The organism is Sinorhizobium sp. 6-70 (genome assembly GCF_030124375.1).
Classification (GTDB): domain Bacteria; phylum Pseudomonadota; class Alphaproteobacteria; order Rhizobiales; family Rhizobiaceae; genus Sinorhizobium.
Window position 1 is genome coordinate 57,672 of record NZ_JASKLS010000014.1, and the last position, 57,187, is coordinate 114,858.

At 63.0% G+C, this 57,187-nt stretch carries 50 protein-coding genes (2 of these 50 only partly in view); 24 read left to right on the plus strand and 26 right to left on the minus strand.

The genetic code is table 11. The features are described 5' to 3' along the window. The 6 genes from mepA to QN222_RS23530 all read left to right on the plus strand — a co-directional run. Nucleotides 1–56, plus strand: the 3' end of a protein-coding gene (mepA, locus tag QN222_RS23505) for a penicillin-insensitive murein endopeptidase (RefSeq protein ID WP_283961000.1). It extends 1,030 nt beyond the left edge of the window; 56 of the gene's 1,086 nt are visible here — the last part of the coding sequence; its start codon lies beyond the left edge, outside the window; it ends in the stop codon at nt 54–56. A gap of 123 nt (nt 57–179) precedes the next feature. Continuing rightward, nucleotides 180–560 carry a methylglyoxal synthase gene (locus QN222_RS23510; RefSeq protein ID WP_180939715.1) on the plus strand — a complete coding sequence of 127 codons (381 nt, stop codon included), beginning with the start codon at nt 180–182 and terminating at the stop codon, nt 558–560. A 46-nt stretch (nt 561–606) separates the two neighbouring features. Then, complete coding sequence (locus tag QN222_RS23515; RefSeq protein WP_283961001.1) at nt 607–1,626, plus strand: glucokinase; 1,020 nt, start codon at nt 607–609, stop codon at nt 1,624–1,626. A gap of 222 nt (nt 1,627–1,848) precedes the next feature. Continuing rightward, nucleotides 1,849–3,654, plus strand: coding sequence for an ABC transporter ATP-binding protein (locus tag QN222_RS23520; protein ID WP_283961002.1), 1,806 nt, complete (start codon nt 1,849–1,851; stop codon nt 3,652–3,654). A gap of 19 nt (nt 3,655–3,673) precedes the next feature. Continuing rightward, the gene (dapB, locus tag QN222_RS23525; protein ID WP_283961003.1) at nt 3,674–4,492 is read left to right on the plus strand and encodes a 4-hydroxy-tetrahydrodipicolinate reductase; all 819 of its coding nucleotides are present in this window, start codon (nt 3,674–3,676) and stop codon (nt 4,490–4,492) included. Between the two features lie 27 nt (nt 4,493–4,519). Next, nucleotides 4,520–5,155, plus strand: a complete 636-nt coding sequence (locus tag QN222_RS23530) for a 2,3-bisphosphoglycerate-dependent phosphoglycerate mutase (RefSeq protein WP_283961004.1) — start codon at nt 4,520–4,522, stop codon at nt 5,153–5,155. Nucleotides 5,156–5,204: 49 nt separating this feature from the next. On the opposite strand, the gene QN222_RS23535 is transcribed toward QN222_RS23530, so the two are convergent. Together QN222_RS23535 and QN222_RS23540 are read right to left on the minus strand one after the other, a co-directional pair. Further along, nucleotides 5,205–6,077, minus strand: coding sequence for a bifunctional helix-turn-helix domain-containing protein/methylated-DNA--[protein]-cysteine S-methyltransferase (locus tag QN222_RS23535; protein WP_283961005.1), 873 nt, complete (start codon nt 6,075–6,077; stop codon nt 5,205–5,207). Nucleotides 6,078–6,202: 125 nt separating this feature from the next. Next, nucleotides 6,203–6,700 carry a DUF2244 domain-containing protein gene (locus QN222_RS23540; protein ID WP_283961006.1) on the minus strand — a complete coding sequence of 166 codons (498 nt, stop codon included), beginning with the start codon at nt 6,698–6,700 and terminating at the stop codon, nt 6,203–6,205. Between the two features lie 22 nt (nt 6,701–6,722). Between QN222_RS23540 and nth the strand changes: the two genes are divergently transcribed. From nth to QN222_RS23555, 3 genes are all read left to right on the plus strand, one after another. After that, nucleotides 6,723–7,496, plus strand: coding sequence for an endonuclease III (gene nth / locus QN222_RS23545; RefSeq protein ID WP_283961007.1), 774 nt, complete (start codon nt 6,723–6,725; stop codon nt 7,494–7,496). Between the two features lie 134 nt (nt 7,497–7,630). Then, complete coding sequence (locus QN222_RS23550) at nt 7,631–8,623, plus strand: adenosine kinase (protein WP_283961008.1); 993 nt, start codon at nt 7,631–7,633, stop codon at nt 8,621–8,623. A gap of 27 nt (nt 8,624–8,650) precedes the next feature. After that, nucleotides 8,651–9,172 carry an AAA family ATPase gene (locus tag QN222_RS23555; protein WP_283961009.1) on the plus strand — a complete coding sequence of 174 codons (522 nt, stop codon included), beginning with the start codon at nt 8,651–8,653 and terminating at the stop codon, nt 9,170–9,172. A 155-nt stretch (nt 9,173–9,327) separates the two neighbouring features. On the opposite strand, the gene QN222_RS23560 is transcribed toward QN222_RS23555, so the two are convergent. Further along, nucleotides 9,328–9,879 carry an SH3 domain-containing protein gene (locus QN222_RS23560; protein WP_283961010.1) on the minus strand — a complete coding sequence of 184 codons (552 nt, stop codon included), beginning with the start codon at nt 9,877–9,879 and terminating at the stop codon, nt 9,328–9,330. Between the two features lie 184 nt (nt 9,880–10,063). Here QN222_RS23560 and QN222_RS23565 point away from each other — a divergent pair, with 184 nt between their 5' ends. Then, the gene (locus tag QN222_RS23565) at nt 10,064–11,068 is read left to right on the plus strand and encodes a D-glycerate dehydrogenase (RefSeq protein ID WP_283961011.1); all 1,005 of its coding nucleotides are present in this window, start codon (nt 10,064–10,066) and stop codon (nt 11,066–11,068) included. Between the two features lie 114 nt (nt 11,069–11,182). Here QN222_RS23565 and QN222_RS23570 read toward each other — a convergent pair whose 3' ends face one another. From QN222_RS23570 to recF, 3 genes are all read right to left on the minus strand, one after another. Beyond that, nucleotides 11,183–11,698, minus strand: a complete 516-nt coding sequence (locus tag QN222_RS23570) for a GNAT family N-acetyltransferase (protein ID WP_283961012.1) — start codon at nt 11,696–11,698, stop codon at nt 11,183–11,185. Nucleotides 11,699–11,705: 7 nt separating this feature from the next. Further along, nucleotides 11,706–12,470: a molybdopterin-synthase adenylyltransferase MoeB gene (locus QN222_RS23575; RefSeq protein WP_283961013.1), complete on the minus strand. Its 765-nt coding sequence runs from the start codon at nt 12,468–12,470 to the stop codon at nt 11,706–11,708. Nucleotides 12,471–12,603: 133 nt separating this feature from the next. Further along, nucleotides 12,604–13,728, minus strand: coding sequence for a DNA replication/repair protein RecF (recF, locus tag QN222_RS23580; protein WP_283961014.1), 1,125 nt, complete (start codon nt 13,726–13,728; stop codon nt 12,604–12,606). Nucleotides 13,729–13,995: 267 nt separating this feature from the next. Between recF and QN222_RS23585 the strand changes: the two genes are divergently transcribed. Together QN222_RS23585 and QN222_RS23590 are read left to right on the plus strand one after the other, a co-directional pair. Further along, on the plus strand, nt 13,996–14,640 hold the full coding sequence (locus tag QN222_RS23585; RefSeq protein ID WP_180939731.1) for a DUF47 domain-containing protein: 645 nt from the start codon (nt 13,996–13,998) through the stop codon (nt 14,638–14,640). Next, entirely contained in the window at nt 14,640–15,644 is a 1,005-nt protein-coding gene (locus QN222_RS23590) for an anion permease (protein ID WP_283961015.1), read from the plus strand. The genes QN222_RS23585 and QN222_RS23590 overlap by 1 nt, the downstream gene beginning before the upstream one ends. Before the next feature lie 154 nt (nt 15,645–15,798). On the opposite strand, the gene dnaJ is transcribed toward QN222_RS23590, so the two are convergent. Beyond that, on the minus strand, nt 15,799–16,941 hold the full coding sequence (dnaJ, locus tag QN222_RS23595; RefSeq protein ID WP_180939733.1) for a molecular chaperone DnaJ: 1,143 nt from the start codon (nt 16,939–16,941) through the stop codon (nt 15,799–15,801). A 90-nt stretch (nt 16,942–17,031) separates the two neighbouring features. Here dnaJ and QN222_RS23600 point away from each other — a divergent pair, with 90 nt between their 5' ends. After that, nucleotides 17,032–17,157 (plus strand): hypothetical protein, encoded by a 126-nt coding sequence (locus QN222_RS23600; protein ID WP_283961016.1) that lies wholly within the window; start codon nt 17,032–17,034, stop codon nt 17,155–17,157. 52 nt (nt 17,158–17,209) lie between these two features. On the opposite strand, the gene dnaK is transcribed toward QN222_RS23600, so the two are convergent. Both dnaK and QN222_RS23610 read right to left on the minus strand, forming a co-directional pair. After that, a complete protein-coding gene (gene dnaK / locus QN222_RS23605) occupies nt 17,210–19,132 on the minus strand; it encodes a molecular chaperone DnaK (protein ID WP_225105937.1) in 1,923 nt (640 codons plus the stop codon). A gap of 261 nt (nt 19,133–19,393) precedes the next feature. Then, nucleotides 19,394–21,628: a transglycosylase domain-containing protein gene (locus tag QN222_RS23610; RefSeq protein ID WP_283961017.1), complete on the minus strand. Its 2,235-nt coding sequence runs from the start codon at nt 21,626–21,628 to the stop codon at nt 19,394–19,396. A gap of 628 nt (nt 21,629–22,256) precedes the next feature. Between QN222_RS23610 and QN222_RS23615 the strand changes: the two genes are divergently transcribed. Both QN222_RS23615 and QN222_RS23620 read left to right on the plus strand, forming a co-directional pair. Further along, entirely contained in the window at nt 22,257–23,147 is an 891-nt protein-coding gene (locus QN222_RS23615; RefSeq protein ID WP_284005610.1) for a DMT family transporter, read from the plus strand. 106 nt (nt 23,148–23,253) lie between these two features. Beyond that, nucleotides 23,254–23,745 carry a hypothetical protein gene (locus QN222_RS23620; RefSeq protein ID WP_283961019.1) on the plus strand — a complete coding sequence of 164 codons (492 nt, stop codon included), beginning with the start codon at nt 23,254–23,256 and terminating at the stop codon, nt 23,743–23,745. 44 nt (nt 23,746–23,789) lie between these two features. Here the strand turns inward: QN222_RS23620 and QN222_RS23625 are convergent, their stop codons facing one another. The 3 genes from QN222_RS23625 to QN222_RS23635 all read right to left on the minus strand — a co-directional run bounded on the left by QN222_RS23625 (nt 23,790) and on the right by QN222_RS23635 (nt 27,089). Then, on the minus strand, nt 23,790–24,740 hold the full coding sequence (locus QN222_RS23625; RefSeq protein WP_283961020.1) for a YbhN family protein: 951 nt from the start codon (nt 24,738–24,740) through the stop codon (nt 23,790–23,792). A gap of 341 nt (nt 24,741–25,081) precedes the next feature. Continuing rightward, nucleotides 25,082–26,473, minus strand: a complete 1,392-nt coding sequence (locus tag QN222_RS23630; RefSeq protein ID WP_283961021.1) for a M20/M25/M40 family metallo-hydrolase — start codon at nt 26,471–26,473, stop codon at nt 25,082–25,084. 172 nt (nt 26,474–26,645) lie between these two features. After that, nucleotides 26,646–27,089, minus strand: a complete 444-nt coding sequence (locus QN222_RS23635) for a MarR family transcriptional regulator (RefSeq protein ID WP_283961022.1) — start codon at nt 27,087–27,089, stop codon at nt 26,646–26,648. Between the two features lie 460 nt (nt 27,090–27,549). Here QN222_RS23635 and polA point away from each other — a divergent pair, with 460 nt between their 5' ends. Next, the gene (polA, locus tag QN222_RS23640; RefSeq protein WP_284005611.1) at nt 27,550–30,564 is read left to right on the plus strand and encodes a DNA polymerase I; all 3,015 of its coding nucleotides are present in this window, start codon (nt 27,550–27,552) and stop codon (nt 30,562–30,564) included. 51 nt (nt 30,565–30,615) lie between these two features. On the opposite strand, the gene QN222_RS23645 is transcribed toward polA, so the two are convergent. Next, nucleotides 30,616–31,632, minus strand: coding sequence for a chemotaxis protein CheB (locus QN222_RS23645; protein WP_283961024.1), 1,017 nt, complete (start codon nt 31,630–31,632; stop codon nt 30,616–30,618). A 266-nt stretch (nt 31,633–31,898) separates the two neighbouring features. Here QN222_RS23645 and QN222_RS23650 point away from each other — a divergent pair, with 266 nt between their 5' ends. Together QN222_RS23650 and QN222_RS23655 are read left to right on the plus strand one after the other, a co-directional pair. Then, nucleotides 31,899–35,390, plus strand: coding sequence for a chemotaxis protein CheB (locus tag QN222_RS23650; RefSeq protein ID WP_284005612.1), 3,492 nt, complete (start codon nt 31,899–31,901; stop codon nt 35,388–35,390). Next, entirely contained in the window at nt 35,374–35,760 is a 387-nt protein-coding gene (locus QN222_RS23655; protein ID WP_283961026.1) for a response regulator, read from the plus strand. Before QN222_RS23650 ends, QN222_RS23655 begins: the two co-directional genes overlap by 17 nt. 113 nt (nt 35,761–35,873) lie before the next feature. Here the strand turns inward: QN222_RS23655 and QN222_RS23660 are convergent, their stop codons facing one another. The 9 genes from QN222_RS23660 to QN222_RS23700 form a co-directional block, all read right to left on the minus strand. Beyond that, nucleotides 35,874–36,506: a TetR family transcriptional regulator gene (locus QN222_RS23660; protein ID WP_283961027.1), complete on the minus strand. Its 633-nt coding sequence runs from the start codon at nt 36,504–36,506 to the stop codon at nt 35,874–35,876. Between the two features lie 150 nt (nt 36,507–36,656). Beyond that, nucleotides 36,657–39,821 (minus strand): efflux RND transporter permease subunit, encoded by a 3,165-nt coding sequence (locus QN222_RS23665; RefSeq protein WP_283961028.1) that lies wholly within the window; start codon nt 39,819–39,821, stop codon nt 36,657–36,659. A 10-nt stretch (nt 39,822–39,831) separates the two neighbouring features. Next, complete coding sequence (locus QN222_RS23670; protein WP_336621037.1) at nt 39,832–41,052, minus strand: efflux RND transporter periplasmic adaptor subunit; 1,221 nt, start codon at nt 41,050–41,052, stop codon at nt 39,832–39,834. A 418-nt stretch (nt 41,053–41,470) separates the two neighbouring features. After that, nucleotides 41,471–42,481, minus strand: coding sequence for an ABC transporter ATP-binding protein (locus tag QN222_RS23675; RefSeq protein WP_283961030.1), 1,011 nt, complete (start codon nt 42,479–42,481; stop codon nt 41,471–41,473). Between the two features lie 16 nt (nt 42,482–42,497). Then, a complete protein-coding gene (locus QN222_RS23680) occupies nt 42,498–43,562 on the minus strand; it encodes a Gfo/Idh/MocA family oxidoreductase (RefSeq protein WP_283961031.1) in 1,065 nt (354 codons plus the stop codon). After that, complete coding sequence (locus QN222_RS23685; protein WP_283961032.1) at nt 43,559–44,398, minus strand: carbohydrate ABC transporter permease; 840 nt, start codon at nt 44,396–44,398, stop codon at nt 43,559–43,561. The genes QN222_RS23680 and QN222_RS23685 overlap by 4 nt, the downstream gene beginning before the upstream one ends. 13 nt (nt 44,399–44,411) lie before the next feature. Continuing rightward, on the minus strand, nt 44,412–45,362 hold the full coding sequence (locus QN222_RS23690) for a sugar ABC transporter permease (protein WP_283961033.1): 951 nt from the start codon (nt 45,360–45,362) through the stop codon (nt 44,412–44,414). A gap of 421 nt (nt 45,363–45,783) precedes the next feature. Beyond that, on the minus strand, nt 45,784–47,040 hold the full coding sequence (locus QN222_RS23695) for an ABC transporter substrate-binding protein (RefSeq protein WP_283961034.1): 1,257 nt from the start codon (nt 47,038–47,040) through the stop codon (nt 45,784–45,786). 50 nt (nt 47,041–47,090) lie between these two features. Continuing rightward, a complete protein-coding gene (locus tag QN222_RS23700) occupies nt 47,091–47,990 on the minus strand; it encodes an N-acetylmuramic acid 6-phosphate etherase (protein WP_283961035.1) in 900 nt (299 codons plus the stop codon). A 196-nt stretch (nt 47,991–48,186) separates the two neighbouring features. On the opposite strand from QN222_RS23700, the gene QN222_RS23705 reads away from it, so the two are divergent. From QN222_RS23705 to nagA, 4 genes are read left to right on the plus strand one after another with little or no spacing between them, the layout of a single operon-like run. Next, nucleotides 48,187–49,071, plus strand: a complete 885-nt coding sequence (locus QN222_RS23705; RefSeq protein ID WP_283961036.1) for an N-acetylglucosamine kinase — start codon at nt 48,187–48,189, stop codon at nt 49,069–49,071. Continuing rightward, nucleotides 49,068–49,832, plus strand: a complete 765-nt coding sequence (locus QN222_RS23710; protein WP_283961037.1) for a GntR family transcriptional regulator — start codon at nt 49,068–49,070, stop codon at nt 49,830–49,832. Before QN222_RS23705 ends, QN222_RS23710 begins: the two co-directional genes overlap by 4 nt. A gap of 29 nt (nt 49,833–49,861) precedes the next feature. Further along, nucleotides 49,862–50,884 carry an SIS domain-containing protein gene (locus QN222_RS23715; protein WP_283961038.1) on the plus strand — a complete coding sequence of 341 codons (1,023 nt, stop codon included), beginning with the start codon at nt 49,862–49,864 and terminating at the stop codon, nt 50,882–50,884. Beyond that, the gene (gene nagA, locus QN222_RS23720) at nt 50,881–52,041 is read left to right on the plus strand and encodes an N-acetylglucosamine-6-phosphate deacetylase (protein WP_284005614.1); all 1,161 of its coding nucleotides are present in this window, start codon (nt 50,881–50,883) and stop codon (nt 52,039–52,041) included. The genes QN222_RS23715 and nagA overlap by 4 nt, the downstream gene beginning before the upstream one ends. A gap of 206 nt (nt 52,042–52,247) precedes the next feature. On the opposite strand, the gene QN222_RS23725 is transcribed toward nagA, so the two are convergent. From QN222_RS23725 to QN222_RS23735, 3 genes are read right to left on the minus strand one after another with little or no spacing between them, the layout of a single operon-like run. Further along, a complete protein-coding gene (locus QN222_RS23725) occupies nt 52,248–52,985 on the minus strand; it encodes a copper homeostasis protein CutC (RefSeq protein WP_283966019.1) in 738 nt (245 codons plus the stop codon). Next, nucleotides 52,982–53,893: an ROK family protein gene (locus tag QN222_RS23730; protein ID WP_284005615.1), complete on the minus strand. Its 912-nt coding sequence runs from the start codon at nt 53,891–53,893 to the stop codon at nt 52,982–52,984. The genes QN222_RS23725 and QN222_RS23730 overlap by 4 nt, the downstream gene beginning before the upstream one ends. Next, nucleotides 53,890–55,251 (minus strand): amidase, encoded by a 1,362-nt coding sequence (locus QN222_RS23735; RefSeq protein ID WP_283962500.1) that lies wholly within the window; start codon nt 55,249–55,251, stop codon nt 53,890–53,892. Before QN222_RS23735 ends, QN222_RS23730 begins: the two co-directional genes overlap by 4 nt. Nucleotides 55,252–55,613: 362 nt before the next feature. Between QN222_RS23735 and QN222_RS23740 the strand changes: the two genes are divergently transcribed. Further along, nucleotides 55,614–56,351, plus strand: coding sequence for a sulfate transporter family protein (locus QN222_RS23740; protein ID WP_283962499.1), 738 nt, complete (start codon nt 55,614–55,616; stop codon nt 56,349–56,351). Nucleotides 56,352–56,496: 145 nt separating this feature from the next. Then, nucleotides 56,497–56,706: a SlyX family protein gene (locus QN222_RS23745; protein ID WP_283962498.1), complete on the plus strand. Its 210-nt coding sequence runs from the start codon at nt 56,497–56,499 to the stop codon at nt 56,704–56,706. A gap of 79 nt (nt 56,707–56,785) precedes the next feature. On the opposite strand, the gene QN222_RS23750 is transcribed toward QN222_RS23745, so the two are convergent. Continuing rightward, nucleotides 56,786–57,187, minus strand: the end of a protein-coding gene (locus QN222_RS23750) for a BMP family protein (RefSeq protein ID WP_180939763.1). 591 nt of this gene lie beyond the right edge of the window; only the last 402 of its 993 coding nucleotides appear in the window; its start codon lies beyond the right edge, outside the window; its stop codon occupies nt 56,786–56,788.

A 57,187-nucleotide genomic window follows, 5' to 3' on the forward strand; every position in this document is an offset into this window, starting at 1 on the left:
CCGCCGCGCCTTTGGAAAACGTTCCGGTCCCCTTGCCGCGTCCGGCGCTGCAATAGCCCTCCGGGCGAAGGCGCCCATATGAGGGCTGGCAGGTCCGCCGCCCCTGCTGCCTTTCCAATTGCGCGATGCTCATGTATAGGGCTTTCAAATCGATTTAAAATTGACGCTGGAGAGGCTGCGTGGCCGATCGGAAATGTCTTGCCCTGATTGCCCATGATCAGAAGAAGGATGATCTCGCCGCCTTTGCCAAAGAAAACGAGGCGGTGTTGTCCAAATGGAAGATCGTCGCCACCGGCACGACCGGCGGCCGCGTTCTCGAGGCGTGTCCCGGGCTCGATATCACGCGACTCAAGAGCGGACCGCTTGGCGGCGATCAGCAGATCGGCGCGATGATCGCCACCGGCGACGTGGATTTCCTCATCTTTTTCGTCGATCCGCTGACGGCCATGCCGCATGATGTCGACGTCAAGGCGTTGATGCGCCTGGCGATCGTCTACGACATCCCGATGGCGTTGAACCGCGCAACGGCGGAAGAGTTGATCGCCTTCCGGCGCAACTGATACACAGTCTCGAACATTCCACATCGCGATCAGGACGGATTTTGCAATGCTTAGTGCGGGTGACCACGGCTTTCCCTTTCCGATATTGATCGGCGACATCGGTGGAACGAACGCCCGCTTCGCGCTGCTGGTCGACACCTATGCAGAACCGAAGCAACTGCCGCCGATCAAGACGGGCGATTTCGCGACGATCGAGGAGGCGATGCAGAAGAGCATCCTCGACAAGACGTCCGTTCAGCCGCGCTCGGCGATCCTGGCGGTCGCGGGCCCGATCAAGGGCGACGAGATTCCGCTGACGAATGCCGGTTGGGTGATTCGGCCTAAGGATATGCTGGCGAGTCTTGGTCTCGCCGACGTGCTGGTCATCAACGACTTCGAGGCGCAGGCGCTGGCAGTCGCGACACCCGCTGACGAGGACCTCGTCCAGATCGGGGGAGGCAGCATCCGTCCGTCGACGTCGCGGGTCGTGCTCGGTCCCGGAACGGGGCTGGGCGTCGCAGGCCTCGTATTCGCGCAGCACACCTGGATCCCCGTGCCCGGCGAGGGCGGCCATGTCGATATCGGTCCGCGCACAGAGCGCGATTTCCGGATCTGGCCGTTCCTGGAGCCGATCGAAGGCCGCATGGCGGGCGAGCAGATCCTGTGCGGGCGCGGGATCATGAACCTTTACCGCGCGGTTTGCGCCGCCAATGGCGAGGAGCCGGTACTCGCCGACCAGGCGGCGGTGACGACCAGCGCGCTTTCCGGCTCGGATGCGGCGGCCGTCGAGACGGTATCGCTCTTCAGCACCTATCTCGGCCGCGTCGCCGGCGACATGGCGCTGATCTTCATGGCACGCGGGGGCGTGTTCCTGGCGGGCGGCATCTCGCAGAAGATATTGCCGGCTTTGATGCGGCCGGAATTCCGCGCCGCCTTCGAGGACAAGGCGCCGCATTCTGCATTGATGCGAACGATCCCGACTTTCGCCGTCGTCCACCCGATGGCCGCACTTTCCGGTCTTTCTGCCTTCGCGCGCACGCCGAGAGACTTTGGTGTTGCAACTGAGGGACGGCGCTGGAGAAGCTGACCGACCGATTGTTCGCAAAGACTCGCCAAAACGGCATCAAAGCACTATAGAGCCCCGGACGGGCGATGCCGGTACACGGAACACTAGAGCGGGATGAGGAAAAGTGTGCGTGGTTTTCCACCCGCATCCCGCTCTAACTTATTGGAATCGATCACGATGATTTTAGGTCGATTCGACCTAAAATCATCGTGATCGAGAGCGAGCTCAGGGAAGACGGGCTTATTGGACGCCAAGAATAAAAACCAGCGCGCAGTCGATTCCGACACGATTACCGGAATCCTGAGGCGCGTCGTTGCCGAAAACGGCCGCGACCATATCCGGGGCTATGCCTTTGCCATCGCCTGCCTGATGGTCGTGGCGGCGACGACCGGCTTCACGGCCTGGATCATGGAAACCGTGATCAACGAGGCGTTTGCCAACAGGCGCGCCGATATCGTGCTGTGGATCTGCCTCGCGATCTTCGCCGCGTTCGTCCTGCGCGGTCTTGCGACCTATGGGCAAGCGGTCGCGCTCTCGAAGATCGGCAACAATATCGTCGCCCGCTACCAGCGGCGGCTTTACGCCCATCTGATGGCGCTCAGCGTCGGCTATTTCCATGACATGCGCTCGGCGCAGCTTGCCGCCAAGATCAGCCAGAATGTCAGCGGCATCCGCGACGTGCTCAACATGACGGTGACGTCGATCGCCCGCGACTTTCTGACCCTGATCGGGCTCGTCGGCGTCATGTTCAGCAAGGATTGGCTGCTCTCGCTTATCGTCTTCTTCGTCGCGCCGCCGCTGCTTCTCGGTCTGCGTTATGTCTCGAAGCGCCTGCGCCTGGCGACGCGCGAGGCCGTCGAGGTCAACAGCCGCGTGCTCGGCGCCATGCAGGAAACCATCCAGGGCATTTCCATCGTCAAGGCCTTCACGATGGAAAACGAACTGCGCCGCAAGGTCGACACCATCATCGACCGGGCAGAAAACCGGGCAAACCGGATCGCGCGCCTCAGCGAACGCACGGCACCGATGACGGAAACCTTCGCCGGCCTGGCGATTTCGTCGGTGCTTGCCTATTCGGCTTTCCGCACGATCTACGGCAACGTCCCGCCGGGCGCGTTCTTCGCCTTCGTCACCGCGCTCTTGATGGCCTACGATCCGGCGCGGCGTCTCGCGCGCCTGCAGGTGTCGCTGGAGCGCGCCGCCGTCAACGCGCGCATGATCTACGAGATTCTCGACACGATGCCGCACCAGCGCGACCGTCCCGACGCAACCGAAATCAAGCTCGGCGAAGCGACGATCGAACTGCGTGACGTGCGCTTTGCCTATGGCAGCGGCGACGAGATCCTGAAGGGGGTCAGCTTCCGTGCCGAGGGCGGCAAGACGACGGCGCTGGTCGGCCCATCTGGTGCCGGAAAGTCGACCATCATCAGCCTGATCCCGCGGTTCTACGACCCCAAATCCGGTCAGATTCTCATCGACGGGCAGGATATCGCCGGGGTCACAAAGCAGTCGCTCCGCAACGGCCTTGCCTATGTGTCGCAGCAACCGTACCTTTTCGAAGGCTCGATCCGCGACAACATTCGCTATGGCCGGCCGGAAGCCACGGACGTGGAAATCGAGGAGGCGGCACGGCTCGCCTACGCCCACGATTTCATCCTGGCGCAGCCGCAGGGCTACGAAACGCCGGTCGGCGAGAACGGCGTGACGTTATCGGGCGGCCAGCGCCAGCGGCTGTCGATTGCCCGCGCACTTGTGCGCAATGCGCCGATCCTCCTTCTCGACGAAGCGACTTCCGCCCTCGACACCGAGTCCGAGGCTGCGGTGCAGAAGGCGCTCGATCGGGCGATGAGCGGCCGCACGGTGATCGTCATCGCTCACCGGCTTTCGACAGTCGTCAACGCCGACAAGATTATCGTCATGAAGGACGGCACGGTCGTCGAGGAAGGCACCCATGACGAGCTTGCGCAGCGTCCGGACGGTCTCTACGCTCGGCTGCACAATCTGCAGGGCAGCGCCGCGGATATGACGGCGGAAGACGCAATCCTATAGAAGCCAAGGGAATTCGACGATGAGCGAAACGGATATGAAGCTCGTGGTGGTCGGCGCGGCCGGTCGGATGGGCCAGACATTGATCCGGATCGTTCATGGCATGGCGGGCGTGTGCCTTCATGCCGCGGTGGAGCGGCCGGGTTCGCCGTTCATCGGCCGTGACGCGGGCGAACTGGCGGGGCTCGGCCCGATCGATGTCGCCATTACCGACAAGCCGCTGGAGGCCTTCGTCGAGGCGGAAGGCGTTCTCGATTTCACGTCGCCGGCGGGCACGGTCGAATTCGCCGGGCTGGCAGCGCAGGCGCGCATCGTCCACGTCATCGGCACCACCGGCTGCTCGGCTGACGACGAGGCGAAGATCCGCGCAGCGGCGCGGCACGCGCGCGTCATCAAGTCGGGCAATATGAGCCTTGGCGTCAATCTTCTTGGCGTCTTGACTGAGCAGGCGGCGCGCGCCCTCAAAGCGGCGGATTGGGACATCGAAATTCTGGAAATGCACCACAAGCACAAGGTCGATGCCCCGTCGGGCACGGCGCTTCTGCTTGGAGAGGCGGCGGCCAAGGGCCGCGGTATCGAGCTTGCGGATCATTCCGTGCGCGTCAGGGACGGCCACACCGGAGCACGGCCGGAAGGGGCGATCGGCTTTGCGACGCTGCGCGGCGGCTCCGTCGTCGGCGAACATTCGGTCATTCTCGCGGGCGAGGGCGAACAGGTCACACTTTCCCACAGCGCCACCGATCGCTCGATCTTCGCGCGCGGTGCAGTCACGGCCGCCCTTTGGGGTCGCGGCCAGAAGCCCGGCTTCTATTCCATGCTCGATGTTCTCGGGCTCAACTGACACTCCAATCTTTCAAGAGGAAATGAAATGAGCGGCACCCTCGTTCTCGTTCGGCATGGCCAGAGCGATTGGAACCTGAAGAACCTGTTCACCGGCTGGCGTGACCCGGACCTGACGGAACTCGGCGTCGAGGAAGCAAAGGCCGGCGGCAAGGCGCTCGCCGAGTACGGCATCAAGTTCGACATCGCCTTCACCTCTTCCCTTGTCCGCGCCCAGCGCACCTGCCAGTTCGTGCTCGATGCTGTCGGCCAGTCCTCGCTTGAAACCATTCGCGACCAGGCGCTGAACGAGCGCGACTACGGCGACCTTTCCGGCCTCAACAAGGACGATGCACGTGCCAAATGGGGCGAGGAGCAGGTGCATATCTGGCGTCGCTCCTACGATGTCCCGCCGCCCGGCGGCGAGAGCCTGCGCGACACCGGCGCGCGTGTCTGGCCCTATTATCTCACCGACATCCTGCCGCGCGTGCTTTCGGGCCAGAAGGTGCTGATCGCCGCTCACGGCAACTCGCTGCGCTCGCTCGTCATGGTGCTCGACAAGCTGACCAAGGAGCAGATCCTCAAGCTCAACCTCGCGACCGGGGTGCCGATGGTCTACAAGCTGAAAGCGGATTCCACCGTCGCTTCGAAGGAAGTGCTGGGCGACATGTCCGGCGCGCATTGAGGCGCCTTCATATCGGCAAAAAGGGACGCCGCGGCGTCCCTTTTTTGTATCAGCCCTTGCCCGCTTCCCAACCGAGGATCGCGCGCTTGCGCGTCAGGCCCCAGTGGTAGCCGGTGAGATCGCCGCTCTTGCCGAGCGCACGATGGCAGGGCACGACGAAGGAGATCGGGTTGCGTCCGACGGCTGCGCCGACGGCGCGCGATGCGGTTGGCTGGCCGATCTCGTCGGCGATCTTCGAATAGGTGGTCGCCTTCCCGAGCGGGATGTTCAAGAGTGCCTGCCACACCCGGATCTGGAAATCCGAGCCGATCAGGAAGATTTGCAGCGGCTCCTCCGCACACCAGCGCTCCGGATCGAAGATGCGGGCGGCATAGCGCGCCGTTGCCGCACTGTCCTCGACATAGTTCGCCTTGGGCCACCGGCGGGCCATATCGTCGAAGCTCGAACGTTGCTCGCCGGAATCGGCAAAGGCAAGCCCGGCAAGTCCGCGCTCGGTGACCATGACGAGCGCGGTCCCGAAGGGCGAGGGATGGAAGCCGTAGCGAATGGTGAGCCCGGAGCCGCGCGCCTTCCATTCGCCGGGCGACATTGCCTCATGCGTGACGAAGAGGTCGTGCAGGCGGCTGGGTCCGGAAAGACCCACTTCGATGCTGGTCTCCAGCAACGGCATATCCTCCTGCCGCAGCAACCGCTTGGCATGATCGAGCGTCACCGCCTGGAGGAAGGCCTTCGGGGAAAGCCCCGCCCAGCGGGTGAAGGTCTTCTGCAGTTGCGTCGGCGACTGGCCGAGGCGGCTGGCGACCGTTTCAAGCGATGGCTGATCGCGGTAATCCTCCGTCAGCATCTCGATCACGCGGCTGACCGTGTCGTAATCGGTGCCTTCGGGAGTGATGTCGGTCGGAATGGATGTAACAACGTTCATGATCGCCTCCTGTCAGCCTACAGGTAATCCTCCGCCGGGCAGATAACCACCCGATTCTTGTGAGCATCCCGCTCTAAGCAATGAAAACTGCGTGCGTTTTTCCGCCCAATTGCGTCGCTGCAAAATCAGCGGCGGCGGGCGGTCGCGAGCGCACGGGCAAAGGCCAGCGCGAAGGTTTCGCGGTCGTCGCGATTGAGGAAGGAGCCGATATCGGTCCGTCGGCCGCCACCGATGATCCACATCGAAACGATGCCGATCTCCTGGTGCCGCTTGATGCTGAACCGTGTCCAGAAGGGATTGAAGCGATGCTCGGTCATTCTCCCCGATGGCGTGAATTTCTTTACCGATACATCGGTACGCGAGATGCTGACCTCCTCCCGGGCGCGTGCGGAACGATAGTTTAGCCAGAAGGCGCCGAAGAGGAGGACGAAATCCAGGCCGAAAAAGAAGACGATCGGCCATGCACCGATGACCAGGAAAACGAATATGTGCACAAGGCTCATCGCGCCTGCGATCATCAGAAGGACCTTGAACCCCTTGAGGCCGAGTGAACGGTAGGGCGTAAGCTCGGCAGCGAAGATCGGCTGGTCGTTGATGGAGGTCTCGGCGTTGCCTTCGGTCATGACCAATGACTATAGATGCAGCATGAAAAACGTGAAGCTGAAATCGCCGAAGCAATCGTCAAAATCGAACGCAGCGACAGTCCGACTGGCCCGGCGGCAACGCAGTGCCTACAGCGCTGCCGAGGTCGAGGAGATCTTTCGCCGCTTCTCCGTGCAGCGCCCCGAGCCGAGGGGCGAACTCGAACACGTCAATCCGTTCACGCTGGTGGTGGCGGTCGCGCTTTCGGCCCAGGCGACCGACGCCGGCGTCAACAAGGCGACGCGCGCGCTCTTTGCCGTCGCCGATACGCCGCAAAAGATGCTGGCGTTGGGTGAGGAAAAGCTTCGGGACTATATCAAGACGATCGGGCTTTACCGCAACAAGGCGAAAAACGTCATCGCTCTCTCGGAGAAACTGATCGCCGATTTCGGCGGTGAGGTACCCCGTACGCGGGAAGAACTGGTGACCCTGCCGGGCGTCGGGCGCAAGACCGCCAATGTCGTTTTGTCGATGGCTTTCGGCCAGCCGACGATCGCCGTCGATACCCACATCTTCCGTATCGCCAATCGCATTCGCCTGGCACCGGGCAGGACGCCGGATGAAGTGGAAGCGCATCTGCTCAGCGTCATCCCTGAGGCCTATCTTTACCACGCGCACCATTGGCTGATCCTGCACGGCCGCTACGTTTGCAAGGCACGCCGGCCGGAATGCGAGCGCTGTGTCATCGCAGATCTCTGCAAGTCACCGGAAAAAACGTGCGACATACCGGCCCCATTGGTCGAGCTGCCGCCGCAGGTCGTGCCCGTCGCCGGCTGATATGTCGGCGGATCAGAGATGCCGCGCGGGCACCCGCGTTGATCTCAAAAGGCACAGGGCGCAGTAGTGACTTCCAAATGGCCGCAAAACCGGTATTAACGGAGACCGGCCATTCAGGAAACCGGACGGAGTTCATGACAAAATACGATGTGCTGACGATCGGCAACGCGATCGTCGATATCATTGCGCGCTGCGATGACAGCTTTCTTGTGGAGAACGGTATCATCAAGGGCGCGATGAACCTCATCGACGCGGATCGGGCCGAGTTGCTCTATTCGCGGATGGGTCCGGCGGTTGAGGCCTCCGGCGGCAGCGCCGGCAACACGGCGGCCGGTGTCGCGAGCCTCGGCGGGCGAGCGGCCTATTTCGGCAAGATCGCCAGCGATCAGCTCGGCGACATTTTCACGCACGATATCCGGGCGCAGGGCGTCCATTTCCAGACCAAGCCGCTGGAAAGTCTCCCGCCGACCGCACGCTCGATGATTTTCGTGACGGGAGACGGCGAGCGGTCGATGAACACCTATCTCGGCGCCTGTGTCGAACTCGGCCCCGAGGATGTCGAGGAGGACGTGGTCGCGCAATCCAAGGTCACCTATTTCGAAGGTTATCTGTGGGACCCGCCGCGCGCCAAGGACGCGATCCGCGAGGCGGCTCGAATCGCCCATGCGAACGGGCGAGAAACGGCCATGACGCTCTCGGACAGTTTCTGCGTCCATCGCTACCGCGACGAGTTTCTCGACCTGATGCGCTCCGGCACCGTGGACATCGTTTTTGCCAACAGGCAGGAAGCCCTGGCGCTTTACGAGACCGAGGATTTCGATGTTGCGCTGAAGGCGCTCGCGAAGGACTGCAAGCTCGCGGCCGTCACGCTGAGCGAAGAGGGTTCCGTCGTCGTTCGTGGTGGTGAGTGGGTGCGCGTCGGGGCGAAGGCCGTCGAGCAAGTCATCGACACGACGGGTGCCGGCGACCTTTATGCGGCCGGGTTTCTCCACGGCTACACGCAGGGACGCTCACTCGACGTCTGCAGCAAGCTCGGCAATCTCGCAGCCGGCATCGTCATCGGCCAGATCGGCCCGCGTCCGATGATATCGCTCGCAGCCGCGGCCAAGGAAGCCGGCCTCGCCTGACGCTTGTCGGCCAAGAGTGAGGTTTTCATGCTCATTATTTTGGGTGGCCTGCCGGGGACCGGAAAAACGACAATCGCTCGCGCTTTGGCGAAGCTGCTACGCGCGGTGCATGTGCGCGTTGACACGATCGAGCAAAGCATTCGGGCTTCGGGTGCCCCAAACTCGGACGTCGGACCAGCAGGATACATAGCTGCTTACGGGGTGGCTGAGGACAATCTCACTCTTGGCAACACCGTCATCGCGGATTCCGTAAATTGCCTACAAGTAACGAGAGACGCTTGGTTGTCGGTAGCAGAGCGATCGGCGGCACCAGCCGTCGAGGTAGAGGTCATTTGCTCAGACAAAGCCGAGCATCGCCGGCGTGTGGAAACCCGGTTGACCGATGTGCCGGGGCTATCAAAGCCAACGTGGGAAGAGATCATCGATCGAGTCTATGAAGATTGGGGGCCGCGCCCGCTTGTTATCGACACCGCGACGAAGGGCGTGGATGAACTCGTTGCCGATCTGGTTTCGAAGCTCGAGCCTAGTCGAAAATCAACCACGCCATGACTTTTGATACGCCTGCTCTTTTTATGCGAACGCTTTAGAGCAATTCCAGGAAAAGTGTGTAACGGTTTTCCGTCCGGAATTGAGTAGTTTCAACGAGTTAGATCATTTCACTGTTTCAATGAAACAATGAAATGATCTAGCGGACGAGGAGCGATTTATTTGAACGCTTCGCCTGGATAGGCGCCCCAGATCTCGCCCTGGGCGATCCAGCCTTCGACGCCTTGGGTCTCGGCGTGGCACCAATCTCCATTGCATTCGCCGATCTGCAGCACGACGCCCGGTTCCATCCGCGCGATGATCGGCGCTGTGCTTTGAGGATCGCGCCGGAGGTTGACGAAGATGCCTTCGCCCTTGCCGCGCATCCACGGGGCGGCAAGCGCAGTCCGGTCGCCGGAAAGCAGTGCCTGGTTCACCCAGCCCTCCGTCCCGTCCGCGTCGCGGATACGGCGCCAGTTGTCATATTCCTGGATGATTTCCACCGGCACACCCGATTTGAGGTAGCGGAAGGCCACCGCGTAGTCGAGGCTTGGACCGATCCGCAGGTTGACGCTCTTCGATTTCAGGCTGACGAAGCGCGGCAGCGGCAGGCCGCTTGCACCTTTCGCCGCCTGGGCAAAGGCGCCGGAAGTCATCACGGCCATCCCGATGCAGGCGGCTACCAACACGGTCGAGAAGCTGGAAACGACATCACGCATGACGAAGCTCATGTTCCGATAGCAGTGAAGCCTTGAAGGCGCACTTTGATCTGGCCCGTCGGCTTGGGGTGCAAATCCGGTGTCAGGCAGTGACTTTCAATTGTCTTCGCCACCGGGTCTGGTAGAAATTGCGACTACAGGGAGAAACTATCGCCCAACTTGGTTAAGGACCCGTGAACGAGGGCCGCACATAACGATGACAAGCAAGAAGAAGCCAACGGTCTACATCACCCGGAAATTGCCGGATGTCGTCGAAACCCGCATGCGCGAACTCTTCGACGCAGAGCTGAACGTCGACGACACGCCGCGCAGCCAGCCGGAGCTGGTTGCCGCGGTCAAGCGGGTCGACGTGCTCGTGCCGACGGTGACGGACCGAGTCGACGCCGCTCTGATCGAGCAGGCTGGGCCGCAGTTGCGGCTGATTGCGGCCTTCTCGAACGGTGTCGACAACATCGATGTCGACGCGGCCGCTCGAAGGGGCATCACCGTCACCAACACCCCGAATGTGCTTACCGAAGACACGGCCGACATGACCATGGCGCTCATCCTCGCGGTGCCGCGGCGGCTCGCCGAGGGTGCGCAGATCCTGACCGATCGCAAGGGGGAATGGGCGGGCTGGTCGCCGACCTGGATGCTCGGCCGGCGTATCGCCGGCAAACGCATCGGCATCGTCGGCATGGGCCGGATCGGCACCGCCGTCGCCCGCCGCGCCAAGGCCTTCGGACTTTCGATCCACTACCACAACCGTCACCGGGTCAAGCCCGAGACCGAGGAAATGCTCGAGGCGACCTATTGGGACAGCCTCGACCAGATGCTTGCGCGCGTCGATATCGTCTCGGTGAACTGCCCCTCGACGCCCGCGACCTTCCATTTGCTGTCGGCGCGCCGGCTGGCGCTGATGCGGCCGGACAGCTACATCGTCAACACCGCGCGCGGCGGCATCATCGACGAGACGGCGCTGATCAAGTGCATCAGGGAAGGCAAGATTGCCGGCGCCGGGCTCGATGTTTTCGAGAACGAACCGGCGGTCAGCCCCAAGCTCGTCAAGCTCGCCGGCGAAGGCAAGGTTGTGCTCCTACCGCATATGAGCTCCGCGACCCTCGAAGGCCGTATCGACATGGGTGAAAAGGTGGTGATCAACATACGCACCTTCTTCGACGGTCACCGCCCGCCGGATCGCGTGCTGCCCGGGCGGGATTAGCAAAGCGCAGCGGTTCTGCCCCTCATCCGCCTGCCGGCACCTTCTCCCCGCCAGCGGGGCGAAGGGACTATGCCGCACCGCCCAAGTTCCCTCTCCCCGCTTGCGGGGAGAGGGTTAGGGTGAGGGGCAAAGGTGGCTGCGACCGGACGCCGCTTGGCAGCTCTGAACGACCTTCCGCATTTCGATCGACGTTGGATGCGTGAAGCCGGGATGGGACGAACGACCGGTCTCGGCGAAGCCCCAGGCGGCGAAAGCCGCGTGGTTCTCGGAAAGCTCGATGCGCGTTTGCAGCCGTAGGGCGGGAAGTTTCAGTTCGCGCGCTGTTTCTTCGGCGGTGGTAAGAAGCAGACGCCCGGCACCCTTGCGCTGAAACCAGGGCGCGACGGCGAGCTTGCCGATATAGAGGCAATCCGGTTCCGGCTTGCAGAACACGCAGCCGACAAGGTCGCGCTCGGCGAGGGCAACAAAGGCAATCTCGTCTTCCGCTTTTCGACGGAGCGCTTCCGGCGTCAGCGCATGCGCGGAAGAAGGCGGATCGATCCGTCCGTCCATATAGGCGAAGGATGCGAGGATCAGCGCCAGCAGTTCTTCAAACCGACCGAAGCGATCGTCGATGCGCATTTCCTTCATGGTGCCCTCAAGCCGCGCCGCGACGATACCGGATCGTGCTGAACTCAGCCGCGAGCGCATCGTAAAGCAGCAGCCGGCCGACGAGCGGCTCGCCGATCCCGGTGACGAGTTTGATCGCCTCCATCGCCTGCAGCGTGCCGATGACCCCGGTCAAGGCGCCCAGCACGCCGGCTTCGGCGCAGGAGGGAACTACGCCCGGCGGAGGAGGGGCGGGAAAGAGGTCGCGATAGGACGGGTTAGGATGGCCCTCGGCATCGGTTTCGTAGGGTTTCAGCACGGTGACGGACCCATCGAAGCGGCCGACGGCGCCGGTCACCAGCGGAACTTGCACCGCCTCGGCCGTGTCTGCCGCCAGATAACGCGTATCGAAATTGTCCGAGCCGTCGATGACGAGATGGTAGTGGCGAAAGATCTCCTCGGCATTTCCGGCCTCGAGCCGCGTATGATGCATCGTGGCCGTCACGTGCGGGTTCAGCGCATTGATCGCCAGCACGGCGCTTTCGACCTTGGGGCGGCCGATATCCGCGGTTGCGTGAATGACCTGCCGCTGCAGGTTCGACAGCGACACGACGTCGTCGTCGATGACGCCGAGTGTTCCGACGCCGGCGGCGGCAAGGTACTGCAGCACGGGCGCGCCGAGGCCGCCCGCACCGATGACGAGCACGCGCGCCGCCTTCAGTTTCTGCTGCCCCGCACCACCCACTTCCGGCAAGACGATGTGGCGCGCGTAACGGGCGATTTCTGCGGTGTCGAGCTTTGCGTCGATCGTCATTCGGAGCCTCTTTTCGCACGCGGCGATGATTTTGAACTGCTGCAATCCGAAATCATGAGCGTGATTTTTCCCAAGCCATTGAGTGCAGGATGCAAGCGCAAGGCCGTCGATGCATCCTTCCAAGAAACAAGTCTCACCCGGAAACCTGCCCGTTGGCAACGGTCAGGAAGCGCCCGCGTTCGCCAAGTGCTGTAAACATGGTGCGGTCGGTGCCGGTCATGAAGGCTTGGCCGCCGAGGCCGTCGACGAGGTCGAAGAGCGCCGCCCGCCGTCCCTCGTCGAGATGGGCGGCGATTTCATCGAGTAGCATCACGGGCGCATGGCCGGTCATATCGCCGACAAGCCGGGCATGGGCGAGCACCAGGCCGACCAGCAGCGCCTTCTGCTCGCCGGTCGAGCACCGTTCGGCTTCCATGTTCTTTTCGCGGTGGCGAATCAAAAGGTCGCTGCGATGCGGGCCATCGAGCGTGCGGCCGGCCGCGGCATCGCGGCCGCGGCCTTCCAGCAGCATCGCCAAGTATCGCTCTTCGAGATCGTAGGCCGGCAGGCCGTGGAGGTCGTCGAGGAAGCCCGCGAGCGCCAGCGTCGCGGAAGGAAATGTGCCCTCGCTTTGGCTTCTTTCGACAAGGGCTGTCAGGAGGCCCAGCATTTCGAGGCGCGCCAGCTGCATAGATACCCCGAGCCCGGCCATTTCACGCTCGATCGCCGAAAGCCAGGCAGGGTCTGGCCGAAACTCCGTCAGCAGCCGGTTGCGGCTGCGCATCGCGCGCTCGAACTCACTGGCGCGCCGCCCGTGTCCCGGGTCGAGCGACAGCACCAGCCGGTCGAGAAACCGCCTGCGATCAGCGGACGGGCCCGTGAAGAGTCCATCCATCGCCGGCGTCAGCCAGAGCACGCGCAGATGGTCGGTCAATTCGTCCACGGTCCTGGCGGGCGTGCCGTTGAGCCGCAGGCGGCGCGCCTGGCCGTCCTCGGTGCCCGCGGTGCCCGTGCCGATTTCCACAGGCCCTTCCATGCCCTCGACTGCCGCAAAGACCGAAAATCCGTCGGCCGCTCCAACGCGCGCGACGTCGCCATACGCGGCACGGCGCATACCGCGGCCGGGCGAGAGAAACGAAACCGCTTCCATGAGGTTCGTCTTGCCCGCGCCGTTCTCGCCGGTCAACACGACATGGCGCGCGTCGAGGTCGAGCGCCAGCGTCGCATAGTTGCGAAAATCGGTCAGTTTCAGGCGGTTGAGGAAGACCTTGTGCGGCATCTCGGGTCCGGATTCGACGTTTCTGTCAGGTAGGCCGAAAGCGAGGTCATGGCAAGGCGAAAGGGCATTGGCGCCTCATCTCGCCTGCGACGCTCCGCGTGCAGGAAGAGAGCACGGGCAAAAAGGGCGGCGTCCGCCCGGCATCGCTGTTCCTTGTCCGCCAAATCCCCGGGGGAAGCCTCGGTTTTCCTCCACTTGAGAGCTTTCCCTGGGCCAGTCGGTGCAATATGACAGTTTTGTGACAATCGACAGTTGGATGGATCTGCAATGCTCGGCCTGTTTCGCAAGCTTCTCCCCCGTGAAGATCGATTCTTTGATCTTTTTGCGCAGCACTCGCGCACGGTCATGGGGGCGGCCGAAGCGCTGAATGCGTTGCTTGCCGGCGGACCGGACATCGATCGCCATTGCGATCGCATCGTCGCGCTCGAGCATGAGGCCGACGAGATCACCCGCGAAGTCCTGCTCGCGGTGCGCCGGAGCTTCATCACGCCCTTCGACCGTGGCGACATCAAGGATCTCATCCAATCGATGGATGACGCGATCGACATGATGCACAAGACGGTGAAAACGATCCGGCTCTACGAGCAGAAAAGCTTCGATCCCGGCATGCAGGAAATGGGTGCCGCAGTGGTGCAGGCGGCCCATCTCGTTGCCGAGGCCATACCCCTGCTCAACCGGATCGGTGTCAATGCCCAACGCCTCACCACCATTGCCGAGGAGGTGACACGCGTCGAGGGTCGTTCCGACGAGTTGCACGACCAGGGGCTCAAGGACCTGTTCCGGCGCCACGGCGCCACCGATCCCATGGCCTATATCATAGGCAGCGAAATCTACGGCGAGCTGGAGAAAGTCGTCGATCGCTTCGAGGATGTGGCGAACGAAATCAGCGGCATCGTGATCGAGAACGTCTGATGGTCGCGACGCTCGCCTTCCCGCTGCTCGTCGGGCTCATCGCCGTCGCGCTGCTCTTCGACTTCCTCAACGGACTGCACGACGCGGCCAACTCGATCGCGACCATCGTCTCGACCCGCGTCTTGAGGCCGCAATATGCGGTCCTCTGGGCGGCCTTCTTCAACTTCATCGCCTTTCTGTTCTTCGGACTGCACGTGGCCGAAACGCTCGGGACCGGCATCATCGATCCGCACATCGTCACGCCGCAGGTCATCTTTGCGGCGTTGATGGGCGCGATCGTCTGGAACATCGCCACCTGGCTCTTCGGGATCCCTTCGAGTTCCTCCCACGCGCTCGTCGGCGGACTGGTCGGCGCGGGCCTTGCCAGCACCGGCTTCAGCGCAATCGTCTGGCAAGGGCTCCTGAAAACGGCCGGGGCGATCGTGATGTCGCCTGCCATCGGTTTCTTCCTGGCGCTACTTCTGGTGCTGATCGTGGCGTGGCTCTTCGTGCGCCAGACGCCGTTTGCCGTCGACAGCACGTTCCGGGTTCTGCAATTCGCGTCCGCCTCGTTCTATTCTCTTGGGCACGGCGGCAACGACGCGCAGAAGACCATGGGCATCATCGCCGTGCTGCTCTTTTCCCAAGGCTATCTCGGGCCGGAATTCTACGTGCCGTTCTGGGTCGTCATCACCTGCCAGGCAGCGATCGCGCTTGGCACGTTGTTCGGCGGCTGGAGGATCGTGCATACGATGGGGTCGAAGATCACCAAGCTCAATCCGATGCAGGGATTCTGCGCCGAAACGGGCGGTGCCATCACCCTGTTCGGCGCCACCTGGCTCGGCATTCCGGTCTCCACCACCCACACGATCACCGGCGCCATCATCGGCGTAGGATCGGCACGGCGCGTCTCGGCCGTGCGCTGGGGCCTTGCCGGCAACATCGTCATCGCCTGGGTGATCACCATGCCCGCGGCTGCCATAATTGCCGCCGTTTCCTACTTCGTCGCCGGCCTGTTCGGCTGAAGCGTTTCAGGAAAGCGCGTAGCGGTTCCATCCGGAATAGCATCGGCTCGAAAGCGTTGGGGCATTTCCCCGTTTCGTTGAAACAGTGAAATGCCCCAAAAGTCTTCGGTCGTGGACGACGGAGTTTTGAAATTCCGCCCTGTTCGAACCGGTATCAGTCGCTGAGCGTGTCGAAGAAATCCTTCATCCGGGCGAAGAAGCCCGTCGACTCCGGATTGTTCTCCTTGGACGAGATCTGCTCGAACTCCTGCAGCAGCTCGCGCTGACGCTTGGTCAGTTTCTGCGGCGTTTCGATCTGGATCTGGATGTAGAGGTCGCCGCTCTGGGTGGAGCGCAGCACCGGCATGCCCTTGCCCTTGAGGCGGAACTGCTTGCCGGCCTGCGTGCCTTCCGGCACGGTGACGCGGGACTTGGTGCCATCGAGCGTCGCCACGTCGAATTTGCCGCCGAGCGCCGCCGTCGTCATCGAGATCGGCACGCTGCAATAGAGGTCGGCACCGTCGCGCTGGTAGAATTCGTGCGGTTTCACCGAAAGGAAAATGTAGAGGTCGCCCGCCGGGCCGCCACGAAGGCCCGCCTCGCCTTCGCCGGAGAGGCGAATGCGCGTCCCGTCCTCGATACCGGCCGGAATGTTGACCGAAAGCGTACGCTCCTCCATGACCCGGCCCTGGCCGTGGCATTTGATGCAGGGGTCGGTGATCGTCTGGCCGCGGCCGCCGCAGGTCGGGCAGGTGCGCTCGATCGAGAAGAAGCCCTGCGCCGCGCGCACGCGGCCGGAGCCCTGACAGGTCGCGCAGGTTTTCGGGCTCGTGCCCGGCTTGGCGCCGCTACCGCTGCAGACGTCGCAGGTGATCGATGTCGGCACGCGGATCTGCGCCGTCTTGCCGGAATAGGCTTCTTCGAGCGTGATTTCCATGTTGTAGCGAAGATCGGCGCCGCGCTCGCGTCCGCCGGAGGAGCGCCGCTGGCGGCCACCGCCCATCATCTCACCGAAGATGTCCTCGAAGATATCGGAGAAGCCGCCGGCGCCGCCGCCCGCAAAGCCGTTGCCGAAGCCGCCGCCCATGCCGCCCTGCTCGAAAGCGGCGTGACCGTAGCGATCGTAGGCCGCGCGCTTCTGCGGGTCCTTCAGCGTCTCATAGGCTTCGTTGATCTCTTTGAAGGACTTTTCCGCTTCCGCGTCGCCCGGGTTTTTGTCCGGATGATATTTCATCGCCAGTTTGCGGAAGGCGCTTTTCAGCTCCTTCTCATCCGCACCTCTTGCAACGCCGAGCGTTTCGTAAAGATCACGTTTCATGCTTCAAAGATTGTCCCATTGACAAATGCGTGCCAGCGCGGGGATCCGGCGGCTGCTGCCTGATTATCTTGCCACAGGATTTAGTAAACCTTGAAGCGCGATACCATAGCCAACTCGGGCTACGCGTGGTTTTTTGTCGAAAAATGGCGTTGTTTCGGCCTGTTGCGCCGTCGCCGGCATCCGATCGTCCGCGCCACGGTGGCCGTGCGGGCGTGAAAAAGCCCGGGATCGCTCCCGGGCTCCTTTGATGCAACGATCGAGAGAGGTTTTATGCCGACCGCTTGCGGCCGTCTTCGTCCTTGACCTCTTCGAAGTCGGCGTCGACGACGTCATCGTCGCGGGCTGCGTCCGCCGCGGCATCCGCATGGGCGGCTTCGGCCTGCTGTGCCTCATAGATCGCCTGACCAAGCTTCATGGAAACTTCCATCAGCGTATTGGTCTTGGCCTTGATGTCTTCGGCGTCCGGCTCAGAAGCTTCGGTCGCGGCCTTCAAGGCTGCGATCGCGTCGCTGATCGCCTTGCGGTCGGTTTCCGAAACCTTGTCACCATATTCCTTCAGCGACTTCTCCGAAGAATGGATCAGGCTCTCAGCCTGGTTCCTGGCCTCGACCGTTTCGCGGCGCTTCTTGTCTGCCTCGGCGTTGGCTTCGGCGTCCTTGACCATCTTCTCGATGTCGGCGTCGGAGAGACCACCGGATGCCTGAATGCGGATCTGGTGCTCCTTGCCGGTGCCCTTGTCCTTGGCGGAAACCTGCACGATGCCGTTGGCGTCGATGTCGAAGGTGACTTCGATCTGCGGTACGCCGCGCGGTGCCGGCGGGATGCCGACGAGATCGAACTGGCCGAGCAGCTTATTGTCGGCGGCCATTTCACGCTCGCCCTGCGAAACGCGGATCGTCACGGCGGACTGGTTGTCTTCAGCCGTCGAGAAGGTCTGCGACTTCTTCGTCGGGATCGTCGTGTTGCGCTCGATCAGGCGGGTGAACACGCCGCCGAGCGTTTCGATGCCGAGCGACAGCGGGGTCACGTCGAGGAGCAGGACGTCCTTGACGTCGCCCTGCAGAACGCCGGCCTGGATGGCAGCACCCATGGCGACCACTTCATCCGGGTTGACGCCCTTGTGCGGCTCCTTGCCGAACAGCTGCTTGACGGTTTCCTGAACCTTGGGCATGCGGGTCATGCCGCCGACGAGAACGACTTCGTCGATCTCGGCCGCCGAAACACCGGCATCCTTCAGCGCGGCCTTGCAAGGCGCGATCGTCTTCTGGACGAGATCGTCGACCAGGCTCTCGAACTTGGCGCGCGACAGCTTCATCGTCAGGTGCTTCGGACCGGATGCATCGGCCGTGATGAACGGCAGGTTGATTTCGGTCTGCTGCGAGGACGACAGCTCGATCTTCGCCTTTTCGGCAGCTTCCTTGAGGCGCTGCAGCGCGAGCTTGTCGTTCTTAAGGTCGATGCCCTGTTCCTTCTTGAACTCACCGGCGAGGTATTCGACGAGACGCATGTCGAAGTCTTCACCGCCGAGGAAGGTATCGCCGTTGGTCGACTTCACCTCGAAGACGCCATCGCCGATTTCGAGAACCGAGATATCGAAGGTGCCGCCGCCAAGGTCGTAGACGGCGATCGTCTTGCCGTCCTTCTTGTCGAGGCCATAGGCAAGCGCGGCAGCGGTCGGCTCGTTGATGATGCGCAGCACTTCGAGGCCGGCGATCTTGCCGGCATCCTTGGTAGCCTGGCGCTGAGCGTCGTTGAAGTAGGCCGGAACGGTGATGACGGCCTTCTCGACCTTCTCACCGAGGTAGGATTCGGCGGTTTCCTTCATCTTCTGAAGGATCATGGCCGAGATCTGCGACGGCGAGTAACCTTTGCCGTGCGCTTCGACCCAGGCGTCGCCGTTGTCGGCCTTGGTGATCTTGTAGGGGACCATCCCCTTGTCCTTCTGGGTGGTCGGATCCTGGAACGTACGGCCGATCAGACGCTTGATCGCAAAAAGGGTGTTTTCCGGATTGGTGACGGCCTGGCGCTTGGCCGGCTGGCCGACGAGACGTTCGCCGTCGTCGGTGAATGCCACCATCGAGGGGGTCGTGCGCGCGCCCTCGGCGTTTTCGATCACCTTCGCGTCCTTGCCGTCCATGACGGCGACGCAGGAGTTGGTCGTTCCCAGGTCAATACCAATAACTTTAGCCATGTCGTTCTCTCCTTGCAGCGGACTGTCGGAACCCGGTCAGGCATTCGTGGGACAGCCCCTAACGGGATGGTCTTTGAATTTCATTGCAGCCGAGGCTGCGTGGATGCGGCGTATATAAGGACCGGCGTTTCGGACTGCAAGGCATTCTGCGGGGGGATCAGGGGCAAAAGCAAGCGCTGTTGATGGCGGATGAAGCGATATCGGCACGGCGCCCTGGCGGCGCCCGCGAATCCGGTCGAAGGGCGCGGTCGCCGCGGCGGCTCAACCGCCCGTCAACAGATCGAAAAGCGTCGTCCGGCGGGTGGCGCCGGTCGTCTCGCCGACACCCGCTGGCGGGATCGGCCCGGCTCTCTCTTCGTTGGCGGGTCGAACCTGCTCGATCGCGGCGGTGCCGTCCACGCTTGCCGGCGGTTCGGGAAACGCATCGGGATTGGCGGTCGCAAAACCGTCCGGGAAGGTGCCGGAGCCGGCGACAGCGCCGCCCTGGTCGAAGACAGGCTGCACACCGGTCGTCCCGAACAGCGGCGAGGGCGACAGACCCTCGTGGGCGGCGGTCATGAACTCATGCCAGGCCTTGGCCGGAAGCCCGCCGCCGGTGACCTTCTTCATCGACTTGCCGTCGTCATTGCCGAACCAGACGCCGGTCGTCAGGTTCGACGTGTAGCCGACGAAGAGCGCGTCGCGGAAGGATTGCGTCGTGCCCGTCTTGCCAGCCGCCTCCCAACCTTTGATACGCGCCTTCTTGCCGGTGCCGTCGGTCAGCACGCGCACCATCATCTGGTTCATCTCGCTGACGATCGCCGGGTCGAGCACGCGCGGCGGATTGTCGTAGGTATTCTCGTAGAGCACCGTGCCGTCGGCTGTTGAAATGCGGCGGATGACGTGCGGCGTCGCCTTGAAGCCGCCATTCATGAAGGGTGCGTAGGAGGAGGTAAGTTCCACGAGGCTCACTTCCGACGTCCCGAGCGCAATCGAGGCGTTCGCCTGCATCTCCGAATCGATCCCGAGGCGATGCGCGAGCTTGACGACGTTCTGCGGCCCCACCTCCACGACGAGTTCGGCCGCGATCGTATTCAGCGAATTGGCAAGCGCGTCGGCGAGCGTGACCTCGCCGCGGTATTTCTGGTCGTAGTTTTCCGGCGTCCAGTTGCCGATCCTGACCGGCGCGTCGTTTCTGACCGACATGGGCGTGCGGCCGATTTCGAGGGCTGCCGCATAGACGAAGGGCTTGAAGGCAGACCCCGGCTGGCGCTTCGCCTTCGACGCACGGTCGAACTGGCTTTCGGCATAGTCGCGGCCGCCGACCAATGCCCGGATGGCGCCGGTGCCGTCGATCGACACGAGGGCGGCTTGCGAGGCGTTGAGCTTCCCGCCCTCCGCATCGAGCGTCGCGGAAATGGCTTCCTCGGCCTTCTTCTCGAGCGTCAGGTCGATCGTCGTGTCGATCACAAGGTCCTGGTTGATTTCACCGATCATGCCGGGAAGCTGGTCCATGACCATGTCGGCGACGTAGTGTTCGGCGCCCGACCAGAAGCTCTTGGCCTTGGTCGGGGTCTGCGACATCGCCGTCTTGATCTCGGCGTCGGTGATGAAGCCTTCCTCGCGCATGGCGCCGAGCACCACCTGCGCGCGCTCCTCGGCCGCTTCCGGGTCGCGCGCCGGCGAGAGGCGGGAAGGCGCCTTGAGCAGCCCGGCAAGCACGGCCGCCTCGCCGAGATTGACGTCGCGCGCCGACTTGTTGAAGTAGCGCCGCGATGCCGCCTCGACGCCATAGGCGTTGGAGCCGAAGAAGACGCGATTGAGGTACATCGCGAGAATCTGGTCCTTGGAGTATTTCTGCTCCAGCCAGAAGGCGAGCAGCACCTCCTGCACCTTGCGCTCCAGCGTGCGCTCGGGCGAGAGGAACAGGTTCTTGGCGAGCTGCTGCGTCAATGTCGAGCCGCCCTGGACCATGCGGCCGGTCGTCAGATTGGTCAGCATGGCGCGCGCCAAGCCCAGCGGATCGACGCCGAAATGCGAGTAGAAGCGGCGGTCCTCGATGGCGATTACTGCCTGCGGGATATAGGGCGACATGTTTTCGAGCGACAGCGCCTCGCCGCCGGTCGCGCCGCGATTGGCGATGATGTCGCCACTGACCGAAAGGATTTTCACGTTCGGCGGCCGGTCGGGGATCGACCAGCTGGTCGCGCTCGGCATTCGCGCGCCGTAATAGAGCACCAGGCCGCCGACGCCGATCGCACCCCATATGCCGAGCACGACGCACCAGTAGGAGAGCCTGCGGACAAGGCCGAAAAATCCGCCGCCGCTGCTAGAGCCGCGTCGGCCACCACGCTTGCCGCCTGTTTTTCGCTTGCCGGCCCCGGACTTGCCGCGGGCGGGCCGGCGGGCGCCTCCGCTCACGCGATCACTCGCCTCGACGCGCCAATCATCGTCGTCGCTGTCGCTGGCGCCGAAAGAAGGTTCGATCCGCTGTCCTGATTTGCCGCGTGCTGCCATGCCGGAAGGAACTCTCCCTTTGAGGTCCGACCTTGATCGCTCGAAGGCGATTCCCGGCGGCGCAATTCCCGTCGTGCGTTCGAGTTCACCCAGGCGCACGTGGCGATGCGGTGGACTCTAAATGCGGCAATTTAAGGGGGAGTTAAGAGTTCTCTCGTGAAAAAGGTAGAGTGTTCAAAAACTTGCGTCGGACCGGCTGCCCGACGCCTTCCTTCCGTCGGGGCCTTGCGCGCTCTTCCAACACCCAGGGGAAAGAATTGGCTATTTCGCCGGATCTCGGGTGAGTTTGGTTGCGGAAACATAGAACGGGCTACAAGCAACGTGCCGCATTGCACTCAGCGCAATGCTGCAATGCAACATTGTCCCTATTAAATCAGGGGGAATGACTTATTCTCACTCTTGTCGAAACGCTGTACCTCCTCCCACAGCGCCAGACGCCGATCGGTCCACTCCTCCTCCCAGGACCGATCTAGTTCAGAGACCCCGAGCCACCTCCTCCCGGCTCGGGGTCTTTTTGTATCAGCTGACTGCCGCCGAAAAAACCATGGCTCCAGGCCCGGCGCTACTGCTACAGCGTCCTTTGCGCGTCTGGTAAGACGCGCGGCGCTGTAGGGATATCAAGCTCCTCATGAAATCCAGGGCAAACGGCTACGTCTTCGCGCTTCTTGCGATCGTCATCTTCGCGATCCAGGACGGCATCTCCAAACATCTTGGCGCCATCTATCCGCCGGTCTTCGTGTCGATGATCCGCTATTGGGCCTTTGCCGCCTTCGCCACGGTGCTGGCGGCGCGGGCGCCGGGCGGGCTCAGGGCGACGATCGTAACGAAGAAGCCGGCTTTGCAGTTGCTGCGCGGCGTGTTGCTGCCGGCGCAGATCGTCATCGTCATCACCGCCTTCACGATCGTTGGCCTCGCGCATTCGCAAGCGATCCTGGCCGCCACGCCGCTCTTCGTCGCGCTCCTGTCCATGCCGCTCCTTGGCGAGCGGGTCGGCTGGCGGCGCTGGGTGGCGATTTCGGCGGGTCTCGCCGGCGTGCTGCTGATTCTGAAGCCGCAGGAGGGGACCTTCGACACGAGCTTCCTGCTGCCGCTCTTGGCGGCGCTGATGTTTGCGATCTACATTATCACGACGCGGCTGGTCAGCCGTGGCGGCGATTCGGCGATGACCAGCTTCTTCTACACCGGCAGCGTCGGCGCAGTTGCGATCAGCCTGGTCGGACCATTCTTCTGGACGGCGCTGTCGCCGACCGATTGGGGTTGGATGCTGCTGCTCTGCATCACCGGGACCTCCAGCCACTATTTCCTGATTCGCGCCTATGACATGCTCGATGCCGTCGCCGTCCAGCCGCTCACCTATCTGCAACTGGTCTTCGCCTCGATCATGGGCGTCACCATCTTCGGCGAGACGCTGACGGCAAACATGGTGCTAGGCTCCATCCTCGTGGTCGCAGCCGGCATATTCACGGTCTGGCGCGAGCATGTTGTTGCGAGGCGCAAGGCCGGCCTGCCGCCGAAGTGATCCCGCATCGGCTTTCGCGCTCGGCCATCGTGGGCGGCGAAGCCTGTCTTGCCTTCTGGCTGCCATTTGCCGGGCCTTGAATAGGCGTCCGGTAAAGGAGAAAGCGATGAAGGTTTGTTTCACGGTAGCGGTCGCATTCGCAGCACTGGCGGCGGTGAAGGCTGAAGCCTCGGCCGAGGAGGCGCTCCCCTACGTCGACGATCGCTCCGACGGCGCCGCGCTCGTGCGTTCGCTCTACAATGCCATCAACCGCAAGGAATATGCTCGCGCCTATAGTTATTTCGCCGACACGCAGCCGGTCGGCGGTTTCGGAGATTTCTCGCGCGGCTATGCGAACACCGTCTCGGTCGAGGTCAGGGTCGGAAAGGTGACGACCGAGGGCGCCGCCGGCAGCGTCTATGCCGCCATTCCCGTTGCGGTCAAATCCGTCGAGCAGCCTGAAAAAATTCGCTTGTTCGCCGGCTGCTACGTCGCCCGCATCATCAGTCCGGCGCTGCAGGCCCCACCCTTCACGCCCTATCAGATCGAGGCGGCGCGGCTCAAGGAGGTAGAGGGGCCGATCGAGGAGGCGGTACCGGCCGTTTGCGACGCTCCCTGATCGGCTCGCTGCATACGCTCCTATGCAAGGAAACTGTCAGCCGGCTACGGCATGCCGCCGTTTCGCTGCGCCAGGAAGCGCGAGCGCTCGTAGATCAGGATGACCACCAGCGCCATGACGAACGGCACGACGAGGTAGAGCAGTCGGAAGATCGCGAGTGCCGCCAGCACATCGGCCGGATCCATCTCCGGCAGCGCCGCGATGAAAACGAGCTCGAGCACGCCGAGGCCGCCGGGCGCGTGCGACAGCAACGCTGCCGAGAACGATGCGAGGAAGATGCCGAGAATGACGACGTAGCCGGGATTACCGGCCTGCGGCAGCGCGAAATAGATGATGCCGGCCGCGCCGAGAAGTTCGACGGGACCAATCACCATCTGCCTGACGACGATCGAGGGCCTGGGATAGTGCAGTTGGAACCAGCGCGTGCGAATCGGCCGAAGGCCGATCAGGCTGCCGAGCACGTAAAGGCCTATGAGCACGAGGATGATGACGCCCGTCGTCAACGACAGCTCGATCGGCACGAATTCCGCAAAGCGCTCGATAATGTCAGGCTTTACCAACAGAACGATTGCCGACAACGTCAGCGTGCCGAGCGTGAAGGTAAAGGAGCAGAAGGCGACGAGGATGCCGACCTCGCCGGCCATCAGCCCCTTCGACCGGTAGGCCCGGTAGCGCACCACGGCGCCTGAAAACACCGACGCGCCGAGATTGTGCGAGAGCGCATAGGTCGTGAACGAGCAGACCGTGATGAACCAGATGGAAATGTGGTGGTGGCCGAGATGGTCGAGTGCGAGCTTGTCATAGGCGGCAAGCGCCGCATAGGCGAGGAGGGTCGCTCCGATGGCAAGCAGCCAGCTCCCGAGCGACGTCGCCTGGAAACTGGCGATGAAGTCATCGACCGAAAGGCCTCGCAGTTCGTGGTAGAGCGCATTCACCGAGAACAGGATCGCCGCCAGGCCGACAGCGGGCCAAAGATAGGCTTTCAACCTTTTCATGCCGGCGCCAGGGTGTTCCCGGGGGCAAGATTGGCAGGGGACCTTCGAGGACGGCGAAGCATGCCATCCCGGTTTCGCATTCCAAAAGGACCGCGTCCGGAACGCGATGTCTCGGTCCTCGACCTAGCCAACAGCCCATTTCCCCATTCTGATCGTTTTATAAAAAGGGAAGCATCCCACAGCCACGAGGTCAAGCAGCGATGACCGGATATCCGGACACTCATCCGCGATGATGCGAAAAGCGGCGAGGGAGATGTGCAAACGTGAAGGCGCCGCGGCCGAGGCGTTCGCGGACCTGGACGGCCGCGCGTCTGATCAGACGCGCGGCGCCGTGGAGGCAATCAGGCGGCCAACGCGTCGAGGATGCGGATCCACGAGCGGATACCTTTGTGGAAGGAAGTGAGCTCGTATTTCTCGTTCGGTGAGTGAATACGGTCGTCGGAAAGGCCGAAGCCGACGAGCAGCGATTCGATGCCGAGCATCTTCTGGAAATCGCCGACGATCGGGATCGAGCCGCCCATGCCGATGACGACCGCCGGTTTCGGCCATTCGTCGGACAGCGCCATCTTCGCCGTGTTCAGCAAGGACGAATCATAGGGTAGGTGGATCGCCGGAGAGCCGCCATGGGCATGAAATTCCACCGAGCAGTCCGCCGGCACCTTCGACCGTGCATAGGCGCGGAAGGCCTCCCGGATCTTGGCCGGATCCTGATGGCCGACGAGGCGGAACGACACTTTCGCCGATGCCTCAGCCGCGATCACCGTCTTGAAGCCTTCGCCCGTATAGCCGCCGGTGATGCCGTTGACCTCGGCCGTTGGGCGCGCCCAGGTCAATTCGAGCACGGAGCGTCCCTTCTCGCCGGAGGGGATCGACAGACCGATCTGACCGAGGAACTTCTCGGCCGTCTGACCGAGCGTGTCCCACGCCGCCTTGATCTGGCCGGGGGTCTCCTCGACGCCATCGTAGAAGTTTTCGAGCGTGATGCGGCCCGTCTCATCGTGCAGGCCGGCAAGGATGTCGGTCAGGATGTGGATCGGGTTCGCTGCCGCGCCGCCGAAATAGCCCGAATGCAGATCACGATCGGCGGCCTTGATGACGATCTCCTCGCCGACGAGGCCGCGCAGGCCTGCGGAAATCGCCGGCGTCTCGCCGTCCCACATGCTCGTGTCGCAGACGAGCGCATAGTCGGCCTTGAGTTCGGCGGCATTGGCCTGGAGGAAGGGCTTCAGCGACGGTGAGCCCGATTCCTCCTCACCCTCGAAGAGAATGGTGATGCGGCAGGGAAGGGCGTCGTGGATCTCCTTGTAGGCGCGCACGGCTTCGAGGAAGGTCATCAACTGGCCTTTGTCGTCGGACGTGCCGCGGCCGGTGATGACCTTGCGCCCGGGCTCGATCTCCTTGATCGCCGGTTCGAAGGGAGGAGAGTCCCAGAGGTTCAACGGGTCGACCGGCTGCACGTCGTAGTGGCCGTAGAACAGCACGTGCGGAGCATTCGCCTTTGCGCCGACGTGGTGGGCGACGACCATCGGATGGCCGGGTGTCTCGCGCACGGAGGCAGAGAAGCCGAGCGCGTTCAGTTCCGCTACGAGCCACTCGGCCGCCTTGCGGCACTCCGCCTTGAAGGCCGGGTCCGTGGAAATGGACTTGATGCGGACGAGATCGAAAAGCCGATCCAGGCTCTTCGGAAGATTGGCGTCGGCGCGCTCCAGAACAGGGGTAATGTCTGCCATCATGCGAATCCTTATGTGCGTTTCGCGCGGAACCTAGCCCATAACCCCGAAAATCGAAATCGGTTTCAGAGAAGGATTTTGTACATCTCAAGGTATTACCGCATCCGTTTGGCTCGATTGCCAGCGGCTTCGAACGGAAATTGCTGGTGCAACGGTAAATTGGCGGAGCGAGGAATCAGGAAACGTCGCCGTTGCGGGCGGTATTGGCGAGCGCCATGCGCATGTATTCGAGCATCAGTTCCCTTTCGAAGCGGCGAAAGCCGGACAGCAGGGATTGCTCCGCCGCGAGCGCTGCTTCCTTCGCCGCCGCCTCGATCTCTCTCGCCCGTTCCGTCAGGAAGATCTGTTGCGAGCGCCGGTCGTATGGGTGCTGGCGGCGGGTGATGAGCCCGTCGCGCTCCATGCGGGCGAGCGTGTTGGCCATGGTCGCCTGCTCGATGTCCAGCCGATCGAGGAGCTGCTTTTGCGTCAGCCCCTCCTCCGACCAGAGCTCAAGCAGAACCGGAAACTGGCCGGGCGCGAAGCCGAGCTTCTGGCCCCGCTCCTGCAGGGCGCGCGAGAAACCTTTTGCCAGCAGACTGGCCAGGTAAGTCGCAGATTCCATACGATTGAAGGCCATGCCTATGGGTACGCGTGAACCGGTTTGAGGACAAGTTCCAAAGCTTACGATGGAACTGAACCATTCTGAATTCACAAGGATTTGAGCGACGTATGAGGCGTGGGATGGTGCGGAAAACCGCGCAACAAAAAACCGCCGCGGCGCGGAGGCGGCGCCGTGACGGCTCTTTGAAAGCAGGACAAAGGCCCGGAGAGGGGGATAAGGCCTTTGTCCACATCTGGTGCGGGCGGGGGACAGGCCAATCACCAGACGACGGCATCATTTTCAGTGCCGTTCGATCATAATTTGAGGAGCCAAATGTGGCTTTTCAAGGATTGTCCGACTGAATCGCACATTACAAATGTGTAACGTTTGCGTGAGCCCCGCACGCAGTCGGCGTCGGCCTCTGGTAGCTCCAGATAGGCACGGGCGGCGAAAACCGCAATGGACGTTTGCCTCACCCCGCGCTATCCATGGCCGCATGAAAAACGGTGATCACCTCTTCCTCGTCGACGGCTCCGGCTTCATCTTCCGGGCCTTCCATGCCATCCCGCCGCTCAACCGCAAGTCCGACGGTCTTCCGGTCAATGCGGTTGCCGGCTTCTGCAACATGCTCTGGAAGCTGCTGACCGACGCGCGCGACACGTCGGTGGGCGTGGCGCCGACGCATTTCGCGGTGATCTTCGACTATTCCTCGAAGACCTTCCGCAACGTGCTCTACGACCAGTACAAGGCGAACCGCACCGCGCCGCCCGAAGATCTGATCCCGCAGTTCGGGCTGATCCGGCACGCCACCCGCGCCTTCAACCTGCCTTGCATCGAGAAGGAAGGCTATGAGGCGGACGACCTGATCGCGACCTACGCCCGGCTTGCCGAAGAGGCGGGCGCCGGTGTCACGATCGTTTCCTCGGACAAGGACCTGATGCAGCTGGTGACGTCCAGGGTGTCGATGTACGACAGCATGAAGGACAAGCAGATCACGATCCCCGACGTGATCGAAAAATGGGGCGTACCGCCGGAGAAGATGATTGATCTCCAGGCGATGACCGGCGATTCGACCGATAACGTGCCGGGGATTCCCGGCGTCGGACCGAAAACCGCGGCGCAATTGCTCGAAGAATACGGCGACCTCGAGACGTTGCTTGCGCGCGCCGGCGAAATCAAGCAGCAGAAGCGGCGCGAGAACATTATTGCCAATGCCGAGCTTGCGCGCCTTTCCCGCGAACTCGTGACCCTGAAGAAGGATACGCCTCTCGACGTTCCGCTCGAGGAGCTGAGGCTCGAGCCGCAAAACGGTCCGAAGCTCATCGCTTTCTTGAAGACCATGGAATTCAACACGCTGACGCGCCGTGTCGCAGCGGCGACGGATACGGACGCTGAGGCTGTCGAAGCGGCTCATGTGCCGATCGAATGGGGCATGGAAGCGCACGGACCGGATCTCGATACCGGCGAGGCCGCCGGCCCGCCGCCTTCCACGCAATCGTCGAGCGCGGCACCGCCGCGTGGAACGGCGGCCAAGGCAGCCGTTTCGTTCGTCTCGAGCGGCCAGGACGCAGACGCCACCGGCGCGACGCCGCAGGGGCTCGCACGGGCGCGCGCGGAATTCTTTGCCAAGGCTTCCTTCGATCGTTCCGGTTATGTCCCGATCCGCGATCTTGCGACGCTAGACCGGTGGATCGCCGATGCGCGCGATGCGGGCGTCGTTGGCTTCGACGCGGCAGCGACATCGCTCGACGCCATGCAGGCGGATCTGGTCGGCTTCTCTCTGGCGATCGCCGATTACGGCGACAACCCCTCCGGGACGAAGATCCGGGCGGCCTACGTGCCGCTGATCCACAAGAATGGCGCCGGCGATCTGCTTGGCGGCGGTCTCCTCGAAAATCAGGTCCCCGTCCGCGAGGCGCTGAGCCGGCTAAAGACGCTGCTCGAGGATCCGTCGGTATTGAAGGTCGCCCAGAACCTGAAATTCGATTATCTCCTGATGAAGCGGCACGGCATCACCATGCAAAGCTTCGACGACACCATGCTGATGTCCTATGTCATCGATGCCGGCAACGGTGCTCACAGCATGGATTCTCTGTCCGAGCGGTGGCTCAACCATAAGCTCACGGCCTACAAGGACATCACCGGCAGCGGCCGGTCTTCGCTCACGTTCGACTTCGTCGATGTCGACCGGGCGACGGCCTATGTGGCGGAAGAGGCCGACGTGACGCTGCGTCTCTGGCACGTCCTGAAGCCGCAACTTGCCTCCAAGGGGCTGACTCGCGTCTACGAGCGACTTGAAAGGCCGCTGGTCGGTGTTCTTGCCCATATGGAGGAGCGCGGCATCACCGTCGATCGCCAGATTCTCTCGCGCCTCTCGGGAGAGCTTGCGCAGGGCGCGGCGGCGCTCGAAGACGAAATCTATCGCCTGGCCGGGGAAACCTTCACGATCGGCTCGCCGAAGCAGCTTGGCGACATTCTCTTCGGCAAGATGGGATTGCCGGGGGGCTCGAAAACCAAGACCGGCCAATGGTCGACTTCGGCGCAGGTTCTCGAGGAGCTTGCCGCCGAAGGTCATGACCTGCCGCGCAAGATCGTCGACTGGCGCCAGCTCACCAAGCTGAAATCCACCTATACCGACGCCCTGCCGGGCTTCGTACACCCGCAAACACGGCGCGTGCATACGTCCTATGCTTTGGCTGCGACGACCACGGGCCGCCTCTCCTCGGCCGACCCCAACCTGCAGAACATTCCGGTCAGGACCGCCGAGGGCCGCAAGATCCGCACGGCCTTCATCGCGACGCCGGGGCACAAGCTGGTTTCTGCCGACTACAGCCAGATCGAGCTTCGGGTGCTCGCGCATGTGGCGGATATTCCGCAGCTCCGCCAGGCCTTCGCCGACGGCGTCGACATCCACGCGATGACCGCTTCCGAGATGTTCGGGGTTCCCGTCGACGGCATGCCGGGTGAAATCCGCCGTCGCGCCAAGGCGATCAATTTCGGCATCATCTACGGCATCTCTGCCTTCGGACTTGCCAATCAGCTTTCGATCGAGCGTTCGGAGGCTAGTGAATACATCAAGAAGTATTTCGAGCGCTTCCCCGGCATCCGCGACTATATGGAGAACACCAAGGCCTTCGTTCGCGAGCACGGCTATGTCGAAACGATCTTTGGCCGCCGTGCGCACTATCCCGATATCCGCTCCTCCAACCCGTCGCACCGCGCCTTCAACGAACGCGCATCGATCAACGCGCCGATCCAGGGCTCTGCCGCCGACATCATCCGCCGCGCCATGGTGAAGATGGAGCCGGCGCTGGGCGAGGCGAAGCTGTCCGCGCGCATGCTGCTTCAGGTCCACGACGAACTGATCTTCGAGGTCGAGGACGGCGAAATCGAGCGCACCATTCCGGTGATCGTCTCGGTCATGGAAAACGCGGCCATGCCGGCGCTCGACATGAAAGTGCCGCTGAAGGTCGATGCCCGCGCCGCGCACAATTGGGACGAAGCGCATTAATGCATGTCGCCCAGAAGTGTGCAGCGGTCCTGGGTAGGTCAAGGCAGAGGCCTACTTCGCTCTTTCGAATTTGCCGGAGGGAGTACCGGTCGCTTTGCCGAGAATGGCGCGGCGCAGTGTATCGGCATGCTTCCGCCCCTCGCTGGCGCGCCTCGTGCTTGCGGCGGCCGCCGCGTCCCGACCGCTGCGCCGCGCGTCGTCCGCCATCTTTTCGCTGAGCGTCACCCTTTCCTCAATGACGCGCAGCGCCAGTTGCATGGCCTCATCCACCGAGCCTTCCGCCTCGGCGTCAAGGATGTCGGAGGTAAACGCATGGCCGATCTGGCAGCGGAATCTGAGCGGAGGCCGGCTCTTGATTTGCGAGAGAACCCCGCCGCATGAAGGGCAAGACAAGGCCACTGTGTCTGCGATCTTCGCGATCGCTGCCGTATCGACCTCGCGGCCAAGGGCAATATCGACCTCGAGCTTGACTTCCTTCGGGACTGGCATCGGCGGGCCGGCTTCCTGCTCCGTGAGATGCAGGAGCAATGACGGAAGGTCGGCAAGCGAAGCGCGATAATCGACATCGCTCGCCTTTAATGCTCCGAGCGGCATGTCCGGCGCTTCTGCGTCTGCCGGATTTTGAACCACCGTCAAGCCGCCGCATCGCTTCAGGTCTGCGAGGCCTGCCGCGCCGTCGTTCAACATGCCCGTGAGGATGACGGCGACGGCCCTCGGGCCATAATTCACCCCGACGGATCGCAAGAGCGGATCGATTGCCGGGCGAGCCCAATTCTCGCGCGGCCCACGGCCGAGCCGGATTACGTTATCGACGACGAGGAGATGGTGATCCGCCGGTGCGACATAGGCGTGCCCACGCTCGACGCGCTCACCCTCGGTGGCGGTCGTTACGGGAATTTTGGCATGCGCGTTGAAAATATCAGCGAGAAGATCCTTTCCGCGCGCGCCCACATGAATGACGACGAACACAGTGGCGGCCAAGTCGGAAGGAAGCTCGCGCAGGAGCTCTTTCAATGCGCCGACCGCTCCCGTCGACCCTCCTATAGCGATCACGTCGCGGCGGCCCATGACATACTCCATTTCACCTACAACGTTTTACGCGCTGATAGGTTCGATGCGACGTCGGATAGCCCACTCGTTTGGAAGAACGGAAGATTTCCCCGGTCGCCACTATTGGTCACCGCCCCTGCGCGGATATAACAATGTCACGCCGGGGCGCGCCGTTCGGTGTAAAATGGTAGTCTACTCGGCTTTGAAGGGTTGCCGAGAATCCGGCAGACGAGGTCATGATCGCGCACGTAGCCGTGACTCGTTGGGCGGAAGAGGAGTGAAGCATGGGGCAGGAATCGGATCCGCCGATCGTGGGCATCGGAGCTTCGGCAGGGGGTGTCCAGGCACTTCAGACCTTCTTCGATCACATGCCGACCGATACCGATGCGGCCTTCGTGGTCATTGTCCATCTCGATCCTGACGCCAGGAGCGAGCTTGCCAGCATCTTGGCGTCACGCACCAAGATGCCGGTGACGCAGGTGGAGAATCAGGCTCGGCTTGAAAGCAACCACGTGTATGTCATCCCGCCGAACCGGAGGTTGAAGATCGGTGACGATACCATTTCAGCGCTCCCGTTCGAGGAGGCCCGGGCGCACCGAGCACCGATCGATCTGTTTTTTCGATCGCTTGCCGAGGAGCATGGGCCCGGTTTCGCCGTCATTCTGACCGGCGCGGGGGCGGACGGTGCGATCGGCGTCAAGGCCATAAAGGAGGCGGGCGGCATCGTGCTCGTCCAGGATCCGAACGAGGCGGAATATGCCTCGATGCCCCGCAATGCCATTGCCACGGAGGTCGCGGACTTCGTGCTGCCGGTCCAGGAGCTTCCGGAACGGCTGGCCGAGCTTCTGGCCAATCGGGCGCCGCTTCCGTCTGCCGAGGGACGATCCAGCGATGAAGATGTGCTCGCGCGGATTCTCGCGCATGTGCGCGTCAGAACCGGGCACGATTTCTCGCAGTACAAGCGGGCGACGATTCTGCGCCGCATCGGTCGGCGGGCGCAGGTGACCAGGAGGGAGTCGCTCACCGATTATTACACCTATCTGCGCGAGAACGTGGAGGAGGCGCAGGCTCTTTTCAGCGACTTCCTGATTTCCGTGACCACATTTTTTCGCGATCCGGGGCCCTTCAAATCGCTGGCCGACAACATCATTCCACAACTGTTCGACGGAAAGGACGCCGGTGACAGCATCAGGGTCTGGGTTCCCGGCTGCGCCACTGGAGAGGAGACGTACACGATCGGCATCCTGTTGCTCGAGGAAGCCGCGCGTCGTGACCTTACGCAGGAAATCCAGGTGTTCGGCTCCGACCTCGATACCGGCGCCCTTGCGATCGCGCGCGAGGGACGGTTTCCGGTGACGATCGAAGGGGATCTTTCGGAGGAGAGACTGCGCCGGTTCTTCTACCGCGAGGGCGACCACTATCGCGTGCGCCGGGAGCTGCGCGATGTCGTTCTCTTCGCCAGCCATAGCTTGCTGCGCGATCCGCCCTTCTCTCACCTGGACATGATTTCCTGCCGCAACCTCTTGATCTATCTCGATCGGCAGCTTCAGCAACAGGTATGCAGCACATTTCACTACGCGCTCAATCCGGGTGGATTCCTTTTCCTCGGATCGTCGGAAAGCGCCGACTATCCCGCTGGACTCTTTCGCACGGTCGACCGCGAGGCGCGGATTTACCGCTCTGCTGCGGGCGCGGGAGAGCGGCGCCCGACGCTGCCCGTGCTGCTCGGTCCACATCAAACAGCGGAAAGACCTCCGGTCGTCGCGCGTCCGCCGTCGCCCTCCGGCAGCTTCGGTGATGCCGCCTTGCACCGCCAGATGCTCGAAAAGATTGCTCCGCCGAGCCTACTGGTGGACGAGAGCCATCGAGCGGTCCATCTTTCCGAAAACGCCGGCCGCTTCCTGCAACCGTCGGGCGGGCCGGTCAGCACGGATGCGACGGATCTTGTGCGCGAGGAGTTTCGCTTCGACCTCAGGGCCGCACTGCATCGCGCCTTTGAGCGAAACGAAGCCACCTTGAGCATGCCGATCCTCGCCCAGGTCGACGGGCAGCCGCATCGCGTCTACCTTCAAGTGAAGCCGGTTCTGCAGGGAAGCGACCCGACACGGCATGCCCTGGTGCTCTTCATCGAAGGTGAGGCGATCGAGAAGGGCGAAAACGCCGTTGCCGAGACAGGCGACGGGCATCCGGCTGCCAACCAGACGATCCGGCAGCTGCAGGAAGAACTGCAGCTCGCACAAAACCGGCTGCGGGTGACGCGGGAAGAATCCGAGGCGGCCAATGAGGAGCTGCGCGCCGCAAACGAAGAGCTCCAGTCGATGAACGAGGAATATCGTTCGACGGCGGAGGAACTCGAGACGAGCAAGGAGGAACTTCAGTCCATCAACGAAGAGCTGCAGACGGTCAACAACGAGCTGAAGCTGAAGCTTGAAAGCGTCTCGCGCGCCCATAGCGACTTGCAGAATCTCATGGCAGCGACCGACGTCGCGACGCTTTTTCTCAATCCGTTGCTCCGCATCAAGCGTTTCACCCCGCGTCTGACGGAGATTTTCAACGTCACCACCAACGACGAAGGGCGGCCGATCACCGACTTCACCCATCAGCTCGAATATGACGCCTTGGCCGACGACGCGCGCTCCGTGCTGGACCACCTCGCGCCCATAGAACATGAGGTGAAGGGTCGCAACGATCGCTGGTATCTGGTGCGGATGCGGCCCTATCGCACGATTGACGACAAGATCGACGGTGTTGTGGCAACCTTCGTCGACATCACCGAACGGCGCCAGGCCGAAGAAAACGCACGGGAAAGCAAACAGCGTCTCGAGCAGGAAGCGCGACTTGTGGAGCTTTCACGGTCACCGATATTCGTCTGGGATTTCGACGACGGCATCAAGCAGTGGAACCGGGGCAGTGAGGAGCTCTACGGCTACTCGCGGGAAGAGGCCGTCGGAAAAGTGAAGGAAAATCTGCTCAAAACCGAGGTCCCCGGCTCCTCTTTCGCGAATCTGCTGCAGGCGCTCCTGGAGGACGGCCACTGGAGCGGAGAACTGCACCACACGACTAAGGAAGGGAATGTGTTGACGGTCGAGAGCCAGATCGAGCTCCTGCCGGTGGGAGAGCGGCGCCTCGTTCTCGAAAGCACCCGTGACGTGACCGACCGCAAGCGATGGGAGCGGCGTCGGCAGCTCCTGGTGAATGAACTGAGCCATCGCGTCAAGAATACGCTGGCCGTCGTGCAATCGCTCGCGCGCCAGACCATGCGCACCTCGGATTCGCAGGAGGATTTCGTCGAGCGTTTCGAAGGGCGTCTCGCAGCCCTCGCAAGCGCGCATAAGCTGCTCGTCGAATCGGAATGGAGCGGCGCCGAGCTCGGCGCACTGGCGCTCAGCCAGCTCGAGGCCTATTCGGGCAGCGACGGGCGGAGACTGCAGCTAGAGGGCGAGCCTGTGACGCTTCCGCCGGATACCGCGACGCCCTTTGGGCTCGTTCTCCATGAACTTGCCACCAATGCCGCGAAATACGGAGCTTTCGCCACCGGAAACGGACAGGTCAAGCTCAGTTGGAAGCGTCGGAACAACAACCGCCACCTGACCATTACGTGGGAGGAACACGGTGGTCCGCCGGTCGAGCCGCCAAGCGAGCAGGGTTTCGGCGGCGTGTTGATCGAAAAGAGTTTGCCCGGAGCTACGGTTCATCGTGATTTCCAGCCTGATGGGATCGTCTGCACGATCGACATGGAGCTTCCGGAGATCCCGCAAAATGGTGCGGACCGTTGACGAGAACCAACCTCTTTGCGGCGTCAGAATTCTGATCGCTGAGGACGAGATCTTGATCGCACTCGACATGGAGGCGGCGTTTCGAGACGCCGGCGCCGATGTCGTCGGTCCGTGTACAACAATCGCGGCCGCGTTGGATGCGGTCAGGAACGAAGCGCTCTCGCTCGCCGTACTCGACATCCGCCTTGGTCAGGCCACGACCGAAGGGGTCAGCGACCTGCTCGCCGAACGAGGCGTCCCCTTCCTCTTCTACAGCGGACAAGCGTTGCCTATGGAGATGCAGCGAAAATGTAACGGCGCGCTCGTCGTCGACAAACCGGCCACCCAACAGGACCTCGTTGGCGCTGCCGCCAAGGTGCTGGCCGCCTAGATCACGATGATTTTAGGTCGAATCGACCTAAAATCATAAACGTGATCGATTCTAATGCGTTGCGTTAGAGCGGGATGCGGGCGGAAAACCGCGCACACTTTCCCTCATCCCGCTCAGGCTGCGGACTCCGCGGGACGTGTCGTCCGGAAGCTGGCAAAGAGGCGTTTGAGTGCATCGCGACCCTCGGCCGCCAGATCGAATCGGCGTCCGAACAGCAGCCATTCGGTGCACAGCCCCATCATCAGCCAGCGCAAGGCGCGCGCGGCGGATGCCGGCGTCCAGTTGACTTGCAACTGCCCCCGTTCGAGCGCACGCGCGAAGGCGAGTTCGAGCACCGCGTCGTGCCGCTCGTCGATTTCCTTCTGCCGCAGCAGCACCGCGGACATGTCGCTGTCGTAGTCGCATCGGAGCATGATCGCGAGAATGCGCTGCCGCTGCTCGTCCTTGGCAAGCGTGTCCAGCCAATCGACGGTCGCGCTTTCGACGATCGCGAGCGTGTCGGAAGCCTCGGTCTCGATCTCGCGCGCGATCATGTCTTCCTGCGGCAGCGGCACGGCATCGTAGAGCGCCAGGAAGAGATCGGTCTTGTTGGCGAAGTGCCAGTAGATGGCGCCGCGCGTAACCCCGGCAGCCTTGGCCACCTCTTCAAGCGTCGTATTGGAAACACCCTTGGCGTAAAACACCCGCTCGGCGGCGTTCAGGATCTTCTGTCGTGTTGCCTCGGCGTCGGCCTTGGTTCGGCGCATGCAATTCTCCCAGATCACGTGATTTTCGGTCGGGTCGACCCAAAACCTTGAACGTGATCGATTCTAAGAAGTGAGAGCGTGATGCGGACGGAAAGCCGCTCACGCTCTTGCGCGACGGCCCGCCGGATGAGGCGGGCCGTCGATGGTTGATTACTCGGCAGCGTCGGCGATTTCGGGTGCTGTATCTTCGGCCCGGGCCGTTTGCGGCGCGGTCGTTGACGCGCTCTTTCGCCCGAAGACCTTCATGATGAACACGAAGAAGATCGGGACGAAGAAGATCGCCAGGACCGTTGCCGAGATCATGCCGCCCATAACGCCGGTGCCGATGGCGCGCTGGCTGCCCGAGCTTGCGCCCGTCGCGATCGCCAGCGGCAGAACGCCGAGGGTGAAGGCGAGCGAGGTCATCAGGATCGGCCGGAAGCGGAGATGCGCCGCTTCGAGCGTTGCGTCGATCAACGACTTGCCCTGGTCACGCAGTTCCTTGGCGAACTCGATGATCAGGATGGCGTTCTTCGCCGAGAGGCCAATGATCGCGATCAGGCCGACCTTGAAGTACACGTCGTTCGGCATGTCCCGCATTGTCACTGCGAGCACCGCGCCGATGACGCCGAGCGGCACGACCATGATCACCGAGACCGGAATGGACCAGCTCTCGTAAAGCGCCGCCAGGCACAGGAAGACGAGCAGGCACGACAGCGCAATCAAGAGCGGCGCTTGCGAGCCCGACTGAATTTCCTGCAGCGACTGACCGGTCCACTCGTAACCGAAGCCTGCCGGAAGCTGGGCGGCCAAGCGTTCCATTTCGGCAATCGCATCGCCCGAGGAATAGCCGGGAGCGGCTTCGCCGCTGATGCGGACCGCCGGATAGCCGTTGTAGCCCACCGTCTGGGTCGGAGCCTTGATCCACTCGACGCTTGCAAAGGCGGAGAGCGGAACCATGCCGCCGTTCGAGTTGCGAACGTTGAGGTTCAGGAGGTCCGCGGTCTGCATGCGCTTCGTCTCGTCCGCCTGCACCGTCACGCGCTGCATGCGGCCGGCATTCGGGAAGTCGTTGACATAGGACGAGCCGAGATTGGTCGAAATGGTCGAGTTGATGTCGGCAAAGGTCACGCCGAAGGTGTTGGCCTTCTCGCGATCGATATTGACGGTGACCTGCGCCGCATCGGGCATGCCCTCGAAACGGACGCCGGTCAGCACCTTGCTCTGCGAGGCAAGCCCGAGAAGCTGGTCGCGTGCCTCGGCAAGTGCGTTTTCGCCGAGCCCGCCGCGATCCTGCAGGCGGAAGGAGAAGCCGCCGGTGGTGCCGAGGCCCTGGATTGCCGGCGGCGACAGAGCGAAGCTGATCGCGTCCTTGATTTGGCTCATCGCCATCGTCGCGCGGCCGGCGATCGACTGCGCCGCATTGTTCGCGTCACGCTCGCTCCAGTCCTTGAGCGTCACGAAGGCGAGGCCCGCGTTCTGCCCGGTGCCGAAGAAGGAGAAGCCGTTGATCGCAACGATCGTGTCGACCGCCTGCTCCTGGCCGAAGATCTTCTCCGCCTGCTCGATGGCCTCGGTCGTACGGTTTCCGGTCGCTTCCGAAGGCAATTGCATCATGACGATGACAAAGCCCTGGTCCTCGTCCGGCAGGAACGACGAAGGCAGTTGCAGGAAGGCCCAGCCAAGTCCCGCGAGCAGCGCCAGGTAAATGACCATGAAGCGGCCGGTGCGGTGGACCACGCCTCTGACGACGCGGGTATAGCCGTGGGACGTGCGGTCGAAGCTGCGGTTGAACCAGCCGAAGAAGCCGCGCTTGGCGTGATGATGACCCTTCGGAACCTGCTTCAGGAAGCTCGCGCAGAGCGCGGGCGTCAGCGAGAGGGCGAGCAGCGCCGAGAACAGGATCGAGACGACCATGGTCAGGCTGAACTGGCGGTAGATCACGCCGACGGCGCCCGGGAAGAAGGCCATCGGGATGAACACGGAAGCGAGTACCAGCGTGATGCCGATCACCGCGCCGGTAATCTGCTTCATCGCCTTGCGTGTGGCTTCCTTCGGCGTCAGCCCCTCTTCCGACATGATGCGCTCGACATTCTCGACGACGATGATGGCGTCGTCGACGAGGATGCCGATTGCCAGCACCATGCCGAACATCGTCAAGACGTTGATCGAGAAGCCCATCGCCAGCATCACCGCACAGGTGCCGAGAAGGGCGACCGGCACGACGATCGTCGGGATGATGGTGTAGCGGACGTTCTGGAGGAACAGGAACATCACCAGGAAGACGAGTCCGACGGCCTCGACAAGGGTATGCAGCACCTTCTCGATCGACACCGCGACGAACGGCGAGGTGTCGTAGGGGATGGAGTATTCCAGTCCCGGCGGGAAGAATTCCGCGAGTTCGTCCATGCGCGCCTTGATCGCAGCCGAGGTCGACATCGCGTTGCCGCTCGGTGAGAGCTGCACGGCGATGGCCGCCGACGGCTTGCCGTTGAGGCGCGTCGAGAAGGAGTAGCTCTCGCCGCCGATCTCGAGGCGCGCGACGTCGCGCAGCCGCACGGCGGAGCCGTCGGCATTGGCGCGAAGCACGATGGCGCCGAACTCCTCAGGCGTCGAAAGCTGACCCTTGATGACGACCGGAGCGGCGATCTGCTGGGTGATCGGGTTCGGCTGGGCGCCGATCGAGCCCGAAGCGATCTGGGCGTTCTGCGCCTGGATCGCCGCCGTCACGTCGGCTGCCGTCAGATTGAGGCCGAGCATCTTGTCCGGATCAAGCCAGACGCGCATCGAGCGTTCGGTCGCGAAGAGCTGTGCACGGCCGACGCCGGGCACGCGCTGGATTTCGCTGAGCACGTTGCGGCTCAGATAGTCACCGAGGCCCGTCGCGTCCAACGACCCGTCGGTCGAGGTGAGCGAGATGATCAGCAGGAAGCCGGAACCGGCCTCGTCCACCTGCACGCCCTGCTGCCTGACCGAATCGGGCAGGCGCGGCTCGACGCGCTGTACGCGGTTCTGGATGTCGACCGAGGCCTGGCTGGGGTCGGTGCCCGGCGCGAAAGTCGCGCTGATTTCGGCCGAACCGGAAGAGCTCGTCGTCGATTCGAAATAAAGCAGGCCCTCGACGCCGTTCAGTTCGTCCTCGATCAGACGCGTGACGCTCTGATAGGTGTCCTGCGACGAGGCGCCGGGATAGCTTGTATTGATCGAGATCTGCGGCGGCGCGACGTCCGGATATTGCGAAACCGGCAGGAGCGGAATCGCAATGATGCCGGCGAGCATGATGAAGATCGCCACCACCCAGGCAAAGATCGGCCTGTCGATAAAGAAACTGGGCATGTTCAAGCTCTCACTTCACTTCAGTGGCGGGCTTTTCGCCGTCGGCTGCCGAAGCGCTGGCCTGTTCGGCCGCGGGCTTTGCATTCGGGTCCCAGGCGGACGGCTGCACAGGCGCGCCCGGACCGACCTTCTGGAAGCCCTCGACGATCACCTTTTCGCCGGCCTTGAGACCGGAGGTCACCTGCCAGCGCTCGCCGACCGTGCGTCCGAGCATGACGTTGCGGAACTCGACCTTGTTGTCGGCGCTCACCACATAGACCTGGGACTGGCCGGCATTGTTGCGCTGGACAGCCTGCTGCGGAACGGTGATCGCATCCCTCTCCAAGCCCTGCTGGATCTGCACGCGCACATACATGCCCGGCAGCAGATCGTTGTTGGGGTTCGGGAACTCACCGCGCAGCGTCACCTGGCCGGTGGTCGCGTCCACCGCCGCTTCGGAGAAGAGCAGCTTGCCCTTCAGCGCATAAGGCGTTCCGTCATCGAGGATGAGCTGGACTTCGGCTTCGTTGTCCGAGCTCATCATCTGGCCGTCCTTGAGCGCCTTGCGCAGGCGGATGAGGTCGGTCGCGGACTGGGTGAAGTCGGCGTAGATAGGGTCGAGCTGCTGGATCGTCGCCAGGTTCTGCGTATCGGTCGCACTGACCAGGGCGCCCTCGGTAATGAGCGCCCGGCCGATCCGGCCGCCGATCGGCGCCGTGACGTTCGCATATTGCAGGTTGAGCTTCGCCTCGGCGAGGCCCGCCTGGGCGATGCCGACATCGGCCTCCGCCTGGGCGAGCGCCGCAATCGCGTCGTCGAACTGTTGAATTGCCGCGAACTGCGCGTCCTTCAGTTTCGACTGCCGATCGGCGGTGCGCTTGGCCTGCTCGACCACCGCCTGCGCTCGCTTCAGCGTCGCCTCGGCACTGTCGACCTTCACCTGGAAGGGGGCCGGGTCGATCCGATAGAGCACATCGCCTTCCTTGACGATGGTGCCCTGCTGGAACACGCGCTCGACGACGATCCCGGATACCCGCGGCCGAACTTCGGCAATGCGCGTCGCGGTAATGCGGCCTGGCAGTTCATTGGTGATCGGCAGGGCTTCCGCGGCTGTCGTGTAGACGGCCACGGCCGCCGGCGGGAAGGCAGCGGCTGCCTGTTGTTCTTCGTTCTTCTGGCAGCCGGCGAGAAAAATCACAGTTGCCAGGGTCGCGGCCAGTGTCGGTCGTTTCATGCGCATCGCAATGTCCATAATCAAAGGACCGCCCGCAGCCGTTGCACCCTGCAATGTTGCGCGGTCCGAAAGTGAGATGAAGCGGATCCGGTATCGGTGTGGAAATATACCGGGAGGCTAATATACAGACACAAATGTATGTTAAATTCTCCCGCAGTGCAACACGGATTCGGAAGCACAGCTCAAGAAAGAAAAAAGCCAACAGCCGCAACGTGTTCCAGCGATGCGGCTGCTGGCGATCACGCAGCTGTGATCCTTCATCGAACGGAGTTTGGGAGTGGCTTCGGCCCCTCATCCGGCCTGCCGGCCACCTCTCCCCGCAAGCGGGGCGAAGGGGACTGGCCGCCGCGTCTCAGTCCCCTCGCCCGCTTGCGGGGAGAGGGCTGGGGTGAGGGGGCAAGTCCGCGCCGATCATGTGGGGCCGCTGCCCCCAGTATCACTGGCCGGAATTGATCACGCGATCGTCGGCGTCGAAACGGTGCATGCCGCCGATGATCGGCGTCGCATGGACGATATCGTCCTCGGCATAGCGATGTTCGCCGAACAGCCGTACGGTGATGGTGCCGACCTCTTCCGTATCGAGATAGACGATCGTGTCGGCGCCGAGGTGTTCGACATGGATGACCTTGCCCTTCCAGTCGCCGCTCTCGCGGGAAAGCCCGATATGCTCGGGCCGGATCCCGATCGTCTTGGCTTGCGTATCGCCGAGCCGCTCGCCCTCGATGAAATTCATCTGCGGTGAGCCGATGAAGCCGGCGACGAAGACGTTGGCCGGACGATTATAAAGTTCCATCGGTGAACCGACCTGCTCGACCCGCCCGGCATTCAGCACGACGATCTTGTCGGCAAGCGTCATCGCCTCGACCTGATCGTGGGTGACATAGATCATCGTCGCCTTGAGGCTGCGGTGCAGCCGGGCGATCTCCAGCCGCGTATTCACGCGCAGCGCCGCATCAAGGTTCGACAGCGGCTCGTCGAAGAGAAACAGTTTTGGCTCGCGTACGATCGCACGGCCGATTGCCACGCGCTGCCTCTGCCCGCCCGAAAGCTCGGCCGGACGACGCGCGAGGTAGGGCTCGAGCGACAGCATGCCGGCCGCCTTGGCGACCTTCTCGTCGATCTCCTTCTTCGGCGCTCCCGCCTGTTTGAGGCCAAGCCCCATGTTGTCCTTGACCGTCAGGTGCGGATAGAGCGCGTAGGACTGGAACACCATGGCGATGCCGCGCTTGGCCGGAGCCACATGGCCGACCTCCGCGCCGTCGATCTGTACGCTGCCCGAGGTAACATCCTCGAGACCGGCAATCGTGCGCAACAGCGTCGATTTTCCGCAGCCGGAGGGGCCGACGAAAATGACGAACTCGCCGTCCTTGACCTCGAGGTCGATGCCTTTCAGCACTTCATGACCACCGAAGGCCTTGCGGATGGATTTGAGCTGCAGTGATCCCACGTGTTGCCCCTCTTGGTTAAAGCTTGACCGGCATGCCTGTGCGCACGCTTTCGTCTGCTGCCAGGCAGATCCTGAGCGACTGCACGGCGTCGTCCATGTGGCGGTCGAGATTGATGTTTTCGCGAATGGCCCTGAGCACGAAGGCCTGCTCACGGTCACAGAGTTCCTGATGCCCCGGCTCTCCTTCCATCGTCAGGTCCTCGTCGGACTTGAGGAAGCCGCCGTCCGGGCCGGTGGCCGCGCTGTGCACGCGAATGACGGCGGTCTTGGTGTGGACGTCGATATCGTCGGATTTGGCGTTCTGGTCCATGACGATCGAAACCGATCCGTTTGGCGAGATCACGTCCTTCACGAAGAAGGCGGTCTCCGAGATCATCGGTCCCCAGCCGGCCTCGTACCAGCCGACCGACTTATCGTCGAAAATCACCTGCAGATGCCCGTAATTGTACATCCCCGGCGCCACCTCGTCGGAGAGGCGCAGGCCCATGCCGCGGACCTCGACCGGCTTGGCGTCGGTGATCTGGCACATCACGTCGACATAATGCACGCCGCAATCGACGATCGGCGGTGTCGTCTGCATCAGCGACTTGTGCGTCGCCCAGGTCGGCCCGCTGGACTGCTGGTTCAGGTTCATGCGGAAGACGTAAGGGCCGCCCAGTTTCCTCGCCTCGGCGATGAGCCGCATCCAGGAAGGATGGTGGCGCAGGATGTAGCCGATCACCAGCTTGCGGCCGTTGGCCCGCGCGCAGGCGACGACGCGCTCGGCATCGGCGACGGTTGTCGCGAGCGGCTTTTCGACGAAGACATGCGCACCTGCTTCCATCGCCATGACGGCATAGTCCGCATGGCTGTCTGAATAGGTGTTGATCGAGCAGAGCTCCGGCTTGAGTTCGGCGAGCGCCTCCGAGAAGGACGGCAGGATCCCGTACCCGGCCAACGCCTCGGGCAGCGCGATTTTCGAGCGGTTGACCAGACTGGCGATCTCGAAGCCGGGGTTGTGATGGTAGGCGAGCGCGTGGCTGCGGCCCATATTGCCGAGGCCTGCGCAAAGCACGCGGATTGGGTTCGCGGAAGAACTCACTTGACTGCTCCTGCCGTGATGCCGCGGATCAGCTGCCGCGAGAAGATGACGTAGAGGATGAGGACCGGGAAGATCGCGAGCGACAGGGCCGAGAGCACTGCGTTCCAGTTGGTGACGAACTGCCCGATGAAGATCTGCGAGCCGAGCGTCACCGTCTTCGTCGTTTCCGCCGGCGCCAGGATCAGCGGGAACCAGAGATCGTTCCAGATCGGGATCATGGTGAAGACGGCGACCGTCGCCATTGCCGGGCGCACCAGCGGCAGCACCAGCCGGAAGAAGATCGCGTATTCCGAAAGCCCGTCGATGCGGCCGGCATTCTTGAGGTCATCCGATACGGTGCGCATGAATTCGGAAAGAATGAAGACGGCAAGTGGCAGGCCCTGCGCCGTATAGACCAGGATCAGTGCCGTCAGCGTGTTGACGAGTCCGGTCGCGACCATCCCCTGCAGGATGGCGACCGTGCCGAGGCGGATCGGGATCATGATGCCGAGCGCCAGGTAGAGACCCATCAAGGCATTGCCGCGGAAGCGGTATTCGGAGAGCGCGAAGGCGGCCATCGCGCCGAAGAGCAGCACGAGCGCGATCGAGACGACCGTGACGATCGTGCTGTTCTGGAAATAGCCGATGAAGTCGCCCTGCTTCAGCACCGTCTGGTAACCGATGAGGCTGAAGGTTTCCGGCGTCGGGAGCGCCAAGGGTTCGCGGAAGATCGCGTTGCGGCTCTTGAATGAGTTGACGATCGTCAGGAACACTGGAAACAGCGCGACGAGCGTGTATGCGATCAACGCGATATGGACGCCGGCAGTCCGACCAAGGGAGGCGCGTGCTTTAGACATACTGGTTCCTCCCTCAGAACTGGTAGCGGCGCATGCGGCGCTGGACGACGAAGAGGTAGAGCGAGACGCCGGCGAGGATGATCAGGAACATGATCGCCGCAATCGTCGCGCCCATCGACCGGTCGCCGAGCTGGAGCTGGAAACCGAAGAAGGTGCGGTAGAGCAGGGTGCCGAGAATGTCCGTCGACATGTCGGGGCCGGCGAGCGCTCCCTGAACGGTGTAGATCAGGTCGAAGGCGTTGAAGTTGCCGACGAAGGTGAGGATCGAGACAATGCCGATCGCCGGCAGGATCAAGGGCAGCTTGATCTTCCAGAACTGGCTCCAGCCGGTCACGCCGTCGCATTCCGCCGCCTCGATCACTTCGTCGGGAATGTTGAGCAGGGCGGCATAGATCAGCATCATCGGGATGCCGATGTATTGCCAGACGGAGATCAGCGAGACCGCGATCAGCGCCGTGTCCGGCTTGCCGAGCCAGGGCGCGAACAGCCATTTCAGGCCGACGCTATCGAGGAGAAACGGTGCGACCCCCCAGATGGGCGACAGGATCAGCTTCCAGATGAAGCCGACGATGACGAAGGACAAGAGCGTCGGCAGGAAGATGGCGGTGCGATAGAAGGCGCTGAAGCGCAGCTTCGGGATCGACAGCATGGCGGCGAGCGCAATACCGATCGGGTTCTGCACCGCCATGTGGATCAGGAAGAAGATGAAATTGTTCTTGAGCGCATTCCAGAAGTCCGCCGCCCAGCGCGGGTCGCCGAAAAGCACGTTGAAGTTGCTCAGGCCGACGAAGGTGTACTGGCCCTCGACCGTGTTGTAGAAGGACTGCCTGAGCGTTTCGATCAGCGGCAGGATCATCACCGCGGTGTAGACGATCAGGGCCGGCAGCAGGAACACGAGGATGTGCCAGCGCCAGGGACGCTTGATCTCGCTGATGTCCGTCGTTTTGGTGTCGCTTGGGTTCATCGGCCTCTGGCCCGCTCTAAAACTGGCTGGCCGTTATTGGCGCAGCTCCGATTTCGTCCGAAATGCAGCGCGCCGCACGACGCGCAAAACGTTCCGGTCCTTTGATTCAGACCACCGTTCGCGTTCGGCAATTTGCCTGAACGCGGGATGCCCCGGTCGTGGATCGGTTCGCCCCTTGCGCCTCTCCACGGGAGCATGACGCGGGTACCCGGCTGAGCCGAGTATGAGGGGTGTGGTGCAGGCGAAGGCACCGCCTCGACCATGGAAAAATGCCGGCTGAGCCGCGTTCCCAGGTCCCCTCACGTCCGGCTTCGCACCGGACATCCAAACACAAATACGGCGTCGTTCACAGCGCACGACGGAAATTTCGTACGAGAACAAGGGCGCGCGATCCGCGCGGGATCACGCGCCCGTTCCAAGCTTATTTGGCCGGCTTGTACCAGCTGTCGAGGCCGTCCTGAAGCTTCTTGGCGGCCACTTCCGGCGTGTCAGTGCCGTTGATGACGTTGGCCGATTCAACCCAGGCCTCGTTCTCGAGGTTCGGGGTTCCGCGCGACAGAATCTGATAGGTCGAACGGATCGTCGGCTTGCACTTTTCACGCCAAGAGACGAACTCCTGGGCGAGCGGGTCGGCCATCTTCACCGGCGTCGAGTTCAGGCTGAAGAATCCCGGCAATGCGTTCGCGTAGAGATCCGCGAATTCCGGCGAAGCGACCCAGCTGAGGAAGGTTTTTGCGGCCTCGGTGTTCGGGCTCTTGGCGTTGAGGCCGATGCCGATGTCGTTGTGGTCGGAGATGTAGCAGGTGTCTCCGGCCTTCTTTACCGGCGGCGGGAAGGCGCCCATCTTGAACTGTGCCTGCGTGTTGAAGCCAGAGATTTCCCACGAGCCGGCAGGGTAAATTGCCGCGCGGCCGAGCGTGAAGAGGTTCTGGCTGTCCGGGTAGGTCTGAGCTTCGAAGCCGTCACCCAGATAGTCCTTCCACTTGGCGAGCACCCGGAAAGGTTCGACCCATGGCTCGTCCGTCAGCTTCTGCTCGCCCTTGATCAGCGCCAGGCGGCCTTCTTCGCCCTTCCAATAGGTCGGACCGATGTTCTGATAGCCCATGGTCGCGGCTTCCCAGAGGTCCTTGGTGCCCATCGCCATCGGGATGTAGTTGCCGTCAGCCTTGATCTTATCAAGAACGGCGAAGAACTCCTCTTCGGTCGTCGGCACCGAAAGGCCGAGCTGGTCGAAGGCGTCCTTGTTGTAGATGAAGCCGTGGATGACCGAAGCCATCGGCACGCAGAAGGTCGTCTTGCCGTCGTCCGTCGTCCAGGCGGACTTCGCGACATCAGAGAAGTTTTCCATGCCCGGCAAGTTGGTCAGGTCGGCGAGGTGCTTCCGGTTATAGACTTCGAGCGAAGGGTCGAAGGGGCGGCAGGTGATGAGGTCGCCGGCGGATCCGGCGTCGAGCTTGGCGTTGAGGGCGGCGTTGTATTCGGTCGGCGCGGACGGCGAGAAGACGACCTTGATGCCCGGATTCTTCGCCTCGAAGGCGGGGATCAGCTTTTCCTGCCAGATGGCCAGGTCATCGTTACGCCAGCTCTCGATGGTGAGCGTCGTGTCCGCGTACGCAAGCCCGGCCGAGCCGAGAATGCTCGACGCGAGCAGCAAGCCTTTCACTGTTGTGCGGGTCATTCATGTTCTCCCTTTTATAAGCGCCGCCACGGCGCGGTTTGGATCCCAGTTTATCGGCGCGAGACGGTTTCGATCGCCCGGCGCAAATTCTGATTGGTGTCTTTGAGTGCGGTTTCGGCGGCGGCAACATCGTCAGCCCCGGACGCGAGCAGGATCGCGATCTTGACCGAACCGGAGGCCGCCTTGATCAGCCTGCCTGCCTCGGCAGCGCTGACGCCGGTGATGTCGCAGACGATGCGCATCGCGCGCCCTTGCAACTTGATATTGTCGGCACGCAGATTGATCATGTGCCCGTCGAGCACGTGGCCGAGATGGATGCCGACCAGCGTCGAAAACATGTTGAAGGCGATCTTCTGCGCCGTGCCGGCACCCATGCGGGTCGAGCCGGATACGACTTCCGGCGGCGTCTGCAGGAGGATCGCGACGTCGGCATCCTTGAAAAGCGGCGCGCCGGCATTGTTGGCAATGGCGATGACTTTTGCGCCGCGCTTCTTCGCCTCGTCGGCAGCGGCGAGCGCATAGGGGGTGGAGCCGCTGGCGGAGACGGAGATGAGGCAGTCGCCGGCCGCGATTGCGGCGTTGCGAACATCCGCGCGCGCAAGATCCATGTCGTCCTCGTAGCCTCCGGCGAGATCGGTGAGGCTTGCCGCGCCACCGGCGAGAAGAACGACGATCTGTTCCTGGGGGATGCCGTAGGTGCCCGGCAGTTCGAGTGCGTCGGCCATCGCCATCAGACCGGAGCTTCCCGCGCCCGCATAGGCAAGCCGCCCGCCGGCGGAAAGAAGACCGGCTGCAAGCGCAGCTGCGGCCGAGATCTGCTCGATCGCCGCGTCGACCGATTTCGCGGCGGCCTGTTGACCGGAGGCAAGCAGGCGAAGCGCGAGCGCCGGATGCATCACATCCAGGCCCTTGGCGTTATTGTGGCGCTCTTCGGTCTTTGCTGACGGCATTCGCTGTGTCTCCTCTCGGTGAATTAATGCCAAAAAAATACCAATTGTCTAGGAGAATTTTAATTTTTGTGGCTTGGGGCGGCGGACACTGAAAATGCGTGCGGAAAAACAAAGATTTATTTCAAATGTTTGTCACTCGAAAAAATCTCGCTTGGTTATTGGTATTTTTTTGGTATCTTGTCTGACGGAGGTGCCCATGACGTCTTACCTGATCGGAATCGATGGCGGCGGAACGAGTTGCCGGGCGGCCGTTGCCGCGACGGACGGTCGGATTCTCGGCCGTGGAAAGGCTGGCGCCGCAAACATCCTCACCGATCCGGAGACGGCGCTTGCGAACATAACGGAGGCCTCGCGGGCCGCCTTCGAGGATGCCGGCCTCGATCCGGCCGGCATCACGGCGGCCAATGCGATCGTCGGCGTTGCGGGTCACAATGTCGGCGATGCCGTGCACTATGTGAAACGGCGCCTTCCCTTCGCAGCGGCAGAGATCGAGTCCGATGGCCTGATCGCGCTTCAGGGCGCGCTTGGCGCAACAGACGGCGCGGTCGCCATTCTCGGGACGGGCACCATTTATATCGCGCGCCACGGGGAAGCCGTAAGCTATATCGGCGGCTGGGGCTTCACGATCGGCGATCACGGCAGCGGCGCGCGCATCGGCCATGCGCTGCTGCAGGAAAGCCTGCTTGCCTTCGACGGCATTCACGAGGGCTCGCCGGTCACCGATTCCGTCATGGCTGAATTCAACAACGATCCGAGGGACGTCGTCGACTTTGCGCGGCTGGCCAAGCCCGGCGAATTCGGACGCTACGCCCCGCGTGTCTTCGAGCATGCCGGGCGCGGCGATGCCGTGGCGCTGCGCTTGCTCGAGGCCGCTGCGACCACGGTCGACGAGGCGCTCGACGTGGTCGTGTCGCGAGGAAGCGAGCGGCTGTGCCTGCTCGGCGGGTTGGCGCCGCTTTATCGCCCGTGGCTCGCCGAGCGCCACCAGAAGCATCTTGTCGAAGCGGAGGCGGACGCCTTGACCGGAGCGGTGGCGCTCGCAGCCCAACGCTTCGGCTCCAGGCCGGAGGGCGGCGCATGACCCAGCAACTTGCCGCCATCCTGCCGCTGGAAGGCTTGCAGTCGGGCGGGGCCGGTCCGCTCTATCTGAAGCTCAGGCAGTCGCTCGAGGAAGCCATCCTCTCGGGCAAGCTCAACCACGGCGATGCGCTGCCACCGGAGCGGGATCTCGCGGACTATGCCAATATCAGCCGGGTGACCGTGCGCAAGGCGGTCGATGACCTTGTGCGCGACGGGCTGCTCGTGCGCCGCCATGGCTCCGGGACCTTCGTCGTCAGGCCTGTCTCGCGCGTCGAGCAGTCGCTGTCGAGGCTGACGTCCTTTACCGAGGACATGGCCCGGCGGGGCCTGAATGCACGGGCGGAGTGGCTGGAGCGGGGACTGTTCCACCCGTCGCCCGACGAAATGATGACGCTCGGCCTTCCGGCTGATGCCCTGGTCGCGCGTCTCGGCCGCCTGCGCATTGCCGACGGCATGCCGCTGGCGATCGAGCGCGCCAGCATCTCGACCGAATTCCTGCCGGACCCGCTGGCGGTGACTTCGTCGCTTTATGCCGCCCTCGACAAAACCCGCTCTCGGCCCGTCCGGGCGGTGCAGCGCATTTCGGCCTGCAATATCAAGGATCCTGACGCGTCGATGCTCGGCGTTGCCGTCGGCGCCGCCGGCCTTTCGATCGAGCGTGTCTCTTATCTTGCGTCGGGGCGCGTCGTTGAATTCACCCGCTCGCTCTATCGGGGCGATGCCTATGATTTTGTCGCGGAACTGACGCTTTCGGAGTCCTGATCCGCGCCTCACAGAAAAAGGAATGGATGATGCAAACCAACATGCGGCGAGAAATCGATGAGATCCCGGAAGCCGCTGCGCGGTTGCTCGACGGTTCGGCCGACGCCCTGAAGGCGGCGGGTGCGGCGCTCAAGGCCAAGGATCCGGCGTTTCTGGTCACGATCGCCCGCGGCTCTTCCGATCATGCGGCGCTGTTCCTGAAATATGCGATCGAGCTACAGGCAGGCCGGCCGGTCGCTTCGCTTGGACCGTCCCTCGCCTCGATCTATGGCGCCAACCTCAAGCTCGGTGGCGCGGCGGCAATCGCGATCTCCCAGTCCGGCAAGAGCCCGGACATCGTGGCGATGGCGCAATCGGCGACACGCGCCGGTGCGGTGTCGATCGCGCTCACGAACACGGTGCCTTCGCCGATTGCCGAGGCCTGCGCCCATCCGCTCGATATTCTTGCCGGTCCGGAACTCGCCGTCGCCGCGACAAAGTCCTATGTTAACTCGATTGTCGCTGGCCTTGCGGTTCTCGGCGAATGGACAGGAGATGCGGCGCTCAAGCGTGCCGTCGCCGATCTGCCGAACCAGTTCGCCAAGGCTGTGAAGCTCGATTGGCAGGATTTCGCAGCCGATCTCGGGGAGGCCGAATCGCTTTATGTCTTGGGCCGCGGCCCGGCGCTGGCGATTGCAAGCGAAGCGGCTCTGAAATTCAAGGAAACGTCCGGCATGCATGCCGAAGCCTATTCCTCAGCGGAAGTGCTGCATGGTCCGGTGGCACTGGTCGGGGCTAAATTTCCGGTGCTGGCGCTTGCCGCCCGCGATGCAGCCGAGCCCTCGGTGGTCGAAAGCGCCGATGGCATGAGCACCAAGGGCGCGGTCGTGCATGTCACCTCGGCGCGCGCTCAGAAGGCGAAACGCCTGCCCTTTGTCGAAACGGGACATCCGGTCACCGATGCGCTGACGCTGATCCTGCCGTTTTACGGCTTCGTCGAAGCCTGGTCACGTTCGCGCGGCCTCAATCCGGATGCACCGGCAAGCCTCAAGAAGGTAACGGAGACACGATGACTGCGAAGAAGAAAATCACCGGCGCGCGGATCTTCGACGGCATCGACTGGCATGACGGCGCCGTCCTGGTGGTGGAGGCGGGTCGGGTCAAGGCGATCGTTCCGGCGTCCGCCGCACCCGCCGATGCCGACGCGGTCGACGCACACGGCCTGCTGCTTGTTCCGGGTTTCATCGACCTGCAGGTCAATGGCGGCGGCGGTGCGCTGCTCAACGAACAGCCGACGCTCGACGGCATTCGGCAGATTTGCACGGCACACGCGAAGTTCGGCACCACGGCGCTCCTGCCGACGCTGATCACGGACACGCGTGAGGTGCGGACCGCAGCCATAGAGGCCGGCCTCGAGGCAAAAAAGGCGGCGGTGGCCGGCTTTCTCGGCCTGCACCTCGAGGGTCCACATCTGTCGATCGCCCGCAAGGGGGCGCATGACCCGTCGCTGATCCGCCCGATGGATGATGCCGACCTGGCGGAAATGGTCGCCTGCGCGCGTGCCCTCGGCGGCCTCATGGTGACGGTTGCTCCGGAAAACGCCACGCGGGAGCAGGTGCGTGCGCTTTGTGATGCCGGTGTTGTCGTCAGCTTGGGGCACACGGATGTCGGCTATGAGACGGCTTGCAGCTACGCCAGGGCCGGCGCCCGGACGGTCACCCATCTTTTTAACGCGATGAGCGGTCTCGGCCACCGTGAGCCCGGCGTCGTCGGCGCGGCGCTTGCCACGGGCACATTGCATGCCGGTTTGATCGCCGATGGCTTCCATGTCGATCCGGCGTCGATGGGCATCGCGCTGCGAGGCAAGAAGGGTCCGGGACAGATTTTCCTGGTGACCGACGCGATGTCGCCGATCGGCACCGAAATGACCAGCTTCCACCTCAATGGCCGCGAAATCCTGCGCCAGGGCGGCCGCCTGACGCTTGCCGACGGGACGCTCGCGGGCGCAGACATCGACATGCTGTCCTCGGTCCGCTTCGTACATGAAAAAATCGGGCTGCCGATCGAGGAGGCGATCCGCATGGCCTCCGCCTATCCGGCCGACGTCATGGGCATTGCCTCCCATAAAGGCCGGTTGTTGCCCGGAACGGACGCCGATTTCGTGCTGTTGACGCCGGAACTTGGCATGAAGTCGACCTGGATCGGTGGCGAGGCGGTTTTCTCGGCTTAAGGCGTCTCGTCCAAGCGGTTTGCGACGACAGTAACACGGCTAAACGCCCCTCACCCTGACGCTCTCCCCGCAAGCGGGGCGAGGGGACATTGGGCTGGGCATTGCGGCGAGTTCCCTTCGCCCCGCTCGCGGGGAGAAGGTGGCCGGCAGGCCGGATGAGGGGCGGACGCCAGCGAACGTCTCCCATCGTTTTAATGCGATGCGCTTCAGAGCGTTGCCGGTGGAGCGGCAAGCCGTGCCTTCATCGCCCTGACCGTCGCCGCATCCGTCCGGCGCCGGTCTCCCGCGACGAAGCCCATCTCCACCAGCCGCGGGTCTTGAGCCGGCTCACGAACGGAACAGGAGGAGTGGATCTCCGTTACGGCGAGCCTGGGAAGCAGCGCATCGATCGTGTCGATGCTAATACCGGAGCCCGGCATCACGGAAATCCTGCCTGCCGCCAGTTGGGTGAGGTGCGTCAAGGTATCGACCGCTTCCGGTGCGGTTTTCGCGCCACCCGAAGTCAGAATCCTTTCAAAACCCAGATCTACCGCAATCTCGATCGCCTCGGCGAAATCCGGAACGAGATCGAACGCGCGGTGAAGCGTCTGCCCCAATCCCGCCGCGTGGCCGGTAAGCTTTCGCAGCATCTGCGCGTCGAGTCGCCCGTCGGCGAGCGATGCGCCGAGGACGACGCCGGCAAGCCCGGCGCCGCGGGCCGCATCGATGTCCCGGCGCATGGCATCGAGATCGGTCGGGCCGTAGACGAAGTCGCCGGCACGGGGGCGGATCATTGCATAGACCGGCACCGGCGGCGGGCCGGCGAGCGCCATCAATCCCGGACTTGGCGTCAAGCCGCCGAGGGCAAGGGCCGAGCAGAGCTCGATCCGGTCCGCGCCGCCGTCGATCGCCGCCATCAAGCCGTCCGGGTTGTCGACGCAGACTTCGAGCAGGATGCCGCTCATGCGACCTTTCCTCCAAAGCCGAGCAGGGCCGCGCCGATCAGGCCCGGCTCCAGCCGGCATTCGCCGCGCACGACCAGCGGCCGGTCGAACTGTCGGAGGATGCGGCCGCGCACGGTACCGTCGATTTCGGCAAGCAGGGCTTCGGAGTTGGAGAGACCACCGCCGACCGGAATGATTGTCGCACCGGTTATGTTGACGACGAGCGCCAGCGGTGAACTGACGAGATCGACAAAAATGTCGATCGTGCGCGCTGCTTCCTCGTCGCCGTTCTGCCAGGCCTCGATGACCTCGTGGCTGGAGAGGGATTTATCGTGCACCGTCGCGTGCAGCCTTTCGAGTCCGCGTGCCCCGCCCACGGTGTCGACGCAGCCGCGTTGGCCGCAACCGCAGTCGAAGATCGGTATGGCAATCGGCGGATGTCCCGCCGCGGACGCGAGGGCGGGCGCATGCCCCCATTCTCCGGCAAAACCGCCATCGGTGTTGATCAGCTTGCCGTCGACCACCAGGCCGCCGCCGACCCCGGTGCCGAGGATCGCGCCGAAGACGATCCGGTGATCGCGCCCCGCGCCGATGCCGGCCTCGGCGAGCGCGAAGCAGTCGGCGTCATTGGCGATCACCACGGGCAGGTGCAAGGCCGCCTCGAGCTCGGCGGCAAGCTCCCGGCTGTCGATACAGGGAATATTGGCGCATTTGATCCGACGGGTTTGCGGATCGATAACGCCGGTGATCGAAATCGCCACCCTTTCCGGCAGGCCGCCCGCCTCGTCGAGCACCGACTCGAGCGCTGCGACGAAGCGGCGAAAGTCGTTGAGCGGCGTGGTGCGCCGCGGCAGGGGAAAAATCCGTTCCGGCGAATGGGTGATGGCCCCCTTGATCGCGGATCCGCCGATATCGAAGCAGACGATCATGCCTCACCCCGGATGGTCGCTTCGGCAGCAAGGGCCGCGGCCAGTAACCGGTCGTCTTGATGGTGGGGTGCGGAGAGCAGCAAGCCGACCGGCATGCCTGCAGCGCCGGTGCCGCAGGGGATGGAGATGCCGCAGAAATCGAGGAAATTGCCGATCAGCGTGTTGCGCAGTGTCTTGGCATTTACCTTGAAGAAAAGCTCGTCGTCGGAAAGAAGCGGTGCGATCGGCGGGGCGACATGCGGCAATGTCGGATGCGCGATGAGTTCGCCGGGTCCAAGGCTTTCCACCGTTTCGTGGATCAGCTGATCACGTGCATCGAGAAGGGCGATGTAATCACTGAGGGTGATCTTCTCGCCGAGCCTGGTGCGGGTGACGACGCGCGGATCGATCCTTGTCGCTTCGGGACCGGCGAGGCGCTCGCGGTGGAGGGCATAGGCTTCCGCCGTCACCAGGGCGCCATGGCGCGCCATCAGATCGAACACGGCGGCAAAGCTCGGGAAGGGCGCGCGCCGCACGCGGACGCCCGCGGCCTGCAGCCTCTCGATCGCCGCCTCGAAGGTCGCGACCACCTCCGGTTCGGCCTCGTCGAAGACGATCGTTTCCGGAATGACAATCGAAAGATCGGCAAGCTCGGCCCTGCGGATGACCGGCGCCGTCAGGCTGTGCATGGCGGCATCCGCCCACACCGCATCCTGCACCGTATGGCAAAGGGGGCCAAGCGAGTCGAGGCTCTCGGCGAGCGGAAACACGCCCTTCATCGCGTAACGGCCGCGCGTTGCCTTGTAGCCGACGATGCCGGTCATTGCCGCGGGGATGCGCACCGAGCCGCCCGTGTCCGTGCCGATCGCAAGCGGCACGAGGCCCGCGGCGACGGCTGCGGCGGAACCGGAGGACGAGCCACCTGGAATGCGATCGATATCCGGCGACGCCGGATTGCGCGGCGTTCCATAGTGCGGATTGATGCCGAGTCCGGAAAAGGCAAATTCGCTCATGTTCGTCCGGCCGATGCTGATCATGCCGCCGGCAGCGAGTGCGCCGACGACGGGCGCGTCTGCCGTTGCGGGAGGGTTGTCCTTGAGGACGACGGAACCCGCCGTCGTCACGCTGCCGGCCAGGTCGAAAAGATCCTTCCAGGCGACGGGCAGGCCGTCGAGGAGACCGAGCGAGCGCCCTGCCTTGAACCTATTTGACGCCGCCTGCGCTTCCCTGAGCGCGCGCTCGCGGGTGAGGCCGACGAAGATCGACTGGTCCGGATGGGCTTCGATGCGATGAAGCGTCTCTTCGGCGAGCTTGACAGGATCGAGCTTGCCGGACTGGACGAGGACGGCGAGGCTCGCGAGGGTTTTCTGATTGGTCATTTGGTCTCCCTGGCTGGCCGCGGGGCATTTCCGGCGCAACGCAGCCCTGCATCGATTTTAGGCATAGCATATCGCCCTGTGTCCCGTTTGCCAGCGGCTGGAGCAATGATGCGCGATTTTTGCCGGCGGCGAGACGGCGGTGCAGCGCGGCTTGCAGCGCGCCCGCAGACCGGTTGCTGTCGGTAATTGCTGCCTATCTTGTCGTTCGCAATCGACCTGCCTACATGGGCTTGAGCCACCTTCTGCATGTTTCCTTAAATCCTAGCCGTTTTAAGGATGAAAACATGCAGCAATTCAAAGTGCCACAGCGTCCTTTGCGCACCTCATCAGACGCGCGGCGCTGTTCTCGATGGAGAGCAGTCATGATCATGGATGCAGCGCGGCTTGCCTTCGCCAACCTTTTCGCAACGGAGACCCGTTCGGTCTTCTGGAAAGTGCTCGGGCTGACGCTGCTTGCACTCATCGCCCTTTGGTTCGCCCTGCGCGAACTGTTCGTCTGGCTCGCTTTCCCGTGGTTCGACACGCTGATGCCGGGCACGCCCGAATGGGCCGGCTGGCTCACATTCATCGTCGGCATCTTCGCGAGCCTGGGCCTGGCCCTGGCGCTCGCCCTTCTGCTTGCGCCGGTCACGGCGCTGATTGCCGGTTTCTTCCTCGACGACGTTGCCGAGGTGATCGAGACACGCGACTATCCCGATGGCGCCCCCGGCAAGCCGCTGCCGCTTGTTGAGGCGATGACCGCATCGGTGAAATTCCTCGGCGTTGTTATCCTCGGCAACATCATTGCCCTGCTGCTGCTTCTCGTGCCGGGCGTCAATCTCATCGCCTTTTTCCTGGTCAACGGTTATCTGCTCGGGCGGGAATTTTTCGAGTTCGCCGCCATGCGCTACCGCCCGCGTTCGGAGGCGCGGCTCTTTCGCGCCAAACACCGCTCGACCGTGTTTCTCGCGGGGCTCGTGCTGGCGGCCTTCCTGGCCGTGCCGCTGCTCAACCTGCTGACGCCGCTCTTTGCTGCCGCGATGATGGTGCATCTCCACAAGATGCTTTCGGCGCGCGATCCGGGCTTTTCGGCGGCTCAAAAGGCTGCTGCCGGCGCGTAGTGTCGACCGCTTGACAGCGCGGTCGTCTTGGACGAGGACAACCAAATGCTAGGGATGAGGAAAAGTGTGCACGGTTTTCCGCCCGGATCCCGCTCTAACGCATTAGAATCGATCACGTCTATGATCTGGACGCGGGAGTAATCACATGAGCGACGCAGACAATCGGATCACGCGTCTCGAAGAAATGCTGGCGCACCAGGCGAAGACCATCGAGGAGCTTTCTGACCAACTGGCCGAGCAGTGGAAGGTGGTCGAACAGACCCGGGCAAAGCTCGACCGCCTGACGGAGCGATTCCTGAGCCTCGAGGAACAGACGCGTGATGCGATACCGGCGACCCGCCCGCCGCATTACTGAGCCGTCAGCATGCAGTAGACACGAAAAGGCCGCCTGCTTCACTTGAAGCAGGCGGCCTCTTGATGTCAGGTCACCGCAATTAGTAGGGGCAGGATTCGGTGCTCATGTAGTCGTGCACCTGCACCTTGCCTGCAATGATGTCGGCCTTCACCTTTTCGACCGCGTCGTGCATTTCCGGCGTGATCAGGGCCTTGTTGTTGTCGTCGAGCGCGTAGCCGACGCCGTCTTCCTTGAGGCCGAGGTTGGAAATGCCGAACTGGAACTTGTCGTCCTTGGCCGCCATGAAGGATTCGTAGACGGCGACATCGACGCGCTTCAGCATCGAGGTCAGGACCTTACCCGGCTGCAGCATGTTCTGGTTGGAATCGACGCCGATGCCGAGCTTGCCGGCATCCGCTGCCGCCTGCAGCACACCGACGCCGGTACCGCCGGCGGCGTGATAGACGACGTCCGCGCCCTGGTCGATCTGGGACTTCGCGAT

Excerpts from the sequence above, each read along its gene's own strand:
- QN222_RS23570 (WP_283961012.1), bottom strand. The coding sequence starts at position 11,698 with ATGAAGGAAATGCGCATCGACGATCGCTTCGGTCGGTTTGAAGAACTG.
- QN222_RS23550 (WP_283961008.1), top strand. The coding sequence starts at position 7,631 with ATGACAAAATACGATGTGCTGACGATCGGCAACGCGATCGTCGATATC.
- QN222_RS23710 (WP_283961037.1), top strand. The coding sequence starts at position 49,068 with ATGACCCAGCAACTTGCCGCCATCCTGCCGCTGGAAGGCTTGCAGTCG.
- QN222_RS23635 (WP_283961022.1), bottom strand. The coding sequence starts at position 27,089 with ATGGCCTTCAATCGTATGGAATCTGCGACTTACCTGGCCAGTCTGCTG.
- QN222_RS23610 (WP_283961017.1), bottom strand. The coding sequence starts at position 21,628 with ATGGCAGCACGCGGCAAATCAGGACAGCGGATCGAACCTTCTTTCGGC.
- QN222_RS23540 (WP_283961006.1), bottom strand. The coding sequence starts at position 6,700 with ATGACCGAAGGCAACGCCGAGACCTCCATCAACGACCAGCCGATCTTC.
- QN222_RS23515 (WP_283961001.1), top strand. The coding sequence starts at position 607 with ATGCTTAGTGCGGGTGACCACGGCTTTCCCTTTCCGATATTGATCGGC.
- QN222_RS23735 (WP_283962500.1), bottom strand. The coding sequence starts at position 55,251 with ATGACCAATCAGAAAACCCTCGCGAGCCTCGCCGTCCTCGTCCAGTCC.
- QN222_RS23565 (WP_283961011.1), top strand. The coding sequence starts at position 10,064 with ATGACAAGCAAGAAGAAGCCAACGGTCTACATCACCCGGAAATTGCCG.
- QN222_RS23630 (WP_283961021.1), bottom strand. The coding sequence starts at position 26,473 with ATGATGGCAGACATTACCCCTGTTCTGGAGCGCGCCGACGCCAATCTT.
- QN222_RS23715 (WP_283961038.1), top strand. The coding sequence starts at position 49,862 with ATGCAAACCAACATGCGGCGAGAAATCGATGAGATCCCGGAAGCCGCT.
- QN222_RS23670 (WP_336621037.1), bottom strand. The coding sequence starts at position 41,052 with ATGGACATTGCGATGCGCATGAAACGACCGACACTGGCCGCGACCCTG.
- QN222_RS23705 (WP_283961036.1), top strand. The coding sequence starts at position 48,187 with ATGACGTCTTACCTGATCGGAATCGATGGCGGCGGAACGAGTTGCCGG.
- QN222_RS23555 (WP_283961009.1), top strand. The coding sequence starts at position 8,651 with ATGCTCATTATTTTGGGTGGCCTGCCGGGGACCGGAAAAACGACAATC.
- QN222_RS23590 (WP_283961015.1), top strand. The coding sequence starts at position 14,640 with ATGGTCGCGACGCTCGCCTTCCCGCTGCTCGTCGGGCTCATCGCCGTC.
- QN222_RS23620 (WP_283961019.1), top strand. The coding sequence starts at position 23,254 with ATGAAGGTTTGTTTCACGGTAGCGGTCGCATTCGCAGCACTGGCGGCG.
- QN222_RS23685 (WP_283961032.1), bottom strand. The coding sequence starts at position 44,398 with ATGTCTAAAGCACGCGCCTCCCTTGGTCGGACTGCCGGCGTCCATATC.
- recF (WP_283961014.1), bottom strand. The coding sequence starts at position 13,728 with ATGCCGCACAAGGTCTTCCTCAACCGCCTGAAACTGACCGATTTTCGC.
- QN222_RS23660 (WP_283961027.1), bottom strand. The coding sequence starts at position 36,506 with ATGCGCCGAACCAAGGCCGACGCCGAGGCAACACGACAGAAGATCCTG.
- QN222_RS23690 (WP_283961033.1), bottom strand. The coding sequence starts at position 45,362 with ATGAACCCAAGCGACACCAAAACGACGGACATCAGCGAGATCAAGCGT.
- dnaK (WP_225105937.1), bottom strand. The coding sequence starts at position 19,132 with ATGGCTAAAGTTATTGGTATTGACCTGGGAACGACCAACTCCTGCGTC.
- QN222_RS23745 (WP_283962498.1), top strand. The coding sequence starts at position 56,497 with ATGAGCGACGCAGACAATCGGATCACGCGTCTCGAAGAAATGCTGGCG.
- nagA (WP_284005614.1), top strand. The coding sequence starts at position 50,881 with ATGACTGCGAAGAAGAAAATCACCGGCGCGCGGATCTTCGACGGCATC.
- QN222_RS23560 (WP_283961010.1), bottom strand. The coding sequence starts at position 9,879 with ATGAGCTTCGTCATGCGTGATGTCGTTTCCAGCTTCTCGACCGTGTTG.
- QN222_RS23645 (WP_283961024.1), bottom strand. The coding sequence starts at position 31,632 with ATGGGCCGCCGCGACGTGATCGCTATAGGAGGGTCGACGGGAGCGGTC.
- nth (WP_283961007.1), top strand. The coding sequence starts at position 6,723 with ATGAAAAACGTGAAGCTGAAATCGCCGAAGCAATCGTCAAAATCGAAC.
- QN222_RS23650 (WP_284005612.1), top strand. The coding sequence starts at position 31,899 with ATGGGGCAGGAATCGGATCCGCCGATCGTGGGCATCGGAGCTTCGGCA.
- polA (WP_284005611.1), top strand. The coding sequence starts at position 27,550 with ATGAAAAACGGTGATCACCTCTTCCTCGTCGACGGCTCCGGCTTCATC.
- dnaJ (WP_180939733.1), bottom strand. The coding sequence starts at position 16,941 with ATGAAACGTGATCTTTACGAAACGCTCGGCGTTGCAAGAGGTGCGGAT.
- QN222_RS23740 (WP_283962499.1), top strand. The coding sequence starts at position 55,614 with ATGATCATGGATGCAGCGCGGCTTGCCTTCGCCAACCTTTTCGCAACG.
- QN222_RS23575 (WP_283961013.1), bottom strand. The coding sequence starts at position 12,470 with ATGACGATCGACGCAAAGCTCGACACCGCAGAAATCGCCCGTTACGCG.
- QN222_RS23665 (WP_283961028.1), bottom strand. The coding sequence starts at position 39,821 with ATGCCCAGTTTCTTTATCGACAGGCCGATCTTTGCCTGGGTGGTGGCG.
- QN222_RS23615 (WP_284005610.1), top strand. The coding sequence starts at position 22,257 with ATGAAATCCAGGGCAAACGGCTACGTCTTCGCGCTTCTTGCGATCGTC.
- QN222_RS23730 (WP_284005615.1), bottom strand. The coding sequence starts at position 53,893 with ATGATCGTCTGCTTCGATATCGGCGGATCCGCGATCAAGGGGGCCATC.
- QN222_RS23725 (WP_283966019.1), bottom strand. The coding sequence starts at position 52,985 with ATGAGCGGCATCCTGCTCGAAGTCTGCGTCGACAACCCGGACGGCTTG.
- dapB (WP_283961003.1), top strand. The coding sequence starts at position 3,674 with ATGAGCGAAACGGATATGAAGCTCGTGGTGGTCGGCGCGGCCGGTCGG.
- QN222_RS23695 (WP_283961034.1), bottom strand. The coding sequence starts at position 47,040 with ATGACCCGCACAACAGTGAAAGGCTTGCTGCTCGCGTCGAGCATTCTC.
- QN222_RS23535 (WP_283961005.1), bottom strand. The coding sequence starts at position 6,077 with ATGAACGTTGTTACATCCATTCCGACCGACATCACTCCCGAAGGCACC.
- QN222_RS23585 (WP_180939731.1), top strand. The coding sequence starts at position 13,996 with ATGCTCGGCCTGTTTCGCAAGCTTCTCCCCCGTGAAGATCGATTCTTT.
- QN222_RS23625 (WP_283961020.1), bottom strand. The coding sequence starts at position 24,740 with ATGAAAAGGTTGAAAGCCTATCTTTGGCCCGCTGTCGGCCTGGCGGCG.
- QN222_RS23700 (WP_283961035.1), bottom strand. The coding sequence starts at position 47,990 with ATGCCGTCAGCAAAGACCGAAGAGCGCCACAATAACGCCAAGGGCCTG.
- QN222_RS23655 (WP_283961026.1), top strand. The coding sequence starts at position 35,374 with ATGGTGCGGACCGTTGACGAGAACCAACCTCTTTGCGGCGTCAGAATT.
- QN222_RS23530 (WP_283961004.1), top strand. The coding sequence starts at position 4,520 with ATGAGCGGCACCCTCGTTCTCGTTCGGCATGGCCAGAGCGATTGGAAC.